This window comes from Candidatus Enterococcus willemsii (assembly GCF_009933335.1).
Classification (GTDB): Bacteria; Bacillota; Bacilli; order Lactobacillales; family Enterococcaceae; genus Enterococcus_F; species Enterococcus_F willemsii.
The window spans coordinates 57,672-115,342 of the sequence record NZ_MAEL01000010.1; the positions used below are offsets into that span (position 1 = coordinate 57,672).

Annotated in this window: 55 protein-coding genes and 2 other annotated features (2 of these 57 cut by a window edge); of the genes, 46 read left to right on the forward strand and 9 right to left on the reverse strand. The window is 37.1% G+C overall.

Annotated elements, in window-relative coordinates:
* The 15 genes from BAU17_RS01470 to BAU17_RS01540 all read left to right on the forward strand — a co-directional run.
* On the forward strand, positions 1 to 522 hold the 3' portion of the coding sequence (locus tag BAU17_RS01470) for an NAD-dependent protein deacylase (RefSeq protein WP_161901039.1). It extends 171 nt beyond the left edge of the window; only the last 522 of its 693 coding nucleotides appear in the window; its start codon lies off the left edge, out of view; the stop codon is at positions 520 to 522.
* Between the two features lie 11 nt (positions 523 to 533).
* Positions 534 to 1,370 (forward strand): chorismate mutase, encoded by an 837-nt coding sequence (locus tag BAU17_RS01475; RefSeq protein WP_161901040.1) that lies wholly within the window; start codon positions 534 to 536, stop codon positions 1,368 to 1,370.
* Position 1,371: 1 nt separating this feature from the next.
* Positions 1,372 to 1,887, forward strand: a complete 516-nt coding sequence (locus BAU17_RS01480; protein WP_161901041.1) for a transcription repressor NadR — start codon at positions 1,372 to 1,374, stop codon at positions 1,885 to 1,887.
* 137 nt (positions 1,888 to 2,024) lie between these two features.
* Complete coding sequence (locus tag BAU17_RS01485; protein ID WP_161901042.1) at positions 2,025 to 3,314, forward strand: protoglobin domain-containing protein; 1,290 nt, start codon at positions 2,025 to 2,027, stop codon at positions 3,312 to 3,314.
* Between the two features lie 67 nt (positions 3,315 to 3,381).
* Positions 3,382 to 3,619 (forward strand) — a binding site (T-box leader).
* 34 nt (positions 3,620 to 3,653) lie between these two features.
* Positions 3,654 to 3,887 (forward strand) — a binding site (T-box leader).
* Between the two features lie 82 nt (positions 3,888 to 3,969).
* The gene (locus tag BAU17_RS01490; RefSeq protein ID WP_161901043.1) at positions 3,970 to 5,028 is read left to right on the forward strand and encodes a methionine ABC transporter ATP-binding protein; all 1,059 of its coding nucleotides are present in this window, start codon (positions 3,970 to 3,972) and stop codon (positions 5,026 to 5,028) included.
* A gap of 1 nt (position 5,029) precedes the next feature.
* Entirely contained in the window at positions 5,030 to 5,710 is a 681-nt protein-coding gene (locus tag BAU17_RS01495; RefSeq protein ID WP_161901044.1) for a methionine ABC transporter permease, read from the forward strand.
* A 25-nt stretch (positions 5,711 to 5,735) separates the two neighbouring features.
* Positions 5,736 to 6,599, forward strand: coding sequence for a MetQ/NlpA family ABC transporter substrate-binding protein (locus BAU17_RS01500; protein WP_161901045.1), 864 nt, complete (start codon positions 5,736 to 5,738; stop codon positions 6,597 to 6,599).
* A gap of 26 nt (positions 6,600 to 6,625) precedes the next feature.
* Positions 6,626 to 7,831 (forward strand): M20 family metallopeptidase, encoded by a 1,206-nt coding sequence (locus BAU17_RS01505; protein WP_161901046.1) that lies wholly within the window; start codon positions 6,626 to 6,628, stop codon positions 7,829 to 7,831.
* 208 nt (positions 7,832 to 8,039) lie between these two features.
* Positions 8,040 to 9,626, forward strand: coding sequence for an ABC transporter substrate-binding protein (locus tag BAU17_RS01510; RefSeq protein ID WP_161901047.1), 1,587 nt, complete (start codon positions 8,040 to 8,042; stop codon positions 9,624 to 9,626).
* A 34-nt stretch (positions 9,627 to 9,660) separates the two neighbouring features.
* A complete protein-coding gene (locus BAU17_RS01515) occupies positions 9,661 to 10,617 on the forward strand; it encodes an ABC transporter permease (RefSeq protein WP_202622254.1) in 957 nt (318 codons plus the stop codon).
* Position 10,618: 1 nt separating this feature from the next.
* Positions 10,619 to 11,482 (forward strand): ABC transporter permease, encoded by an 864-nt coding sequence (locus tag BAU17_RS01520; protein WP_161901048.1) that lies wholly within the window; start codon positions 10,619 to 10,621, stop codon positions 11,480 to 11,482.
* 14 nt (positions 11,483 to 11,496) lie between these two features.
* Positions 11,497 to 12,501 (forward strand): ABC transporter ATP-binding protein, encoded by a 1,005-nt coding sequence (locus BAU17_RS01525; protein WP_161901049.1) that lies wholly within the window; start codon positions 11,497 to 11,499, stop codon positions 12,499 to 12,501.
* A 3-nt stretch (positions 12,502 to 12,504) separates the two neighbouring features.
* Positions 12,505 to 13,317 (forward strand): ABC transporter ATP-binding protein, encoded by an 813-nt coding sequence (locus BAU17_RS01530; RefSeq protein WP_161901050.1) that lies wholly within the window; start codon positions 12,505 to 12,507, stop codon positions 13,315 to 13,317.
* 4 nt (positions 13,318 to 13,321) lie between these two features.
* The gene (locus BAU17_RS01535) at positions 13,322 to 14,569 is read left to right on the forward strand and encodes a M20 family metallopeptidase (RefSeq protein WP_161901051.1); all 1,248 of its coding nucleotides are present in this window, start codon (positions 13,322 to 13,324) and stop codon (positions 14,567 to 14,569) included.
* Positions 14,570 to 14,587: 18 nt separating this feature from the next.
* Entirely contained in the window at positions 14,588 to 16,531 is a 1,944-nt protein-coding gene (locus BAU17_RS01540; protein WP_161901052.1) for a S9 family peptidase, read from the forward strand.
* On the opposite strand, the gene BAU17_RS01545 is transcribed toward BAU17_RS01540, so the two are convergent.
* Positions 16,515 to 17,330: an IclR family transcriptional regulator gene (locus tag BAU17_RS01545; protein WP_161901053.1), complete on the reverse strand. Its 816-nt coding sequence runs from the start codon at positions 17,328 to 17,330 to the stop codon at positions 16,515 to 16,517. The genes BAU17_RS01540 and BAU17_RS01545 overlap by 17 nt on opposite strands.
* Before the next feature lie 92 nt (positions 17,331 to 17,422).
* On the opposite strand from BAU17_RS01545, the gene BAU17_RS01550 reads away from it, so the two are divergent.
* The 9 genes from BAU17_RS01550 to BAU17_RS01590 all read left to right on the forward strand — a co-directional run bounded on the left by BAU17_RS01550 (position 17,423) and on the right by BAU17_RS01590 (position 25,042).
* Positions 17,423 to 18,361: a DUF1177 domain-containing protein gene (locus BAU17_RS01550; RefSeq protein WP_161901054.1), complete on the forward strand. Its 939-nt coding sequence runs from the start codon at positions 17,423 to 17,425 to the stop codon at positions 18,359 to 18,361.
* Positions 18,362 to 18,573: 212 nt separating this feature from the next.
* Positions 18,574 to 19,374, forward strand: a complete 801-nt coding sequence (locus BAU17_RS01555) for an SDR family oxidoreductase (protein WP_161901055.1) — start codon at positions 18,574 to 18,576, stop codon at positions 19,372 to 19,374.
* 15 nt (positions 19,375 to 19,389) lie between these two features.
* Positions 19,390 to 21,252, forward strand: a complete 1,863-nt coding sequence (locus BAU17_RS01560; protein ID WP_161901056.1) for a BglG family transcription antiterminator — start codon at positions 19,390 to 19,392, stop codon at positions 21,250 to 21,252.
* Positions 21,249 to 21,734 carry a transcriptional regulator GutM gene (locus BAU17_RS01565; protein ID WP_161901057.1) on the forward strand — a complete coding sequence of 162 codons (486 nt, stop codon included), beginning with the start codon at positions 21,249 to 21,251 and terminating at the stop codon, positions 21,732 to 21,734. The genes BAU17_RS01560 and BAU17_RS01565 overlap by 4 nt, the downstream gene beginning before the upstream one ends.
* Entirely contained in the window at positions 21,734 to 22,288 is a 555-nt protein-coding gene (gene srlA / locus BAU17_RS01570; RefSeq protein WP_161901058.1) for a PTS glucitol/sorbitol transporter subunit IIC, read from the forward strand. The genes BAU17_RS01565 and srlA overlap by 1 nt, the downstream gene beginning before the upstream one ends.
* A 15-nt stretch (positions 22,289 to 22,303) precedes the next feature.
* Positions 22,304 to 23,299 (forward strand): PTS glucitol/sorbitol transporter subunit IIB, encoded by a 996-nt coding sequence (srlE, locus tag BAU17_RS01575; protein WP_161901059.1) that lies wholly within the window; start codon positions 22,304 to 22,306, stop codon positions 23,297 to 23,299.
* 24 nt (positions 23,300 to 23,323) lie between these two features.
* Complete coding sequence (locus BAU17_RS01580) at positions 23,324 to 23,680, forward strand: PTS glucitol/sorbitol transporter subunit IIA (protein ID WP_161901060.1); 357 nt, start codon at positions 23,324 to 23,326, stop codon at positions 23,678 to 23,680.
* 25 nt (positions 23,681 to 23,705) lie between these two features.
* A complete protein-coding gene (locus tag BAU17_RS01585) occupies positions 23,706 to 24,386 on the forward strand; it encodes a fructose-6-phosphate aldolase (RefSeq protein WP_161901061.1) in 681 nt (226 codons plus the stop codon).
* Positions 24,383 to 25,042 carry an HAD family hydrolase gene (locus BAU17_RS01590; protein ID WP_161901062.1) on the forward strand — a complete coding sequence of 220 codons (660 nt, stop codon included), beginning with the start codon at positions 24,383 to 24,385 and terminating at the stop codon, positions 25,040 to 25,042. Before BAU17_RS01585 ends, BAU17_RS01590 begins: the two co-directional genes overlap by 4 nt.
* 75 nt (positions 25,043 to 25,117) lie before the next feature.
* On the opposite strand, the gene def is transcribed toward BAU17_RS01590, so the two are convergent.
* Positions 25,118 to 25,681 (reverse strand): peptide deformylase, encoded by a 564-nt coding sequence (gene def / locus BAU17_RS01595; protein ID WP_161901063.1) that lies wholly within the window; start codon positions 25,679 to 25,681, stop codon positions 25,118 to 25,120.
* A 126-nt stretch (positions 25,682 to 25,807) separates the two neighbouring features.
* Positions 25,808 to 26,518, reverse strand: coding sequence for a GntR family transcriptional regulator (locus tag BAU17_RS01600; RefSeq protein ID WP_161901064.1), 711 nt, complete (start codon positions 26,516 to 26,518; stop codon positions 25,808 to 25,810).
* A gap of 127 nt (positions 26,519 to 26,645) precedes the next feature.
* Here BAU17_RS01600 and BAU17_RS01605 point away from each other — a divergent pair, with 127 nt between their 5' ends.
* The 11 genes from BAU17_RS01605 (at position 26,646) to BAU17_RS01655 (ending at position 40,460) form a co-directional block, all read left to right on the forward strand.
* Complete coding sequence (locus BAU17_RS01605; RefSeq protein WP_161901065.1) at positions 26,646 to 28,523, forward strand: beta-glucoside-specific PTS transporter subunit IIABC; 1,878 nt, start codon at positions 26,646 to 26,648, stop codon at positions 28,521 to 28,523.
* An 11-nt stretch (positions 28,524 to 28,534) separates the two neighbouring features.
* Positions 28,535 to 29,968: a 6-phospho-beta-glucosidase gene (locus BAU17_RS01610; protein WP_161901066.1), complete on the forward strand. Its 1,434-nt coding sequence runs from the start codon at positions 28,535 to 28,537 to the stop codon at positions 29,966 to 29,968.
* A 178-nt stretch (positions 29,969 to 30,146) separates the two neighbouring features.
* On the forward strand, positions 30,147 to 30,947 hold the full coding sequence (locus BAU17_RS01615) for a metallophosphoesterase (RefSeq protein WP_161901067.1): 801 nt from the start codon (positions 30,147 to 30,149) through the stop codon (positions 30,945 to 30,947).
* A gap of 119 nt (positions 30,948 to 31,066) precedes the next feature.
* The gene (locus tag BAU17_RS01620; RefSeq protein WP_161901068.1) at positions 31,067 to 31,726 is read left to right on the forward strand and encodes a TetR/AcrR family transcriptional regulator; all 660 of its coding nucleotides are present in this window, start codon (positions 31,067 to 31,069) and stop codon (positions 31,724 to 31,726) included.
* Positions 31,723 to 33,450, forward strand: coding sequence for an ABC transporter ATP-binding protein (locus tag BAU17_RS01625; RefSeq protein ID WP_161901069.1), 1,728 nt, complete (start codon positions 31,723 to 31,725; stop codon positions 33,448 to 33,450). The genes BAU17_RS01620 and BAU17_RS01625 overlap by 4 nt, the downstream gene beginning before the upstream one ends.
* Positions 33,447 to 35,318 (forward strand): ABC transporter ATP-binding protein, encoded by a 1,872-nt coding sequence (locus tag BAU17_RS01630; RefSeq protein WP_161901070.1) that lies wholly within the window; start codon positions 33,447 to 33,449, stop codon positions 35,316 to 35,318. Before BAU17_RS01625 ends, BAU17_RS01630 begins: the two co-directional genes overlap by 4 nt.
* A gap of 130 nt (positions 35,319 to 35,448) precedes the next feature.
* Positions 35,449 to 36,177 carry an ABC transporter ATP-binding protein gene (locus tag BAU17_RS01635; RefSeq protein ID WP_161901071.1) on the forward strand — a complete coding sequence of 243 codons (729 nt, stop codon included), beginning with the start codon at positions 35,449 to 35,451 and terminating at the stop codon, positions 36,175 to 36,177.
* 3 nt (positions 36,178 to 36,180) lie between these two features.
* The gene (locus BAU17_RS01640; RefSeq protein WP_161901072.1) at positions 36,181 to 37,398 is read left to right on the forward strand and encodes an ABC transporter permease; all 1,218 of its coding nucleotides are present in this window, start codon (positions 36,181 to 36,183) and stop codon (positions 37,396 to 37,398) included.
* A gap of 120 nt (positions 37,399 to 37,518) precedes the next feature.
* Positions 37,519 to 38,298 (forward strand): phosphotransferase family protein, encoded by a 780-nt coding sequence (locus BAU17_RS01645; protein WP_161901073.1) that lies wholly within the window; start codon positions 37,519 to 37,521, stop codon positions 38,296 to 38,298.
* A 44-nt stretch (positions 38,299 to 38,342) separates the two neighbouring features.
* Positions 38,343 to 38,996, forward strand: a complete 654-nt coding sequence (gene trmB / locus BAU17_RS01650; protein WP_161901074.1) for a tRNA (guanosine(46)-N7)-methyltransferase TrmB — start codon at positions 38,343 to 38,345, stop codon at positions 38,994 to 38,996.
* 105 nt (positions 38,997 to 39,101) lie between these two features.
* On the forward strand, positions 39,102 to 40,460 hold the full coding sequence (locus tag BAU17_RS01655) for a gluconokinase (RefSeq protein ID WP_161901075.1): 1,359 nt from the start codon (positions 39,102 to 39,104) through the stop codon (positions 40,458 to 40,460).
* A 48-nt stretch (positions 40,461 to 40,508) separates the two neighbouring features.
* Here the strand turns inward: BAU17_RS01655 and BAU17_RS01660 are convergent, their stop codons facing one another.
* The 5 genes from BAU17_RS01660 to BAU17_RS01680 all read right to left on the reverse strand — a co-directional run bounded on the left by BAU17_RS01660 (position 40,509) and on the right by BAU17_RS01680 (position 46,302).
* Positions 40,509 to 42,581: a glycosyltransferase gene (locus tag BAU17_RS01660; RefSeq protein ID WP_161901076.1), complete on the reverse strand. Its 2,073-nt coding sequence runs from the start codon at positions 42,579 to 42,581 to the stop codon at positions 40,509 to 40,511.
* A 209-nt stretch (positions 42,582 to 42,790) separates the two neighbouring features.
* On the reverse strand, positions 42,791 to 43,960 hold the full coding sequence (locus tag BAU17_RS01665; RefSeq protein WP_161901077.1) for a M20 family metallopeptidase: 1,170 nt from the start codon (positions 43,958 to 43,960) through the stop codon (positions 42,791 to 42,793).
* A gap of 12 nt (positions 43,961 to 43,972) precedes the next feature.
* Positions 43,973 to 44,833: a transporter substrate-binding domain-containing protein gene (locus BAU17_RS01670; RefSeq protein ID WP_161901078.1), complete on the reverse strand. Its 861-nt coding sequence runs from the start codon at positions 44,831 to 44,833 to the stop codon at positions 43,973 to 43,975.
* Between the two features lie 31 nt (positions 44,834 to 44,864).
* Positions 44,865 to 45,599, reverse strand: a complete 735-nt coding sequence (locus BAU17_RS01675; protein WP_161901079.1) for an amino acid ABC transporter ATP-binding protein — start codon at positions 45,597 to 45,599, stop codon at positions 44,865 to 44,867.
* The gene (locus tag BAU17_RS01680; protein WP_161901080.1) at positions 45,592 to 46,302 is read right to left on the reverse strand and encodes an amino acid ABC transporter permease; all 711 of its coding nucleotides are present in this window, start codon (positions 46,300 to 46,302) and stop codon (positions 45,592 to 45,594) included. Before BAU17_RS01680 ends, BAU17_RS01675 begins: the two co-directional genes overlap by 8 nt.
* Positions 46,303 to 46,563: 261 nt before the next feature.
* Between BAU17_RS01680 and BAU17_RS01685 the strand changes: the two genes are divergently transcribed.
* Together BAU17_RS01685 and BAU17_RS01690 are read left to right on the forward strand one after the other, a co-directional pair.
* Positions 46,564 to 47,412 carry an aldo/keto reductase gene (locus BAU17_RS01685; RefSeq protein ID WP_161901081.1) on the forward strand — a complete coding sequence of 283 codons (849 nt, stop codon included), beginning with the start codon at positions 46,564 to 46,566 and terminating at the stop codon, positions 47,410 to 47,412.
* 147 nt (positions 47,413 to 47,559) lie between these two features.
* Positions 47,560 to 48,339, forward strand: a complete 780-nt coding sequence (locus tag BAU17_RS01690; protein WP_161901082.1) for a TraX family protein — start codon at positions 47,560 to 47,562, stop codon at positions 48,337 to 48,339.
* Positions 48,340 to 48,388: 49 nt separating this feature from the next.
* Here the strand turns inward: BAU17_RS01690 and BAU17_RS01695 are convergent, their stop codons facing one another.
* Positions 48,389 to 49,024 (reverse strand): hypothetical protein, encoded by a 636-nt coding sequence (locus BAU17_RS01695; RefSeq protein WP_237579067.1) that lies wholly within the window; start codon positions 49,022 to 49,024, stop codon positions 48,389 to 48,391.
* A 246-nt stretch (positions 49,025 to 49,270) separates the two neighbouring features.
* Here BAU17_RS01695 and BAU17_RS01700 point away from each other — a divergent pair, with 246 nt between their 5' ends.
* The 9 genes from BAU17_RS01700 to BAU17_RS01740 all read left to right on the forward strand — a co-directional run.
* Positions 49,271 to 49,915: a YdeI/OmpD-associated family protein gene (locus tag BAU17_RS01700; RefSeq protein ID WP_161901083.1), complete on the forward strand. Its 645-nt coding sequence runs from the start codon at positions 49,271 to 49,273 to the stop codon at positions 49,913 to 49,915.
* Between the two features lie 27 nt (positions 49,916 to 49,942).
* The gene (locus BAU17_RS01705; protein ID WP_161901084.1) at positions 49,943 to 50,824 is read left to right on the forward strand and encodes an alpha/beta hydrolase; all 882 of its coding nucleotides are present in this window, start codon (positions 49,943 to 49,945) and stop codon (positions 50,822 to 50,824) included.
* A gap of 117 nt (positions 50,825 to 50,941) precedes the next feature.
* Positions 50,942 to 51,775 carry a Cof-type HAD-IIB family hydrolase gene (locus BAU17_RS01710; protein WP_161901099.1) on the forward strand — a complete coding sequence of 278 codons (834 nt, stop codon included), beginning with the start codon at positions 50,942 to 50,944 and terminating at the stop codon, positions 51,773 to 51,775.
* A gap of 16 nt (positions 51,776 to 51,791) precedes the next feature.
* A complete protein-coding gene (locus tag BAU17_RS01715; protein ID WP_161901085.1) occupies positions 51,792 to 52,967 on the forward strand; it encodes a MalY/PatB family protein in 1,176 nt (391 codons plus the stop codon).
* Positions 52,968 to 53,095: 128 nt separating this feature from the next.
* Positions 53,096 to 53,980, forward strand: coding sequence for a YitT family protein (locus tag BAU17_RS01720; RefSeq protein ID WP_161901086.1), 885 nt, complete (start codon positions 53,096 to 53,098; stop codon positions 53,978 to 53,980).
* Between the two features lie 71 nt (positions 53,981 to 54,051).
* Complete coding sequence (locus tag BAU17_RS01725; RefSeq protein ID WP_161901087.1) at positions 54,052 to 54,801, forward strand: ABC transporter ATP-binding protein; 750 nt, start codon at positions 54,052 to 54,054, stop codon at positions 54,799 to 54,801.
* On the forward strand, positions 54,782 to 56,359 hold the full coding sequence (locus BAU17_RS01730) for an ABC transporter permease (protein ID WP_161901088.1): 1,578 nt from the start codon (positions 54,782 to 54,784) through the stop codon (positions 56,357 to 56,359). Before BAU17_RS01725 ends, BAU17_RS01730 begins: the two co-directional genes overlap by 20 nt.
* A 132-nt stretch (positions 56,360 to 56,491) precedes the next feature.
* Positions 56,492 to 57,316 (forward strand): D-alanyl-D-alanine carboxypeptidase family protein, encoded by an 825-nt coding sequence (locus BAU17_RS01735; protein ID WP_161901089.1) that lies wholly within the window; start codon positions 56,492 to 56,494, stop codon positions 57,314 to 57,316.
* Between the two features lie 143 nt (positions 57,317 to 57,459).
* On the forward strand, positions 57,460 to 57,671 hold the start of the coding sequence (locus BAU17_RS01740) for a response regulator transcription factor (RefSeq protein WP_161901090.1). 481 nt of this gene lie beyond the right edge of the window; only the first 212 of its 693 coding nucleotides appear in the window; it begins with the start codon at positions 57,460 to 57,462; its stop codon lies off the right edge, out of view.

Below are 57,671 nucleotides of genomic sequence, written 5' to 3' on the forward strand. Positions count from 1 at the left end.
GAAGAACCTGAAAAGTTTTACGACTTTGTGCAGAAAATCTATCATCCACAAGCAAAGCCAAATGTGATTCATCAAAAGATGGCACAGTTGACGAAAAATGGACAGGCGAAAATTGTGACCCAAAATATTGACGGCCTACATGAAAAAGCAGGCAGTCATCATTGTACAAATTTTCATGGAACATTATACGAGTGCACCTGTCGCAAATGTGGACAAAAAGTCCCTTGGCAAGAATATCTGACCCAATCGCAGCATAAAAACTGTGGCGGACAAGTGCGTCCAGATATTGTATTATATGAAGAGGGGTTTACGGAACAAGTCATCGAACAAGCAATCGCAGCTGTTGCTGAAGCGGATTTATTGGTTATTGTTGGCACGACTTTTCAAGTTCATCCGTTCTGCGATTTGATTCATTACCGTAACCCAAAGGCGGAGATTTTAGTGGTCAATCAGACTGATATTTCTTTACCTTGTTCATATGAGTTATTACAAGAAAATGCAACATATTTATTTGAAATGTAGGAGGAGTCTAAATGACGCGTAGTGAAAAAGAAAAGATGATTGCTGGTGAATTATATTTTTCTGCGGATCCTGAACTGGTAGCGGACCGCAAATATGCACGAGAACAAATGCGACTAATTAATGAAACAGAAGATAAAGTTATTCGTGGTCAATTGCTGAAAGAAACGTTTGGTCACGTTGAAAATCATGCGTATGTAGAACCAAATCTGCGCTTTGATTATGGATATAATATTTCAGTGGGAAAAAACTTTTACGCAAATTACGATTGTGTGTTACTTGATGTTTGCCCGATTACATTTGGTGATAATTGCATGTTGGCACCGAATGTTCAAATTTATACCGCTTCTCATCCATTACATCCTGTCAAACGCAACAGTGGATTAGAGGATGGTTCACCAGTAACAATTGGTGATAATGTGTGGTTAGGCGGGAGTTCAGTGATCATTCCTGGAGTCACATTAGGCAATAATGTTGTGGTTGGCGCAGGTAGTGTGGTGACCAAGTCATTTCCAGACAATGTGGTTATTGCTGGAAATCCCGCGCGTATTGTGAAAGAGATTGAATTAGAGCCAAAAGAAAATACATTAGAAGCACAACGTGAAAAAGTAGATGCTTTAGATAAAAAAATTGCGAAGTTATTAGAAGAACGGATGGACGTGGTCGCCGAAATTGCACGTATCAAAAAAGCAACCAATACGACTGTCCTAGATACCAATCGTGAAGAAGTCGTATTAGCTAATATTCGTCAAATAGTTCAAAATGAACAATATGCAGATACGATTGTCGAAACATTTAAAGACGTGATGAAACATTCTCGTGCGTATCAAAATCGTCAACTGGAGGAATAACATGGATGGAAATGTACGTCGTCAGAAAATTATCGAACAACTAGCCCAAACAACCAAACCAATTAGTGCCAGTCGTTTTGCCAAAGAATTCGGTGTCAGTCGCCAAATTATTGTTGGTGATATTGCGCTATTACGCGCAGCGGGTGAAGAAATTATAGCGACGGCACGTGGATATAAGCACGAATTTCCTGAGAACCAAAAAACCAGTAAAATTGCTGTCCAACATACCGAAGAACAAACGCGAGAAGAATTAGAAATTATCACTTCCCTTGGAGGTGAAGTGGTTGATGTTATTGTAGAGCATGAAATTTATGGTGAATTAGTCGGTGGTTTGCATATTAAAAATCAACAAGATGTGGATGAATTTATGAAAAATTATGAACGCTCAACGGCTGGTTTGTTGTCGCAATTAACGAATGGTATTCATTTACACACTATTCGATATGAGGAAGAGGACGTATTGGAACAGATAAAATCAGCCCTTACAAGTCAAGGGATACTCTATAAAGATCGTTAAATAGAAGCAGAAACGGTTTTTCGTTTCTGCTTTTTTGATAAGGGGAAATATATTTGTAAAACATACTGTTAAATATGTTCATATTTATGGTAAAATTTTTTTATAAAATGAACAAAATGTTGGGAGTAGGTGCAAAAATGTTCTTGCGCAAAAAAGAGGAGAAAGAAAAGTTAGCCCTTAATAAAATAGATGTGACGATGGAAGTAGGGCAGTATTCTAATGTATCAAAACAGTTACATATGTTGGAGATGTCGGAAAAAGATTTGAAACTATTGAAAGCGTTCCAAATTCATGTAAGTGACAATATTGAGGCTATCGTCGATTATTTTTACCAATCTATTGGGATGGAATCTAGTTTGATGAAAATTATTGACGATCACAGTTCAGTTGCCCGATTAAAAAAGACATTAACAAAACATATTGAAGAAATGTTTAGCGGGCAAATTGATAAGCAATACTTTTTAGCACGTCAACGAATTGCGCAAGTTCATGTGCGGATTGGTTTGCCAACCAAATATTATATTGGTGCCTTTCAGAGTTTATTTCTAAAAATGCTTGAGATTGTTGAAAAAGAAGTCGCGCATCCTCAAGATCAATTCGATACACTACGCGCGATTTCAAAAATTCTAAATTTTGAACAACAAATAGTGTTAGAAGAATTCGAGAAAGTGATTGACCAAGCAAATACTAAAAATGAACAGCAAAAACAATATGTTAGCCAACAAATTGTCGAAGCGACAGAAACCTTAGTCTCAGTGTCAGACCAGACAACTGCTGCTGTTAATCAATTGCATAATCAATCAGCTGAAGTTGTGACGTATGCAGAAGAAGCGCTGCAAATCTCTGACAAGGCTAAGGATCGAGCCAATGATGGGAATGTTCAAATTAAAGAATCGTTGCAGCAAATGGAACAGATAATTCAGTCCGTCAATGATATTTCCCAAGACGTTAGCAAATTGGCAAGCATTTCGAAAGAGATGGAATCGATTATCGCTATGGTGACGAGTATTGCGAACCAAACGAATCTCTTGTCACTCAATGCTGCGATTGAAGCAGCGCGAGCCGGTGAAGTGGGGAAAGGATTTAGTGTGGTAGCCGGAGAAGTACAAAATCTATCTGAACAAACCAAGCAGTCAACGAAGAATATTACTGGTCTCCTAAAAAATTCAAATACACAAACAGAAAAAGTGCTACAATCTATGAAACGCATTCAACAAGCAGTGGCTGCTGGTGAACAAAGTCTTTCGACTACAGCTAATCGATTTGTTCAAATTTTGGAGGCAATGGAGCAACAACAGCAAAAAAATAGTTTAGTGGGCGAAGAAGTGCATATTATAGGTCAAACAATCAATCAACTTGGAATGACTTTTGAAGCTGTCACAACATCTGTCGATTCCTTGGCACTGGCTGCTAAAGAACTTGTTTGAAAAAAATAAGAAAATAGGATTGACATTTTTTCTTACATCATGTAAATTAATCACAACAAGCAAATATATAATTCTGTTGATGAGGAAAGTAAACTTGGATGCTTTTAAGAGAGACTCTGGTTGGTGAGAAGAGTTAAGTTCAGATAAGTTGAAAATGGCCTTGGAGGAAAGCCTGTCGATATGTAGGCAAGCTCGGAATGTTCTACCGTTAAAAGGAACGCCAATCTTTCTATTTAGAAGAAACGTTGGGCAGAGGGAAGGAAACTTCCGAACAAAGGTGGTAACACGATATAGTCGTCCTTTTACTAGATAAGTCTAGTAAAAGGACTTTTTTTTATAATTCATACAATGAAGTGGTAAGTAATTAAGCAGAACCTTTTAAGAGAGCTTCGGTAGCTGAGAAGAAGCAAGGGAACACTTTTTGAAAATGGCCATGGAGTATTTATTTTCAAGCAGTCATGTAAGAGAATAACGAGTTGCAATCGATACCTTGCTCGAGTATAGTTATACTCACAGAGGAGCTGAAAAATCAGCTTAAACTGAGGTGGTATCACGCAAAAAGGCGTCCTCAAGAAAATAAACAGTCATGTTGTTTTCTTGAGGATGCCTTTTTTGATAAGGTGATGCTTCAAGGGAGAATTAGGAGGATAAAAAGATGATTGAATTAAAAGATATTTCTGTCACATTTAAACAAGGAAATCGCGAAATTCATGCAGTAAAAAATGTAAATTTATCAGTCGACAAAGGAGATGTCTATGGCATCGTTGGTTATTCAGGAGCAGGTAAAAGTACGCTCGTGCGGGTTATTAACTTACTACAACGCCCAACAGAAGGTTCTGTGGAAATTAACAATGTCGAATATACTGGATTAAAACCGAAGCAATTACGTGCGAAACGTAAATCTATTGGAATGATCTTCCAACACTTTAATTTAATGAAAAACCGTTCCATTTTTCAAAACGTAGAATTCTCATTGAAATATCAAGGGAAATCAAAACAGGAACGTCGCGAAAAAGTAACGGAATTACTAGAGCTAGTTGGTTTGTCCGATAAAATTGATTCGTATCCAAACCAACTCTCTGGTGGACAAAAACAACGAGTAGCCATTGCACGTGCCCTAGCAAATGATCCGGAAATCTTACTTTGCGATGAAGCAACAAGTGCCTTAGACCCTAAAACAACCTTACAGATTCTAGCTTTATTGCGTGAATTAAATAAAAAATTAGGCTTAACAATTGTCCTAATTACACATGAAATGCAAGTAGTCAAAGAAATTTGTAATAAAGTAGCAGTCATGGAAAATGGCGAAGTCATCGAACAAGGTGACAGTGTTCAAATCTTTAGTAAACCAGAAAAACCATTAACAAAAGATTTTATTCGTACTGCAACGCATATTGACCAAGCCTTAGAAACAATCTTAGGTAGCGAGAGTTTTTCTCATTTGGAAGAAGATGAGTGGTTGGTGGAATTGTCTTATGTCGGAGATTCAACTAGTGAACCGCTAATTGCGCAGTTGTATCGCGAATTTCAATTAACAACTAATATCCTTTATGGAAATGTTGAAATTATTCAAGATGTCCCATTAGGGAGTTTAGTTGTTACCTTAGCTGGAAACTTAGAACAACGCTACAAAGCGTTCGATTATTTAATCGCTCAAGGTGTGTATGTCAATATCTTGAAAAAAGCAGAAGACACACAAGTAGGAGGACGATAAGATGCAAGAACTATTAGAAAAATATTTACCCAATGTAGTAGAAACTCCGGATGAATTTATCCAAGCAACGATTGAAACACTTTATATGTCTTTTGCTACTTCAATCATTGCCGGTATTCTAGGTGTATTCTTTGGTATCGTCTTAGTCGTGACACGAGAAGGTGGCTTGTTAGAGAATCGTTTCATTTTTAGCGTATTAGATAAAATTGTTAATATTGTTCGCTCGATACCATTCATTATTTTACTTTCTTTATTAGTAGGTGTAACGCGTCTACTTGTCGGAACGTCAATTGGTGCAACAGCAGCTTTAGTACCATTGATTGTAGGTGTGGTGCCTTTCTTTGCCCGACAAATCGAGATTGCATTGTTAGAAGTGGATCCAGGAGTGATTGAAGCAGCCGAAGCCATGGGTTCTAGCCCAATTGGAATTATCTTCCGTGTGTACTTATTGGAAGGATTACCAGGAATTGTTCGTGTATCAGCATTGACAATTATTAATATTATCGGATTGACAGCAATGGCTGGAGCCGTTGGAGCCGGTGGTCTAGGAAGTTTGGCAGTTACTCGAGGCTATAATCGCTTCCAAACAGATGTTACTTGGGTGGCAATGTTAATTATTTTGGTTCTTGTGTTTATCAGTCAAGCAATCAGTAATTTAATTATTAAAAAAATCAATCACTAAAAATAAAAAAATCGGGGGAATTATAATGAAAAAATGGGTTAAATTGGCAATTACATCAGCAGCAGTGTTAGCTTTTGCAGCAGGCTGTGGCAATAAAGCAGCGACAGATGAAAGTGGTTCTGCTAGTACTGACGCAAGTAAGGAAGAAGTAACGGTTAAATTAGGTATTATTGGAGCAGATACCGATGTTTGGGATGATGTGAAAGACCGCTTGCAAGAGGAAGGAATTAATTTGGAATACGTTAAATTTACCGAGTATAGCCAACCTAACTCCGCATTAGCGAGTGGTGATATTGATTTGAATTCTTTCCAACATCAGTATTTCCTAGATAATTTTAATGAGGAACATGGCACAGATTTAGTTTCTATCGGGAATACTGTCAATGCACCATTAGGTATTTATTCTGAAAAAATCAAAGACATTAGTGAGATAAAAGATGGCGATAAAGTAGCTATTCCTAATGATGTAACAAACGGTGGTCGTGCGTTATTATTATTACAAACAGCGGGATTAATTAAAGTCGATGAAGCAGCTAAACAAGCACCAACAGTTTCTGACATTACAGACAATCCAAAGAATTTAGAAATTGTTGAGCTAGAAGCTTCCCAAACAGCACGTGCTTTACAAGATGTGACAGTATCAGTTATTAACAGCGGAATGGCTGTCGATGCAGGCTTTGTTCCAAAAGAAGATGCGATTTATTTAGAACCAGTCGATGACACATCTCGTCCATATGTAAATATTATTGCGGCGCGCAAAGAAGACGAAGATAATGAAGTTTATAAGAAAGTCGTTGCGGCTTATCAAACAGAAGAAACAGCAAAGGTTATTGAAGAAACATCAAAAGGTTCAAGTATCCCAGCGTGGGAAACATTTGGTAAAAAATAAAAGGAGACTACTAGGAGGACGTCTAAATGACAAGAGCAGAAAAATATACGACAATTCAAGAATTTATTCAAGAACGTTTACCTGAATATCAAGCATTAGCATTGGACATTCATGAACATCCAGAGGTAAGTAACTATGAAGTCTATTCTTCGGATGCTTTGATTGCGCAATTAAAAAAGGAAGGGTTTGACGTGCAAAAAGATGTGGCTGGTCACCATACAGGGTTTGATGCACGTTACAAATCTGACAAAGCAGGTCCAACCTTATCATTCTTAGCAGAATACGATGCATTACCAGGGATCGGTCATGCGTGTGGGCATAATTTATTCGGTACTTACTCTGTCTTAGCTGCTAGTGCATTAAAACAAGTGATTGACGAAGTTGGTGGAGAAATCCGTGTCTATGGAACACCTGGAGAAGAAGGTGGCGAAAATGGTTCAGCAAAAGGTAGCTTTGTTCGTGAAGGTTTCTTTGAAGATGTTGATGCAGCACTATGTGTCCATCCTGCACACCGTTATTCTAAAACGACACATGGTTTAGCTAATGATCCAGTGGATGTGAAGTTTTATGGTGTAGCATCGCATGCAGCAGGTGCACCAGAAAAAGGAATTAGCGCATTAGAAGCTTTATTACAAGTTTTCAATGGTATTAATGCCCTACGTCTTTTTGTTCCTAAAGATGTGAACATTCATGGCATTATTACCGATGGTGGTGTGGCAGCCAATGTGATTCCAGAATATGCGGCTGGTCGTTTCTATCTACGTGCAGCAAATCGTGCCACGTTGAATGATGTTTATGAAAAAGTGGAAAATATTATTAAAGGTGCTGCTTTAGCAACAGGTGCAACTTATGAGTTTGGCTTATTCCAAAACTCAGTCGATGATATTATTATTACACCGTTATTCGATGAATTGTTCTTTAGCCATGCCAAAGAAGCAGGGGTACCAGAAGCAGAAATTGATAACAGTGTTCGTGAAAGTTTTGGTTCATCCGATGTAGGAAATGTGAGCCAAGTGATTCCAACGATTCAACCAACGGTTTCTATTTCTGATGAGTATATTGCAGGTCATTCAATTGAATTTAAAGCCGCTGCTCGCAGTGAAAAAGGATTAAATTCAATTGCTATTGCAGCTGAGTTACTAGCAAAAACAGCTTTGGATTTAATTGAAGAACCAGAACTATTAGAAAAAATTAAAGTCGATCATCAAGCGAGTTTAGCTCGAGGAAATTAAAATTTTTAATTTAAATACTATTTTGAGCCAGGAATCTTATGTAATAGAGATTTTCTGGCTTTTTATTATGTCTAAAATGTTATTTTTATTAGAAAAATTAAATAATTATTAGAGAAAATCGTTGTAATTGTATGAAAATTCTGTTAAAATCCTCTATAATTCTTTATGTGAAAAAAAATTGCTTAATATGAAATAAGGGGGAAGAAAAATGAAAAGTAGGTTACTAAAAACAGTTCTATTAGGAAGCTTAGGTTTGTTGTTAGCTGCATGTGGTAGTGGGAAAACTGAAGAATCAGGTAAAGAAACAAATCAAGCATCATCAGGTGGAGAATTACGCATTGCCTTATCTTCAGGTATTGCAACGTTAGATCCAATTTCGTATACCGCTGTGTATGAATCAAATATTATGCGGAGTGTCTTTGATACGTTGGTTACGTATAATAAGGATTTATCGGAAATTGTCCCCAATTTGGCAACAGAATGGGAAATTTCTGATGATTTGAAGACATATACATTCAAATTGAGAGATGATGTGCATTTTCATAAAGGTGAGTTTCAAGATGGCCGCTTAATGACAGCCGAGGATGTGAAATATTCTCTTGAGCGTTCATTAAATGAATCAGCGATGAATCGTTTACGAAATATTAAGGAAATTACAGTTGTTAGTGATACCGAAATTAAAATCGAGCTAGAAACACCGTATGCAGCCTTTTTGGCGATGTTAACGGATGCTGGAAATTCAATCGTACCTAAAGAAGAAGTAGAGGGAATGGGAGATGAGTTTTCTAGACACCCAGTGGGAACAGGGCCGTATGCATTTGCAGAATGGATGACAGATGACTTTGTCCGTTTAGAAAAAAATGCAGATTACTGGCAAGCAGAACCAAAATTAGACAGTGTGAAATTTACGTTTATTACTGATGGTAATATGATGGGAAATGCTTTGCAATCAGGTGATATTGATGTTGCAACAGATATTAAAGGACAAAACGTCGAGTTAATCGAAAATAATAGTGAGTTAAGTTTAGAAAAATCAGATGGACTATCTATTGGGTATTTGGCATTTAACATGAAGGAAGGGCCAACTAAAGACTTAAAAGTACGACAAGCGATGAATTTAGCATTGAATCGTACCGAATTGGTAGAAGGTGTGTATAAATATGGAGAGGCGAAAGAAGCTTACCTACCATTGCCACAAGCTTCATGGGGATATAGTAAAGAAGTAGAAAAACAAGTGAAAGATGCGAGTGGTCCAAATCTTGAAGAAGCAAAGAAATTGTTAGCAGAAGCAGGTTATGCAGATGGTTTTGATATTGATATTTATGTTGCAGAATCGCGTGTACCTGCTGCGACGATTTTCCAAGCTCAAATGGAAAAAATTGGTATTAATATTTCAATTAAATCTGTGGAGTGGGGAACTTTTAGCGATACCGTATCAAAAGGGAAGGCTCCGTTATACATTATGGGATGGAGCTGGTACCCAGATCCAGACTTCTTCTTGTATCAAATGCTCGATTCTAAGCAAATCGGTGCTTTGGGCAATGGGGGCGGATATACGAACCCTGAAGTCGATAAATTATTAGCCCAAGCAACAAGTGAAACTTCTGACCAAGAAGCACGTGCAAAAATTTATGAAGAAGCATTGGCATTGATTGCTGCTGATTTACCACATTTAGATTTATATGACCAAGATATTATTGTTGGTTTAAGTAATAAAGTAGATGGCTTCAATGTACGTCCTGATGGAACAATTGTGTTAGTGAGTGCAGATACAAATGTTGGTTTGGCAGAATAAAACAGCAAAGAAATAAAAAAATGAGGTGAAGAATTTGCTAAAATATACAGCCAAGCGATTAGTTGACTTAATTCCAACCCTGTTTTTAGTAGCAATTATTGTATTTGCTATTACACGAATGATTCCGGGTGATCCAGCCAGTACAATGCTCGGCCCTCAAGCAAGCGTTGAAGAAATTAATCGCTTACGAGAACAGATGGGATTAGACGAACCCAAACTTCAACAATTTATCCAGTATATGAAAGAATTACTTCACTTTGATCTTGGCTACTCGATGGCATATCGCCGTCCTGTAGCTGAGCTCATCATGGAACGCTTTCCTAATACTGTCATTTTGACAATCTTTGCCTTGATTATTTCTTTAATAATCGGAATGGCATCGGGAATTATTTCAGCGGTAAAAAAAGGCAGTATTTTGGATTATTGTTTTACAGTAGTTTCCTTAGTAGGAGTGTCTATTCCAGTATTTTGGTTAGGGATTATGTTGGTATTATTATTTAGCGTGAAATTAGGATGGTTTCCTTCAACCGGAATTGGGAATTTGAATGATGGTTTAGGAGATTATTTATTACATCTGATATTACCGGGAGTGACTTTAGCAACCATTCCAATGGCAACATTTTCACGAATCACTCGTTCCAGTATGTTAGAAGTATTAGAACAAAACTATATTAAAACAGCAAAAGCTAAAGGATTAAAAGGGACGGTCATTATTTTGAAACATGCTTTAAAAAATGCGATGACTCCTATCTTAACAGTAATGGGCATGCAAATTTCCTCAATGTTAGGAGGAGCTGTATTAACAGAAACTATTTATAGTTGGCCAGGAATGGGACGTTTAATTGTAGATGCCATTAATAAACGAGATTTTGTTGTTGTACAAGGAACGGTTCTCTTTTTAGCGGTCTTGTTTGTATTAGTCAATTTAGTTGTTGATTTACTTTATACAGTGGTAAATCCAAAGGTAAGTCTTGGAAAGGCGGCGAAGTAACATGGAAATTACAACAAAGTCACCAAGCTTGTCAAAGATGTTTATCAAAAAATTATTTCAAAATAAATTAGCTGTGATTGGTTTAATCGTAGTGTTACTAGTCATATTAATGGCGATACTGGCTCCAGTAATTGCCACGCATAAACCAAACGAAATGGATATGGCAGCAACTTTATTAGGACCTGGAAAAGACGGTCATTTATTGGGAACTGATAATTATGGTCGAGATGTTTTTAGTCGTATCGTTTATGGTTCGAGAATTTCCTTGGTTGTAGGCTTAGGGGCAGTCGGAGTAGGTTCGATTATTGGTATTTTACTCGGGTTAATTGCTGGTTATTTTGGTGGGGTCATTGATTCTATTATTATGCGTTTAATGGATGCTCTTGCAGCTTTTCCGTTCATTCTTTTAGCGATTACGTTGATGACTGTTTTAGGAACAGGATTAACAAATGTCATTATTGCGGTAGGAATTGGGAATGTTCCTGGCTTTGCTCGTATGATTCGTGGACAAGTACTAAGTGTCAAAGAAGAACTATTTATTGAAGTGACAGAATCTTTAGGTGCGAATCAGACCCGAATTATTTTTACACATGTATTGCCAAACTGTTTAACGCCAATTATTGTGTATGCCACTATGAGTGTTGCGGGTGCAATCATTTCAGAAGCAGCATTAAGTTTCTTAGGATTGGGGATTCAACCACCTACTGCTTCTTGGGGAAATATTTTGAAAGAAGGAAAAGATTACTTAATTATTGCACCACATATTGCTATTTTTTCAGGAATGTCTATCTTATTATCTGTTTTAGGTCTCAATTTATTTGGTGATGGACTGAGAGATGCGCTTGATCCAAGAACAAGGTTATAGGAAGGGAGCAAGCTATGGAAACAGAGAATATGCTTTCAGTAGAAAATCTATCTATTGATTTTGTAAGTGATAAAAAAAGTATTCGTGCAGTCGAAAATGTTAGTTTTCATATGAAAAAAGGAGAAGTTTTAGGAATCGTAGGCGAATCAGGTTCTGGAAAAAGTGTGACTGTTACGTCTATTCTAAAACTTTTACCTCAAAATGCACGTTATTCAGAAGGAAAAGTATTATTTAAAGAACAAGATTTATTAACGATGAATGAACGGGATATTCGTTCCATTCGTGGGAAAGAAATTTCAATGATTTTTCAAGATCCAATGACTAGTTTGAATCCTGTGTTTACAGTAGAAAATCAGTTAGTAGAGGCCATTCGTTTACATCAAAAAATGTCAAAAAAAGAAGCGAAGAAGGAAGCTGTACGTTTATTGAACTTAGTCGGAATCAAGGATGCTGAAAAGCGTGTGAAATTATATCCACATGAATTTTCTGGTGGTATGAGACAACGAGTGATGATTGCAATGGCAATTTCATCGGCCCCTTCTTTATTAATAGCAGATGAACCGACAACTGCGTTAGATGTAACTGTTCAGAAGCAAATTATTGACTTATTGAAAGACTTACAAGCCAAAATTGATACAGGTGTTATCTTTATTACACATGATTTAGAAGTAGTCGCAGATATCGCTGACAATATTATGATTATGTATGCAGGAGAAGTCGTGGAAAGTGGGAGTACGCAAACGATTTTTGAAAAACCATTACATCCTTATACTCGATTGTTAATTAATGCCATCCCTAAAGAAAATAAAAGTAGTGGGCGGTTACCTACGATAGAGGGAAATGTACCTTCATTAGCAGATATTCCTCGAGGTGTTTGTCGTTTTGCAGATCGAATTCCTTGGATTGATGCAACTGCCCATGAAGAAAACCCGCAATTGCGAGAAGTTGAAGCTGGGCATTTTGTCCGTTGTACATGTTATAAGCATTTTCATTTAAAAGAAGAAGTGAAAGGAGGGTAATACATGTCTGTACCAATTTTGTTAGAAACTAATGAATTAGAGAAGCAGTATGTTTTGAAGAAAAAAACGCTTTTTAACAAAGAACCAGAAATATTAACAGCTGTGAACAAGGTTTCTTTGAAAATTTTTTCAGGTGAAACATTGGGAATTGTGGGTGAATCTGGGTGCGGGAAATCAACCTTTGCTCGCTTAGTTACACGCTTGATTACTCCGACTAGCGGACAAGTATTTTTTGAAGACGAAGAATTAACCAACCTTTCTGCAACTGAAATCCGTGAAAAAAGGAAAGATATTCAAATGATTTTTCAAGATCCGTATGCTTCATTAGATCCCCGTAAGCGGATTTTAGCATTATTGACGGAACCTTTAGAAATACATGGTATTGGTACACCCAAAGAGCGTAAAGAACAAGCACTCGAAATGTTAGAAAAAGTTGGCTTACAACGGGCCTATGCGACCCGTTTTCCTCATGAATTTTCAGGTGGACAATGTCAGCGGATTAATATTGCACGAGCGTTGATGCTTCGTCCAAAATTGGTGATATGCGATGAACCCGTCTCTGCGTTAGACGTGTCTATTCAAGCACAGGTGTTGAATCTATTATTAGATTTACAAGAAGAATTTCAATTAACGTATGTATTCATTTCTCACGACTTGAATGTCGTACGTTATTTCTGTGATCGTATTGCAGTAATGTATATGGGAGAAGTTGTAGAATCAGGGAAAGCTGAGAGTATTTACACGAATCCACAGCATGCTTACACTCAAAAATTGTTAGCAGCAATACCAAAAAATATCGAAACAGCTAAGGAGTGAAAAAATGTTTGATAAGCAACGACTACTTGAATTAGTCTCACAAAATGAACAAGAATTACTTGATTTAACAGCTAAATTATTACAAATTCCAAGTGAAAATCCTGACGGTGATACTCGTGAAATTTCTACTTTTATTTTGGAATATTTAAGAACAAACGGTATTGAAGCTAAAACTTACGAACCTGATCCAAATCGGTTTAATATTGTTGCTTCCGTTGGTCCAAAAACAGGAAAAACATTAATTTATTGTGGACATTCAGACACTGTACCTGTCGGAGATTTAGAACAATGGGATTTTTCGCCTTTTTCAGGAGAAATTAAAGATGGCTATCTCTTAGGTCGAGGTGCTAGTGATATGAAGGCGGGATTAGCGGGCCTGATTTTTTCAATGGTCATTTTAAAGCGCTATGACGTTCCTTTGAAAGGAGAATTAGTATTAGCAATCGTACCAGATGAAGAAAGTGGTGGTGATTTTGGGGTACCTTGGTTGTTAGATGAAGGCATTATTACAGGCGATGGTTGCTTAATTGCAGAACCTTCCAGCGAATTGAATCCAACTATCGGACAAAAAGGCTCATGTTGGTTTAAATTAACTGTTAATGGCGTTCCAGCACACGGAAGTCTAGCGCCGTTTGTTGGTAAAAATGCAATTGTCGATGCTATTCGTGCGATTGAACGAATTCGAACAGTAACCGATTTGGCTATTCAAGCACCAGCAGAGTTAAAAGAGCTGTTACAAGTATCAAACGAGTATTTGCTTGAAAATGAACGTGCTGAAACGCGTGGCGTCTTTGAAAAAATCACTTGCAATATCGGAACTATTCAAGGTGGTACCAGTGCAAACGTTGTTGCAGATAAATGTGTGGTTAATATCGATTGTCGATTGCCATTTGGAATTACAAATGAAGAAACTATGGTTTATATTAAGCAAGAGTTAGATCAATTGGACATTGATTATACAATTGAAAGTTTTGGTTTTAAAAGTTCAGCAAATTATACACCAGCAGAAAATCCTGTTTGTCGGGCAATTGTAGACAATATTAGTTATGTTTTAAAAGAGCATGCGTATGGGGTCTTGCAATGGGCCTGTAGTGATGCTCGTCATTTTAGAGTACATGATATTCCGGTCTTACAATATGGTCCTGCTGAGCTAGATACTATTCATGGCTTTAATGAGAAAGTCCAAGTTAAGCAAGTAATTAATTGTGCCAAAGTATATACATTAGCAGCGATAGATTTTTTAAATGAATAGATGATAGGTGGGACGTAAATGAAAGCAATTGAAATTGACGATTTACTCCAACTGAAAACGATTAGCACCCCTGTGTATCATCCAACGGGGGATTGTTTTTTATATGTGGAGAACAGTATAGATGAAACAACAAATCAGTATATTTCAACTATTTTTTTATATAATTTGACAACGAAAGTAAAAACAGCGCTTCAGACCGGGGGGCTAAATCATTCGCCTACTTGGAATAAAGAAGGCACGGCTTTTTTATTTTTATCAACACAGACAGGTACTCAACAAGGGTATCTATATGAGTGTGATGAGGAACAAACAAAACAAGTTACTAATGAAGTAAATGATGTGCAGGCCATTATGTGGCATTTGGATAGTCAACGCTTTTTTTATACTACACTTAGAAAAGATACAATATCTATTCCAGATGTTTTTATAACTGAATCTATTGATTATTTAGAAAATGGTCGAGGGCTGATTTCTGAATCGGAGCGTTCTGTGATTTGTCTATCTTCACTCACATGTGAAAAAGTAGAAGAGTTAACAACGTATAGTCTGGGATATGGATTGAAAAAAATGATGACTTTATCACCAGATGGACAATATTTAACTTTTGAGAATCGGCTGTTACATGATCCGTTCAATCAAGATTCAGGAATTTTTCGTTTGAATTTACACACAAAAAAAATCGATAAACTTACAAATTTAGACACGGGTATGTTTGGCGAACCTACATATTCGCAAGGTGGTCGTTATCTTGGAATGGTAGGAAGTGCAGTGAGTTATCACACAAGTAATCAATTAGCTGTCTATGTGTATGACTTAAAGCAAGAACGCTTAACTAAAATGATGGAGTCATTAGATGCTCAAGTGAGTGATTTTGCAGTCAGCGACTGTAAGTCAACTACTGCAAATGCTTTATTGCAATGGTCTAATAGTGAACAATGCTTCTATACATTGGTTTCATTAGAAGGAAATGTCCAACTTGTCCAAGTGAATTTAGATGGTAGTTGGAAGATACTAGAAATGTTAGGTCCTCATGTCACGGACTTTGCGTTACATCCAAACAAGCCCGAAGCATTAATTTGTATTAGTACATCAGATTCACCAACGCAATTGGTGCATTATCATTTGCATACAGAAAAGAGTGAACTATTACTTGATACAGGTACTAAATTGAAAGACAAGGTACAAGGTATTTATCATAAAGTGGAATATACGGCAGCAGATAATGGTCGAGTTCCAGGATTTTTAGTTGTCCCCAAAAACTTTGCTGAAAATAAAAAGTATCCCTTAATTGTTAACATTCACGGTGGACCGTATACGATGCACACTGAAACTTTTCATCATGAAGTACAGTATATGATTAGTCAAGGCTATCTTGTGTTGTTAGTAAATCCTCGTGGAAGTTTTGGCTATGGACAAAAACATTTAGACGGGGTAGTTGGTAAGTATGGGGAAGGCGACTATCAAGACATTATGACTGCTGTAGATGGGGTGTTAGAGGAGTTTAATTGTATTGATTCTAATGAACTTTTTGTCACTGGTGGAAGTTACGGTGGTTTTATGGTCAATTGGATTGTTACCCAAAATCAACGCTTTAAGGCCGCCATTACCCAACGATCAATGTCTAACTTTGTGAGTATGATTGGAACAAGTGACATTGGCTATTACTTTTTTGTCGAGGAGTCGAGGGCTGACATATTGCAACCAGAAATTTTATGGCAAAAATCTCCACTCGCACATGTGAAAAATGTGGAGACGCCAATTTTAGTGATGCAATCAGAGCAAGATTATCGGTGTCCAATGGAGCAAGCAGATCAATGGTATCGTGCATTAAAATATTTAAAAAAAGAAGCGAAATTTATTCGCTTCAATCATGCAAACCATGAACTTTCTCGTACGGGAAATCCCCAGTTACGTATTATTCGTTTACGGGAAATGCTGAAATGGTTTAATGAACATCGTTAAATTCATGAATTTGTGTTGCTTTTTCTTTAAAGAATCGATAGGACGTAAAATTTAAATCGTTTTCTGATAATACAGCAGAAATTTGATTGGCTGTCATTTTGACTAACTGACCCAAACTTTCGATATCTGTTTCTTTCGTTCGATAAATTGGTTTTGCAATAGCTAAAGAACCCAGAATTTTATCGTTAGAAAAAATTGGAGCAGCAATGGCTACAACATCAGGAGTAACAATTTCTTTACTGACAATCCATCCTTGTTGGCGTGTTTTTTCTAAGATTGTGGTTAACATATTTGGTGTTAGTGTCGCATTTTTCCGTATATGAGTAAATGGACTATTCAGTACAGTTTGGACAGTATCTTCATCTAGGTATGCCAAAATCGACCAGTAAGAAGCTCCTGAATACAAAGGCATTGATTTATTTAGAGAGACGGCAAAGCTTACTTTATTTTCGGGCTCAAAAGCATCAATTGTTGTTGCTTCTAAGTGATCTAGTTTGACTAAATAAACAGATTCGCCAGTTTCTTGCATCAAATTATGTAAAAAAGGTTGAGTCAATGAAGCCACATTATATTTATCATAAGAAAGATAGCTGAATAAAGCTAATGCTGGACCAATCTCATATTGTTTTAATTGGTGGTGTTTTATGAGATAACGATTGTTAACAAATGTTTCTAGGATGCGGTAAACGGCAGTTTGATTCATTTCTAGTTTTTGCGCAACTTCGCGAACAGTCCACCGCTCCTTTTCTTTTGTAAATAAATTTAATACATGTAGGGATTGATTTAGTGTTTTAAGCATGACAAACCTCCATTTTTCCTCAAGACTAGCGGATAGTGGAGATTCTGTCAATGAAAAAAGGTAGAAAAAATTAGAAGATTGGTGGAATAAAGATGGTACTAAAACAAGTCATTGAAACGTTAGATGTAATCGATTCAGCATATGTGAATGGCAAATCAGTTGCAGCGCTATTTAAGACATATAGTGAAGTAAAAATTGAACTAAGTAAAGTTGAGGGAGAAACTGGATTTACAGAATTCATTCGTTTTACAATCCCCGGAAAAGCGGGGAAAACGAAAGGTGGAACATATCCAACTCTAGGTATTATTGGACGTCTGGGAGGCATCGGTGCAAGACCAGCTCGCATTGGGATGGTTTCTGATGCAGACGGTGCCGTGTCAGCCATTGCAGCAGCATTGAAAATTTGTGACATGCAACAAAAAGGTGATGTGTTAGATGGGGATGTGATTGTATCTACACATATTTGTCCAGATGCCCCGACGGAACCACACGAACCGGTTGATTTTATGGGGTCACCCGTAGATATTTTGACGATGAATCAATATGAAGTCACCGAAGAGATGGATGCCATTTTATCCATTGATACAACTAAAGGAAACAACGTAGTCAATCACAAAGGCATTGCTATTTCTCCAACAGTAAAAGAAGGATATATATTAAGAATTAGCGATGATCTTGTTCGCATTTTAGAAATGACATCGGGAAATTTGGCAACAACATTTCCAGTAACAACCCAAGATATTACGCCATACGGAAATGATGTTTATCATATCAATTCAATTTTACAGCCCGCTGTTGCTACGAATGCACCAGTAGTAGGTGTAGCAATCACAGCAGTAAGTGCAGTACCCGGATGTGGGACTGGGGCAAGTCATGAAATTGATATTGCAGCGGCGACACGTTTTGCTGTAGAAGTCGCAAAAGAATTCACTAAAGGAAGTTGTAATTTCTATGACATCTCAGAGTTTACCCATTTACAAAAACTATATGGAAGCCTTAATCATTTACAGACATTAGGAAAAATGGAATAGAATCAAGTTTGGACAAAATATTAAAAAAAGTAGTCACACTTCTCACGAATAAGTTGAGAGCTGTGATTGCTTTTTTCTTTATGATTTTTACTGCTATAGTAAGTGTTCACAATTAGTATATTTTTTTTTCATCTAGAGTAAAAAAGACTGTCTTAATTTTTTCACAAATCCGACTATACTGAAAGCGTAAACAAAAAGTAGGAGTGATAAATATGACAGATTGGTTAGGCATTAGTGGAAAGACAGTCATTGTAACGGGAGGGTCTTCAGGAATTGGTAAAAGTATTGTCGAGAGTTTACTAGCACAAAAGGTGAATGTTGCAAATTTTGATATTGCTGATTCAGACATAAGTAACGAACAACTCTTATTTGTGAAAGTTGATGTGACTTCACGACAAGAAGTTGAAGCTGGCGTTGCTAAAGTTGTTGAACGATTTGGAACAATTGATGGCTTAGTAAATAATGCAGGAATTAATATTCCACGTTTGTTAGTCGATAAAAACGAAGCGCATAGTCAATATGAATTATCTGATGAAGTGTTCGATAAAATTATTGCGATTAACCAAAAAGGCTTGTATTTAATGAGTCAAGCAGTTGGACGGATTCTATTAGCGAAGCAAGCAGGTGTCATTATTAATATGTCATCAGAATCTGGCTTGGAAGGTTCCGAAGGACAAAGTGCTTATGCAGCAACCAAAGCCGCTGTGAATAGCTATACTCGTTCATGGGCAAAAGAGTTAGGAAAATCAAATGTGCGTGTTGTTGGTATTGCACCAGGAATTATGGAAGAAACGGGTCTTCGCACGTTATCTTATGAAGAGGCTTTAGCTTATACCCGCGGTATCACCGTTGATGAATTACGTGCAGGATACGCGAAAACAAGTACCATTCCACTAGGAAGAAGCGGGAAGTTACATGAAGTTGCGGATTTGGTATGCTATTATTTGTCCGATCGCTCAAGTTATATAACAGGTGTAACAACTAATGTAGCTGGAGGTAAAACTAGAGGATAGAAGTGGGGGAAAAAGATGGCGCTAGTCAATCGATGGTATCAAATTCTGCAATTGCTAGTCACCCATAAAGAAATGACCCTGACAGAATTGCAGAAACAACTTTCGATGAGTCCGCAAACTGTCCGTAAAAGCATCGACACGTTAAATGATGAATTAATGAATATTGCACTGATTGTCCAATGTAATAATCATTTTCATCTAGAAATTCAACAACATGATCAATTTGACATAGTGATGGCGGGAAGTTTGAAAAAGCAAAGTGACTTTAATTCATCAAGTAAGCGCGTTGCGTATATCATTAAACGTCTAATCGAAGCAGATGATTTTGTACTGATGGATGATTTATCTGAAGAATTGGGTGTCAGTCGTGGGACAGTTGTCAAAGATATTCGTAATATGAAGCAACAAATAGGCACGTTTACAGTCAAAGTAATTGGTACACCAAACCGAGGAATGCAAATTGTTGGAAATGAATTTGACTTGCGTTTACTACACATCTATTATGTGCAAGATTATTTTGAAGAAACATTTTTAACAGAAGAAACGAAAAATGTATTACAAGAGATGGTCAGCACATCAGGAATGATTAAGAACCACAGTAGCTTATTGCAAAAAGCTGTTTCAATTGTATTACAACGAGTGCTGACTAATAATTTATTGACGGATTTACCTGATGCATACACAAATTATGTGCAACAACATGATCAGTTGGAACAATTAATTTATCATTTAGAAACGACTTACAATGTGACTTTAAGTCAGTTAGAGCAAGCCTTTATTAGTTTTCCATTTAATATGAATGCCATCAAGTTGCGAGACAAACATTTAGCGAATGATGAGCAATTAATGAGTTATTTTTCAGCGATGATGCAAAAAATTTATGGTGCTCTTGTGGTAGATATAGATGAAGAGCAGTTGTTTGGTGAAATGAAAGATCATCTGATGTACATGATTAATCGCTTAGTCTTTCGAGTTGAGTTACAAGATTTATTTTATGGTGAAATAGAGAAGCAGTATCCATTTGCTTATGAGTTAGCGAAGGTCGGGGCACAAGCATTAGGCGAAAAATTATATCGAGAAGTGCCTACGGTGGAGTATAGTTATCTAGCTTTTTATTTTGAATTGGCGTTACGTCGTCAGCCAAATGAAAAAAGTAAAAAAGAAATCGCCGTTGTCTGTAGTACAGGAAAAGGCACAGCGTTAATCATTCGAAGACAACTGGAGCGAGTATTGGGGCCGGAAATACAGATTACGCATTTCTCAGAAGAAGCCTATGAAAAAAGCGACTTAAATAAATATTTTGCGATTTTTACAACGATTCCCTTAAAAAATGTGGACGAACATACTCCTGTTATTCAACTAACAAATTTATTTAATGATACGTGGTTACGAAAAGAATGGAAACGTGCGGAAAAAGTACGAGCTGCAAGTATTCAACAATTACAGATTAAGTATCAGCTTTTATCGATGGATGCGTCTTATATAGAGAACTTATCCACAATGATTAACGTATTAAGGCAGGAAGAATTGATTGATGAACAATTTGCACAACGAATTTTTGAAAGAGAAGCCCAATATTCCACTATTTTTGAATCGCGAATTGCTTTTCCACACACGACTAATCCGGCTTCAACAGAAATTATTTTATCGGTAGGGATATTTCCAGAGACATTTCAAACGGAAGAAGGAAGCGTAGAAATTATTTTTTTATTAGCAATTCCCGCTACCTTAACGATACGAAAAGAAAGAGAATTGCTACAATTGTATGATCAACTATTCGCTGTAGCAGGAAATGCAGAATTACGTAAGGAGCTTTGCCAACAAAGAGAGTTATCCTCTTTGCTGACTTGGATGAAAAGAAAGGGGATTATTGCATGAGTTTTATTTATATATTTGGGGCATTTGTAGTTGGAGCCTATATTTTACAAGTTCTATTCGGAATGAAACAAATTAAGCATTTCAATCAAACTTATCAAGAGCTACGTAGAAAAGGGAAAGTAGCGATTGGACGTCGAGCAGGCAAGGTGAAAGCAGGGACGATTATCCTGTTTGCTGTTGATGAACATGGAAATATTTTGGATGCTCGTAAAATGCAAGGGGTAACTGTCTTAGCAAAATTCCACCCATTACCTGCTTATATTGGGGAAGATATTCATTATATGGATAAATATCATCCCATGGTGCGTAAAGAAAATAAATTAATCCAACAAGCGATGGAAAATGCACGTGAAATTTATCTCCGTGTAGAACTAGGAAATTATCAAGAGGAACAACCGTTATCGCCATTTGCTGGCGCTAAAATTCAAATTCAATTATGGAAACATCAAATGCAAGCAAAAATGAAGAGGAGTGTTGAATAATGGAGTATATTACTAAATTTGCTGAAGGATTTATGAACTTGTTTCAAACAGGGGCAGAGACGTTTATTTCATGGATGACAGGTATTGTACCTGTAGTCTTAATGTTGATGGTTGCGATGAATACATTGATTGCCTTTCTAGGGGAAGAACGCGTGACGAAAGTGGCACGATTATCTGCCAAAAATCCATTCACGCGTTATTTAGTCTTACCGTTCTTATCGGCGTTTATGTTAGGAAATCCGATGTCATTTACGATGGCGCGTTTTTTACCGGAATACTACAAACCGAGCTATTATGCAGCACAAGCACAATTTTGTCATACAAGTAACGGGGTTTTTCCTCATATTAATCCGGGGGAACTATTCGTTTGGTTAGGAATCGCACAAGGAATTACGACATTAGGCTTAAATTCAATGGAATTAGCTGTACGTTATATGCTTGTCGGAATTTTAATGAACTTTATTGGTGGTTGGGTAACAGATTTCACTACTGCTTATGTATGTAAACAGCAAGGAATTACACTTAGCAAAACAGTAAAAGCAACGATAGACTAGAAAGGGGTAAGACAAATGACTTATAATAGTATTCGAGTAGTAAAAGGTAATGGGGGATATGGTGGTCCCTTAGTGATTACACCAACGGAAGAAAAACATAAATTTATTTATATTACAGGTGGCGGAGAGAAACCAGCAATTGTCGATAAAATTGTTGAATTAACTGGGATGGAAGCGGTGAATGGATTTAAGACTTCGATTCCTGATAATGAAATCGCTTTAGCTATCATTGACTGTGGGGGAACATTACGTTGTGGAATCTATCCGAAAAAAAACATTCCAACAATTAACATTGTTCCTACTGGAAAAAGTGGCCCCTTAGCGCAATACATCAATGAAAATATTTATGTATCCGCAGTTGGGAATGCCCAAATTTCATTAGCGACAGATGAACAGACACAAACTGCTGGAACATCATCAGAGCCAACACGTGAATTTAAATATGATACAAGTAAAAAAATTACTGAGCAAAAAGCTGAGCAACAAAATTTTATCGCCAAAATTGGAATGGGCGCTGGGAAAGTTGTAGCAACATTTAATCAATCGGCACGTGAAGGTGTACAGACGATGATTCACACTGTTATTCCATTTATGGCATTTGTTTCTTTGTTGATTGGTGTTATTCAAGGATCAGGAGTTGGTAACTTCTTTGCCAATATTATGGCACCTTTAGCAGGGAATGTTGTCGGTTTAGTGATTATTGGTTTTGTTTGTTCGTTACCATTTTTGTCTCCATTATTAGGACCAGGAGCAGTAATCAGCCAAGTAATTGGAACACTCATTGGGGTTGAAATTGGTAAGGGGAATATCCCACCACAATTAGCGTTGCCAGCATTATTTGCCATTAATACTCAAAACGCCTGTGATTTCATTCCGGTTGGTTTAGGGTTAGAAGAAGCGGAAGCAGAAACAGTAGAAGTTGGGGTGCCAGCCGTGTTGTATTCTCGCTTTTTAAATGGGGTACCACGTGTCGTTGTTGCATGGTTAGCAAGCTTTGGATTATATAGTTAATTTCGTTTTTTAGGAGGAAATGTCATGTCAGTATTTCGTACAACGGTTCTTTCAATTGGACCAGAAGCAGAATTATTTAAAGAAGAAAAAATGGTGATTTTATTTGGAAAGGATGCACCCGATACCTTGGCGGACTATTGCTACAATATTGAAGTTCATCCAACCAATGGTGAAATTACCACAGCACATGAATTAGTCATTGATCATCAAAAATATAAAATCACAGCAGTCGGAGAAGTTGTACTACCTAATTTGGAAAACTTAGGTCATATTACCATTAAATTTGATGGTTCTACTACACCTGAATTGCCAGGAACGTTGTATGTGGAAGACAAACCGATGCCAGATATTCAGGTAGATAGCATGATTTGTATTCAATAAATAGATAAAGGGAGGGGAGCAATAGATGGAATTTATGTTAGATACTGTCGATTTGGAAAAAATTCGTTATTATCAAGCAATATTACCATTGGCAGGAGTCACTTCTAATCCAACGATTCTCAAACAAGCAGGGAAAATTGATTTTTACGACCATTTGAAAGAAATTCAGTCGATCATAGGTGCTGCAAGTTTACACGTGCAAGTCGTCGGAGAAACCGCCGAAGAAATAATCGCTGATGCAGAACAAATCTTAGCGCATTTAGGCAAAGAGGTGTACATTAAAATTCCTGTGAATGAAGCAGGATTAACCGCAATCAAACAATTAAAAAAACAGGCAGTACGTATTACAGCAACAGCTATCTATACTGAGATTCAAGGATATTTAGCAATCGCTGCGGGTGCCGATTATTTAGCACCGTATTATAATCGTATGGAAAATTTAAATATTGATGCTGCAGACATTATCGGCGCACTTGTTGCAGAAATTACTCGAACAAAGTCAAATAGTAAGGTATTAGCAGCAAGTTTTAAAAATGTGGCTCAATTGAATACTGCTTGTCGTGTCGGAGCACACGCTATTACAGCGGGACCTGATATTTTTGATCAAGCATTTAAAATGCCAGCCATTCAACAAGCGGTAACGGATTTTCATAATGATTGGCGCGAAACTTTTTCTGTGGAGAATGTAAAGGAGTTAACTGAATGATTGATACTATTATCTTTGATATGGATGGCGTGTTAGTGGATTCAGAATATACATTTTTGCGCTCTAAAACAGAGATGCTACACGCGGAAGGACATCTAAAAGACGAGTCTTATCAATATCAGTTTATGGGAACTACTGCTGAATTTATGTGGCAAACAATGAAGGATGAGTTGCAACTACCCCGTTCTGTAGCTGAATACATTGCCGAAATGAATCAACGAAGAGCTGAAATAATAGCTAAAGATGGGGTACGTGCTATTTCACATGTACAAGAATTTGTCAAAAAACTGGCGGAAGCAGGTTTTAAATTAGGTGTAGCATCTTCCTCAAGAAAATCAGAAATCGAAGCCAATTTAACTGCTCTTGGGTTACGTTCATATTTTGCACAACTAGTTAGTGGCGAAGAAGTTATCCATTCTAAGCCTGCACCCGATGTTTTTTTGAAAGCAGCGGAGTTACTAGAATCAAAACCTGAAAATTGCTTAGTTTTTGAAGATACTCGCAATGGAAGTAAAGCTGCCAAGGCTGCTGGTATGTATTGCATCGGTTTTGCTAATCCACAGTATCCCATCCAAGAGTTAGTCGCAGATGAAATAATCAATGATTTTCAAGAAGTGATAGTGGCAGATTTAGCAAATAAAAATTCACCTTCATAACTATCCGTATTACTTAGAAAAAAACAGGACCAATGAAAGCAGACATTTCTGTTCTCATTGGTCCTGTTTTAATTTTTATTCAATCACCAACATACCTTGTTTCAAAGCAAATGGGTTATCGCCATTGATGTGGTCATAGAACATCACACCGTTTAAATGGTCGATTTCATGTTGAACGACAATTGCTGTGTAATTTTTTAAGCGAATTTTTTGTTGTTCGCCTTCTTCGTTGAAATAGGTTAAGGTAACGCGAGCAGGGCGTGGCACGTAACCTGGCACATCACGGTCAACTGATAAACAACCTTCACCGTCAGCTAGACAAGCTTCTTGTACAGAATGGCTGACAATTTTTGGGTTGTACAGCACTGCTTGAAAGTCTGGTTCTTTACGTTCTGGATCAGAGCTAGGAACTAGTACCGCTGTGATGCGTTTTGAAACATCCACTTGAGGGGCCGCTAGACCGACACCACCACGTAAATTCAATTCCTCTGCTTTTACAGGATCTTGACTGTTTTCTAAAAATTCCATCATATCTTTTCCTAATTGACGTTCTTCTTCAGTTAAAGGAAAAGTAACTTCTTCGGCAACTTTGCGCAAAGTTGGGTGACCTTCGCGAATAATATCATCCATTGTAATCATCGATGACAAATCTCCTCTCAATGTGTAAATACGTATGTAAACTCCTTACGTCCACCCTATAGTTTAACACAAATTTAGAAGAGACGTGAGAGTAAAGTTTTATCCGCTTGTGTAAAAAGGCGCTTCTTAAACACTTAGGTTATTTGTTTGTAAGAAAAACTGCGAATGCTCATAATGATACGTTGTTCGCGAAAAATTAAAAGGAATACCAGATGATAAATAAAACAGTTCTTCCGTCAATAATGCAGGATCATCTTTTGCTAGCCCTAGAATTTGGCTATCTGTTTCAGAAAGTTTAATGACATGTAGATACTTATCTGAGAAGCTAACATTTAGTTTTAAGGCTGTTTTTAAATAGTTGAAGATGGATTTTGTCGCAATTTCTTCGTTTAAATAAGGAACGACTGCACAATTATAGTAAGATTCTTCGACACATAAGACTTGTTCGTTGATATATCGCAAACGTTTGACATGATACACTTTTTCGTCAGGTGAACAGTTTAAATGTGTATAGATTTCTTCCGTGGGTAGAATTTTTTCAAGAAGTAAGACTTTTGTTGTGATTTCAAATTGGTCTAAAGATTCAGTGAAGCCTTTATTCTGAATAATATTGACATACCCAACACGTGTGTTACGACGTACGAAAATACCACTTCCTTGAATTTGATACACAATCCCATTTCGTTCAAGCACATTCAATGCCTTCACAATGGTACTCTTACTGACTTGGTATTCTTGGATTAATTCACTAACTTTTGGTAGTTTCGTTCCTTGTGCTAAATCGTTCTCAATAATCGTTTGCTTGATTTGTTCAGCGATTTCCATATATTTTAGCATGGTCTTTTTCTCCTATATGTAATGCCCTCATATTAACACAATTTTGAACTAATTAAAATAGGATTGACAAATTGTGCATGCACAATTATTATATTTGTGTACAATAAAATTGATAAGGAGAACAAAAATGGGGAAAGTTAGAGACTATTCAAAATTAGCAAAGGATATTGTCGATATCGTCGGTGCTGACCAAGTTGTAAACGCTACACGATGTGCGACTCGTTTACGTCTTGTATTAAAAAACATACCTGAAAATGCAAAGGAAGAAATTTCACAGTTACCGGGTGTCATTTCAGTCGTAATCAACGGAGGTCAATTCCAGATTGTCATTGGACAACACGTTGGTGAAGTTTATGATGAATTTATTAAACATGTTGATGTTGAAGGCATTGAAGAAGAGGAAGTTCCTAAAGGTAGTATTATGAACCGCATTATTGCCACAATGTCTGCTGTATTTGCGCCATTTGTTTATATTTTAGCCGCAGCAGGTATTTTGCAAGGAGCTTTAATTTTAATTAATTTAGCGTATCCAGCGTTTGAAAAAACAAGCACTTATAGCGTTTTTAGTTTTATTTCTTGGGCACCATTTACTTTTTTGCCTATTTTTATTGCAATAACCGCATCAAAACATTTTAAAGTAAATACGTATATTGCTGTAGCTTGTGCGATGGCATTGGTATCACCGGATTGGACAGCTATGGCTGGTCAAATCGCTGATGGTGCAAACTTAACGTTTCTTGGGTTACCGCTAACACAAACAACGTATACCTCTTCTGTATTACCGCCACTGATTTTAGTTTGGTTACTCTCTTATTTAGAGAAATTTGTTGATCGTATTTTACCGTCCGTGATTCGTCCGTTACTGACACCATTAATTTGTATTGTAATTATGGTACCAATCACGATTCTTGTATTAGGACCGATTTCATCTTTAGCAGCAAATGGCATTGCTAATGGATATAACTTCTTAGTAAATGTTGCACCACCATTAGCCGGCGCTGTGATCGGTGGTTTCTGGCAAGCAATTGTTATCTTTGGTGTACATTGGGGAATTACACCAGTTGTTATGGCAAACTTTGAGATGTATGGTCGTGACTCTTTCCAAGCTTTTCAAACAATTGCCGTTGTTGCACAAGTCGGTGCTGTTTTAGGAGTTTTCTTAAAAACCAAACAAAAAGAATTAAAAGGTGTGTCACTATCAGCCTTTATTACAGGGTTATTTGGGATTACTGAGCCAGCAATTTATGGAGTTACTTTACGCTTTAAGAAACCATTTATTTATGGTTGTATCTCTGGAGCAGTCGGTGCGATTGTCGCTAGTTTCTTCCAACCTTACTATTTTGCTTATGCCGGTCTACCAAGTTTATTAACAACTGTAAATGGTATTAGTAGTGAAAATCCAACATCATTTATCGGAATTATTATTGGTTGTGCGATTGCATTAGTCGGACCAGTTATTTTGACACAAATCTTTGGCTTTGGTGAAACTGTACCTGCAGTAGAAACAGTTTCAGTTGATGAAGTCGCTACTGAAGAAAAACCAGCAGTTTTAGAAACTTATGAAATTACATCACCAATGAATGGAAAAGCAATGGCTTTATCCGACGTTCCAGACGAGGTATTTGCTAGCGGTGCGATGGGTACTGGATTAGCGATTGAACCAACAGAAGGAAAAGTGGTGGCACCATTTGATGGTACAGTGATGACTGTTATTGATTCAAAACATGCAATTGGTTTAGTCTCAGATAGTGGAGTTGAATTGTTGATTCATGTGGGAATTGATACCGTAACTTTAGAGGGCAAGCCATTTACTTGCCATGTTTCTCAAGGTCAAAAAGTGAAAAAAGGTGACGTGTTATTAGATGCTGATTTGGAACAAATCAAAGCAGCAGGCTTACCGATTGTTACACCAATCATTGTAACGAATGCATTTAATTATGAAGCGGTTGAACCTAGCATTCAAGAAGATACAACAGTTGATACAGTTATTTTAACGATTAATTAGGAGGATTCAACATGAAGAAAGATTTCTTATGGGGCGGTGCACTAGCCGCTCACCAATTTGAAGGTGGATGGGACGCAGACGGCAAAGGGCCTAGCGTCATTGATGTAATGACTGCAGGAGCACATGGTGTTCCTCGTGAAATTACAGAAACAATCGAAGCCAATAAATATTATCCAAACCAAGTAGCAATTGATTTTTACAATCGTTATAAAGGTGACGTGGCATTATTTGCAGAAATGGGCTTAAAATGTTTACGTACTTCAATTGCTTGGACACGTATTTTTCCCAAAGGTGACGAAGAAACACCAAATGAAGCAGGATTACAATTCTATGATGATTTATTTGATGAATTATTAGCTAATGGGATTGAACCGGTGATTACTTTGTCTCACTTTGAAATGCCGTTACATTTAGCGCGTGAGTATGGTGGTTTTAGAAACCGTAAAGTAATTGATTTCTTTGAAAAATTTGCGATTACTGTTTTTGAACGTTACAAAGATAAAGTAAAATATTGGATGACATTTAATGAAATCAATAACCAAATGGATGTTAATAACCCAATCTTCTTATGGACAAACTCCGGTGTCAAAGTCGAAGAAGGCGAAAATGCGAAAGAAGTAATGTACCAAGTTGCACACAATGAATTAGTTGCCAGTGCTAAAGCTGTGATTGCTGGGAAAAAAATTAATCCTGACTTCCAAATTGGTTGTATGGTATCACATGTGCCGATTTATCCTTATTCATGTAATCCAGCAGATATTATGGCAGCAGAAGAAGCTATGCACCAACGTTTCTTCTTTGCAGATGTTCACGTACGTGGTTACTACCCAACATATGCGCTAAAAGAATTCGAACGTGAAGGCTACAATTTAGATATTCGCGACGAAGATTTAGAAGTATTAGCAAATGGAACCGTTGATTACATTGGTTTAAGCTACTACATGTCAACAGTTGTTAAAGCAGACGCCAAACAAGATAATTTAGGAAACATTACAAATGGTGGTCTACCAAATGGTGTGGACAACCCTTATATTGAAACCAGTGATTGGGGTTGGGCGATTGATCCAGAAGGATTACGTTATGGATTAAACCGTTTATATGACCGTTATCAATTACCATTATTCATCGTAGAAAATGGTTTTGGTGCAATTGACGTATTAGAAGAAGACCATACAATTCATGACCAAAATCGAATTGAATATCTAACCAAACACATTGAAGCAATGAAGAAAGCAATTGACTATGATGGTGTCGAATTATTAGGTTATACACCATGGGGAATTATTGACCTTGTTTCATTTACAACAGGTGAAATGAAAAAACGTTACGGTATGATTTATGTTGATCGTGACAATGAAGGAAATGGTTCTTTAGAACGTTATAAAAAGGATTCATTTGATTGGTACAAACAAGTGATTGAAAGTAACGGAGAAAAATTATCATAGTCTGAAAGCTAGATGAGGATAACCAGATGATACAAGAAAGGTCAATCAGTAATGATTGCCTGATTGAATCATCTGGTTATTTTTTTCGTTAAATATCTTCTAAGGATTCAGAGAAAAATAATATTGCGCAGAAAACTATTGTAGAATAAATGAACAAACAATAGAAAGTGAGCACGAAATGAAACGAAAAATAATCTTCTTGATTGTCATCATTGTCATTTTTTTACCAATTTATGCTTTCCAAATTGAACCACGTTTGGTAAAAGTCAACTCGGTGGAACTGGGAACAGGAACGCAAGAATTAAAGGTTGTTCAGCTTTCAGATATTCAACTTTCTGAAAGTTATAAAGAAAATCGCTTGGATAAAGTCATTAAAAAAGTCAATCAGGAAAAACCAGATTTGATTGTATTTACTGGCGATTTATTTGATAATTATTCGGAATATGCGAATGAAGACGCGATTATTTCTAAATTATCTGAATTGAACGCAACGATTGGCAAATACGCAGTCTGGGGAAACCATGATTATGGCGGTGGGGCTGCTCGTGTTTATGAAGAAGTCATGACAGCATCTGGCTTTCAAGTATTACGTAATAATGGAGAAACCATTCCGTTAGCGAATAAGCAACTCTTTATTGGTGGTTTAGATGATTCATTGCTAGGAAATCCGTCCGTTAGTGAGACGCTAGCCGCACGTCAGCAATACGATTATTCAATTATCTTAACTCATGAACCCGATGTTGCGGATGGCTTCATCGGAACCGATACGCAATTAGTGTTGGCCGGTCACAGTCATGGCGGGCAAGTATGGGTACCTTTTTATCAAGTGACGAATGTTTTAGCTGAAAAATACGTTCGAGGTCTATATGAACTTGAAAAAGGGATGCATTTGTATGTGAATACTGGAATTGGTACAACGGTGATTCATGCACGTTTTGGTGTTGTCCCAGAAGTCACAGCATTTACCATTCATATTTAAGAAAAGATTAGTATTTGGAATTTATTTTCCGATGCTAATCTTTTTTCTTGCGTTTTGTTTTTTGAGGTGTATAATGACACAGTGTCATATGACAGAGTGTCATGAGGAGGAGAGCAATTATGCCTAGTGAAACATTTTTTAATTTGCCAAAAGAAAAGCAAGAGCGAATTTTAGAAGCAGCACGCAAAGAATTTTCTCGTGTCTCGCTAAATGAAGCGTCAATTGCAAATGTAATTAAAGATGCGGAAATACCAAGAGGGAGTTTCTATCAGTATTTTTCAGATAAGGAAGACTTGTATTACTATTACTTTGACACAGTACGTCGTGATAGTCATCGGTATTTAGTACAAGCGATTCAGCAAGCCGATGGTGATTTATTTTCCGGTTTTGAAACGTATTTTAATGCCTTTGTTTCAGAAATATTTGTAGGCAAACATGCTTTATTTTACAAAAATGTATTTACCAACATGGATTATCATGGATTCCGTCGAGTGGCACCAATTGAAAAAAGAAATGAACAATGTCATGGAAAGCATGAACGAAAACAAAAGCATAGGGAATTACTGGATAGTATTGATTTATCCAAATTAAGAGTCAATGATGAACGGGAATTACAATTATTATTACAAATGGTGATGCACACTGTTTTTACCACGATTGCCGATGGTTATCGTCGTCAATTGGCTGATGGTTCTTATGATGTGGCACTCATTAATACAAATTTCCAAAGTAAGCTGAACTGGCTGAAAAATGGAGCACGGAAGGAGCAAACAATATGATAAAAATTTGGAAACGAATTTCTTGGATATCTGCGTTAATGGCCGTTCTTTTTATGATTGTACAGGTCATTTCCGATTTATATTTACCAACATTAACATCAAATATTATTGATAAAGGGGTTGCTGTGGGCGATATTGACTATATCTGGCAAACAGGAATGGTAATGATTGGTTTTTCAGTCATTAGTATTATTGCAGCTGTGGGAAATACCTTCTTTGCAACCAGAGAATCACAAAAATTAGGAAAAAATTTACGAAGTGATATCTACCGTAAAGTCGAACATGCTTCTACGCGAACCTTTGATAAATATGGCACAGCATCATTAATTACTCGTACAACGAATGATGTGAACCAAATTCAAATGGTGACACAAATGTTTTTACGCATGATGATTAATGCACCGATTACCTTATTGGGAGCCAGCTTTTTAGCCTATCAAAAAGATGCGCAATTAACCCGGATATTCTTAGTAGTCATTCCAATCATCGTCGTTGCGATTGGTGGTATTATGTACTTTGCAGTCCCATTATTTAAAAGTATGCAAGCAAAAACAGACCGTTTGAATCTAGTTTTCCGTGAAGGACTGACTGGTGTGCGCGTGATTCGTGCGTTTAACAAAGCTGGTTATGAAGAAAATCGGTTTGATGATGCCAATAAAGATTACACGCAAACGGCGATTAAAGTAAATACGATTGTGGCTTTGATGATGCCTTTAATGACTTTAATTATGAGTGGAACGAACATTGCAATTACTTGGTTTGGTGGTCATTATATTGCTGATATGACATTAGAAGTAGGGAACTTGATTGCTTTTATGACTTATGCGATGCAAATTTTGATTAGTTTTATGATGTTGTCGATGATTTTTGTTATGGTGCCAAGAGCCCAAGCTTCAGCTGATCGGATTAATGAAATTTTAGCAGAAGAAGATGAAATTAAAGATATTCCACAATCAAAAACAATTGAACGTCAAGGAAAGGATACATCGTTGGTGTTCAATCATGTGAACTATCGTTTTCCTGGGGCTGAAAAATTAGCACTAGCTGATATACACTTCAAGGCAACTTCTGGACAAACAGTAGCGATTATTGGTGGAACCGGTTCTGGGAAAACAACGTTAGTCAATTTGATTCCTCGTCTGTATGATATTGAATCGGGTAGTATTACCTTAAATGGACAAGATATCTCACAAGTGAAACAAGAAGAATTACGAGATATTATTGGCTTTGTTCCTCAAAAGGCGGTGTTATTCACTGGTACGATTCGAGACAATATGCGTTATGGTCGACCAGATGCAACTGATGAAGAAATTTGGCGTGCGTTATCTATTGCTCAAGCCAGTGATTTTGTTGAAGGATTAGCAGATGGTTTAGATAGTCATGTGGAACAAGGCGGCGGCAATTTTTCTGGTGGACAACGTCAGCGTTTAGCAATTGCTCGTGCACTCGTTAAAGAAGCAGATGTATATGTCTTTGATGATTCGTTTTCAGCGTTGGACTTCAAAACAGATGCCAATTTACGCAAAGCTTTGAGTGAGTCGATGACTGAAGGAATTAATGTCATTGTAGCTCAACGTGTAAGTACCGTCATGGATGCCGATATGATTCTTGTGTTGGATGAAGGAAAAGTTGTTGGACAAGGCACACACGATGAATTATTAGCAACAAATGACACATATCAAGAAATTGTACACTCACAATTGAGAGAGGAGGATCTTGCATGAGTAAAGATAAAAAACAGCCGACAACTGGACATGGACCAGGTCGTGGACACGGCATTGGTATGAAACCTCAAAAACCAAATAATTTTTGGGGAACAACGAAACGTCTTTTCCGTTATATGTCCTCTCGTTCTTATGCAATTGTGCTGGTATTTGTTCTAGCGATTGCGGCAGTTGTCTTTCAAATTCAAACACCAAAGGTTTTAGGTCGTGCAACAACGGAAATTTTCAAAGGCGTGATGGCTGGTGTTGAAAAGATGAAAGCAGGTGAGCAAATCACTAAATTTCCAATTGACTTTGACAAAATTGCGCAAATTATTATGATTGTGATTGGTATGTATGTAATCTCTGCGGTCTTTAATTTCTTGCAACAGTTTATTATGACGCGTGTGTCACAACGAACCGTTTATGAAATGCGTCGTGATCTTGAAGGTAAAATGAACCGCCTACCAATCTCTTATTATGATACTCATAGCAATGGTGATATTATGTCGCGTGCGATTAATGATATGGATAATATTGCAGGAACGCTTCAACAAAACTTGACGCAATTTGTGACTAGTATCGTGACCTTTATTGGAGTTTTAGTGATGATGTTATCCATTAGTTGGCAAATCACACTGGTGGCATTAGTAACCGTTCCTTTAAGCTTGATTATTGTGATGCTGGTTGCACCACAATCTCAAAAACATTTTGCGGCACAACAAAAAAGTTTAGGTTTATTAAATAACCAAGTTGAGGAAACATATGGTGGACATACTGTTGTGAAGGCATTCAACCATGAACAGGCGGATCAAGAAGTCTTTGAAGTAGAAAATGAAAAATTATATGCAGCTGGTTGGAAGGCGCAATTTATCTCAGCGATGATTATGCCGTTAATGAATTTTGTCAAAAACTTAGGCTATGTCTTTGTTGCTATTCTTGGAGGAATTAAGGTAGCGAATGGGAATATGGCTTTAGGGGATGTACAAGCATTCTTACAATATACCAATCAATTCTCACAACCAATTACTCAAATTGCAAGTTTAATCAATACGATTCAATCAACGGTTGCTTCAGCAGAACGTGTCTTTGAAATCTTAGATGAAGAAGAAATGACCAATGAACCTTCTAACTTACCAGTAGAGGACAATAGCTACAAAGTACGGTTTGAAAATGTACAGTTTGGTTATAATGAAGACAAGTTATTGATGACTGATTTTAATTTAGATGTAAAACCAGGTGAAATGGTCGCAATTGTGGGGCCAACAGGTGCCGGTAAAACTACGTTAATTAATTTATTGGAACGTTTTTACGATGTATCGGGTGGCAGTATTCGTTATGAAGGGCAAGACACCCGTGATTTAAGCCGTGAAGAGTTGCGAAGTAAATTCTCGATGGTCTTACAAGATACGTGGTTATTTACTGGTAGCATCTATGACAATATTCTTTATGGTAATGAAGAAGCTAGTGAGGAACAAGTCATTGCAGCAGCTAAAGCAGCACACGTCGATGAATTTGTCCGTAAATTACCAGAAGGCTATGACACTATTCTAAATGAAGAAGCTAGCAATATCTCGCAAGGTCAACGTCAATTAATTACGATTGCACGAGCGTTCTTAGCGAATCCAGACGTTCTAATCTTAGATGAAGCGACTTCTAGTGTCGATACACGGACAGAAATTTTAATCCAACAAGCGATGAATCGTTTATTAGAAAATCGGACAAGTTTTGTAGTTGCGCATCGATTATCAACTATTCGTGATGCAGATAATATTATTGTAATGAATCAAGGGTCGATTGTTGAAACAGGTAATCATGATGCCTTGATGGCCCAAAATGGCTTCTATGCTGACTTATATAATAGTCAATTTTCAGAAGAAGTTGCCTAAGCGTAAAAACCAATCTCAAGATAATTGAGGTTGGTTTTTTTGAGGATGGAAGGTCTCTAACATAATTCAGAATATTCTTTCTTGTATGCTTCGTGTTATAATAAGGGTAGTAAATTTTGGAGGCTATCAAATGACATTATCAATTCAACATGTGACAGGTGGTTACGGACAATTACCTGTGTTAAAAGATATTAGTTTTAATATAAATGATGGTGAATTAGTTGGCTTAATTGGGTTAAATGGTGCAGGAAAAAGTACCACGATTAAAGAAATTATCGGCTTATTACAACCACAAAAAGGCACAATTACCATTGATGGATTAACATTAAAAAACAACCCAGAAGAATACCGTAAAAAGATTGGTTATATCCCAGAAAGTCCGGCATTGTACGAAGAGTTGACTTTAAGAGAACATCTGGAAGTTACTGCGATGGCGTATGATTTACCAAAGGAAATCGCCTTAGAACGAGCTGAAAGCCTATTGAAAACCTTTCGTTTAGAAAATCGCTTGAACTGGTTTCCAGCCAATTTTTCTAAAGGAATGAAGCAGAAGGTGATGATTCTTTGTGCGTTTTTAATTGAACCGAGTCTGTATATTATTGATGAACCGTTTCTTGGACTAGATCCGTTGGCGATTCATGCGTTGTTAGAACTAATGAAGGATATGAAAGAAACAGGTGCATCTATTCTTATGTCCACGCATGTGCTGGCGACTGCGGAAAAATATTGTGACCGATTTATTATGTTGCATAATGGCGAGATTCGTGCTCAAGGAACAATGGTGGAGTTACAACAGCAATTCGGTCTAACGAATGCTTCATTAGATGAAATTTATATTGCGCTAACGAAGGAGGCGTAATGAATGGCTGAATTTTTTCAAGAGCGATTGAGGCTGCATCAGAAAAATATGCAACGCTATTTAAAATATGTCTTTAATGACCATTTTGCGTTAATCATGATGTTTTTAATAGGTGGCTTAGGTCTGTACTACTCCAATTTATTGAAAACAACGACGATTAGTTTACCAGTGGGCGGTACGATTGTGTTGATTATTTGGTCCTTAGCTTTGTATATTGGGCAATTTACGAGTTTAGCCAAATCTGCGGATATCGTTTTTTTACTACCGAAGGAAAGGCAAATGCGCACGTATTTGTCGCAAGCTTTTAAATATAGCTGTTACTTTCCGTTTGCTATGTTAGCTCTGATTCTTGGCGTAACGATGCCTTTGTTGGTGGTAGTTACTGGACAAGGATTTTCAACGTATTTTTATTATTTGCTGATGTTGTGGGGCTTGAAATTTAGTCATCTGCAGATTCAGCGCATGGCTTTGTTTCAGGATATGGAAAAGGCAAAAACCAACGCTTGTCTTTTATGGCAAATCATTACAATTGGCACTCTCGCGCTAAGTATTTTTATGTATCCTATCATTGGTTTAGTATTAGCTGTGTTGCAAATCTTCTTATTTCATAACTTGTGTTGGCAAAAAATGCATGCCCCTTTGGACTGGGAACGTATGGTTCAAAAGGAACAGCATCGCTTGCATCAAGTCTATCGTTTTATTAATTTGTTTACCGATGTACCGGAGATTACGGCACAAATCAAACGCCGCAAGTATTTAGATGTTCTCTTATCGAAAATCACTTTTTCTAAAGAACATACCTATTTGTATTTATATGCTAGACGTTTACTGCGTGGAACTGAATTTAGTGGCTTGTATTTGCGCTTGGTCGTACTTGGCAGTGTGTTACTAGTCTTCGTGTCGGAGCGTTGGTTTGCTTTAGGCATTGGCGCGTTGTTTATTTATCTGATTGGTTTTCAATTACTACCCTTATACCATCAATTTCAATATATGGTCAGTGCACAATTATACCCGATTCCTGAAAAGCAAAAACTACAGGCAATGAAACAATTGCTTGGAGGCTTGTTAGGGATGAAGGCAGTGATTTTTACGGTTGTTAGTTGCTTTGCTTTACCAACGTGGAGTCAACGGCTGATTGTAGGACTCGGATATTTTGTCGTTGTCGGGCTATTTATTTTCTTATATCTGCCATATCGGATTAAAAAAAGCCAGTCAAAATAAGAATCTGATAAAGAATAGCTGAAAAATAGATGGGAATAAAAAAACGAACATACATGTGCTTGACGACCCGCCTTTAGGAAGCTAGAATAAGTATTACTGTGAAAAAGGAGGTAAGCGAAGATGGCGATTCGTTTTGATAACGATTGGAATTTGCAGCCAATAAAAGGCGATACAGGAAAAGCATACGTTGGCTTGAAAGCTGAAGACAAAGTGTTCATCAAACGAAATACCACTCCGATGCTTGCTGCTTTGTCAAAAGAAGGAATCACACCGAAATTAATTTGGACCAAACGTACGGGTGACGGCGATACGCTAACTGCACAAGAGTGGTTAGAAGGTCGTATCTTAGATCCTGAAGAAATTGGTCAACGTAATGATGTGATTGATGTGTTGTATCATTTACACCACTCGCAATCATTAAAGGATATGCTCGAAAAAATGGGTGGCATCGTGATGACCCCACAAAAAATGTTAGCAGAATATGAACGAGAATTACCACAATATTTGAAAGATAATTCCTTCTTGAGACTCGTCCATGCGTATTTGGAAAAAAACGTCCCAACCTTTAAAGCAATTGAAAAAACGGTTGTGCATGGTGATGTTAATTATCGTAATTGGCTTGTCTGTAAAAACTATTTGTACTTAGTTGACTGGGATTCTGTCATGTTTGCTGACCCGGCTGTTGATATTGGCACGATTTTAGGACAATATCTTCCTGTAACGAGTTGGAATCATTGGTTAATGAGCTACGGGATTCAAGGCAATAGTGAGAACATGGAAAAAGTCTATTGGTACGCATTACTAAGCTTACTACAAGAAGTCAAAAAATATTATCAACGCAATGCTTTGAAAGAAATGAATCAAAAAATACTACAATTAAAACGAATTTATACAGGATAACAGGTGGTGTAAAATACCACCTTGTTTTATGGAAAGGAACGAATATGAGAGTAAGAAAACGTACAGGAGCAGAGGAATTAATTGCTGCTCATCCAGAATTTGTTGTCGATCAACCACAGGAATGGAAAGGTCGTTGGGCAGAACGTTTTGGCAATGACCATCCGATTCATATCGAAATTGGAATGGGAAAAGGACAATTTATTTCAGGCATGGCAAAAGCGCATCCTGAAATTAACTACATTGGGATTGATATGCAAGTCAGTGTGGTCTCTTTTGCGCTTGATAAATTATTAGCGGAAGAAATTCCTAACTTGCAACTATTGCATGTAGATGGTTCAGCTTTAACCGAATATTTTGCGGATAGTGAAGTTGATCAAATTTATTTGAGTTTCTCAGATCCATGGCCAAAAACACGTCATGAAAAACGCCGCTTAACCTACAAAACTTTCTTAGCTGTAGATGAACAAATTTTACGTCCTGAAGGAGAAATTCATTTTAAAACGGACAATCAAGGTCTCTTTGAATATTCATTAGCAAGTTTTTCTCAATACGGATTAATCATTCAAAAAGTATGGCTAGACTTACATGCAAGTGATTATGAAGGCAACATTATGACAGAATACGAAGAAAAATTCTCTTCACGTGGACAACGTATTTATCGTGTGGAAGCGAAATTTCCAGATAAAACGAAAAAATAAAGAAAAGCATTTAAAAATGAGAGGCCTCGTTTTTAAATGCTTTTTTTTTCAAATTTTTAACATGAAATTGTGCTAAAATAGAAGAAAAACTTGGGGAGTGTCGGGATGTTTTTAGGAATTGATATTGGGACGACGGCAATTAAATTTGCTGTGATTGAAAATGGCTTGATTAAATATCAGCAAACGAGTCCAGTAACAACTTACCGTGAATCTAATGGTAGTTGTTACCAACGTTTTCATGAATTATTGGCTGTACTGAAAGTGGGTATCCAATCGATTCCCAAAGATATGCGTCAACAATTAGAAAAAATGAGCTTTAGCGTGGCGATGCATAGTGTATGTCCGTGGCAAGTAGGAGCGGACAAGATTTTTATTTGGTCAGATACTCAAGCTGAAAGTTGTATGGAGCAATTCAAACAAGAAGCACAAGCGCGTGTTTTTTATGAACGAACAGGCACGCCACTTCATGCAATGTCGCCATTTGCAAAAATTCTATATTTTCACCAACAAAAAATGTACCGTCCGACGACGATGTTTTATGGCTTAAAAGAGTTAGTGATGCATCATTTTGTCGGGCAGTTTGTATTAGATTATGCGACAGCTTCTGCTACTGGTTTGTTTCATTTAACAGAACGGACTTGGGATGAAGAAATTTTACAGTATGTTGGCATAACCACCGATCAATTAGCACTGACTGTCGATACCACTGAGGAATTTGCGCTTTTGCCGGAAGTTGCTCATGAGTTAATGATTCCAACGGATATTCAAGTCGTTATTGGTGCCAGTGATGGTTGTTTGGCGGCTTTTGCGAGTTACTGTGCGACAGGAATTCCCAATAGTTTGACGATTGGAACCAGTGCTTCGGTACGTCGAGTAACAAAAATACCACATTTTGATCCAACAAAACAAAATTTTTGTTATTACCTTAACTCAGAGTATTATGTGACGGGGGCACCTTCTAATAATGGTGGTTGTGTATTGGAATGGGCAAGTCAAATTTATGCAGATACACCAGCAGAATTTTTTGAACGCTTGCCGGAGACATTAGCGGCTTCGGTTATCGGCGCCAACGGGTTACGGTTTGCTCCATATATTAATGGAGAGCGTGCTCCTTTATGGCAAAAAGAAGTATCTGGTGCGCTAACCAATATCAAAATTACTCATACGAAAGCCGATATGGTTCGAAGTATTGTTGAAGGGATTCTAATGAATATTCGAACGTTGACCCGTATGGTAGGTGTCGATGAGGCTTTGTCTTTAAGCGGTGGTTTCTTCAAAAGTGAGGTATTGCGTCAGCTAACGGCTGATATTTTAGGAACTGATTGTTATTTATCTGATTATAATGAACCGATTATGGGGCTGTATTATTTGATTTATGGTCCAAGTGAAAGACCGACACAAACGATTGAAAAAGTTCATTACGATGAGACAGTTACGGATGTCTATCATCAGCTATTCCAATAAAAAAGAGCGTATGAAATCATTATCTTTGATTTCATACGCTTTTAATTGTTATTTTTCCACGATTGTTTCAGGGAGTGGTGCAACTAATCCCATGGCAAAAACTAATTCTTCAGCTGTGTGCTTGGTTTTTTCTTGGTAGGCACGAACTAATAGTAATTGTTTATAAGAGATTTGTTGGTTTTGATAATGCTCAGAAGCAATATCAATCACTGGTTCAGAGACATCACCTGAATAAAGTTTATTTAGTCCTTCTTCAACAGTTTGTTTTAGTGAGTAAACAGTCGCAATTTGAATGCCGTATCTTTGTTCTAATTCATCTGCCGCATAACGTGGAGTTTTGTCTGTAAAAGCGAAGACAAATGCGCCATCCGCTTGTAAAATTGGTAAACAAATGAAAGAGCGTAATAACTCTTCATCGAAAAGTTCAGCAAATTCAGGTTTTAAGTAAGTGGATAAATTTGTTTCTGGGAAATACTGTAGATGCTGTACGTTGGCTAAGGCTTCTAATAAGTTGGCTTCAGACAACAAGTCTTGCGACAATAAGTATTCACCAAGTGTCACTTTTTGTTCAGCAGCGGAATCCAAAGCTTTGAGTAAAACTTTTGGTTCAATAAAGCCTTTTACTAGCAACACATCACCTAAGCGTCGATGGTATCTTTTTAAAATATCTTTTTCTAAGAAATGATGCTCTGTTTTATCCCAAGCAAATTTTTTGGTATTAGTTTGTTTGTCAGCTTTGCGTTTTTGTTTCTTTTCTTTTTTAGCAGGTGTTTGATTACCGAAAAAGCGTTGATGATAGGCCTTCATTGTAGCAACCATATTAATGATATTTCCCCAAACAAAACGAATCGGTAAAATTGGTGGCACAAGACAGGCAAAAAACACACTGCGTAGCCCATAGACTTGTTTAACAGCAACTGCACGGAATAGTTGACGTTCTAACATCATGATGGTTACGACTACGGCGAGATACCAAGACAAGGAGTATTTAGGATACACGGGTGGTAAATCCCAAAATAGGCTAGCGAAAAAATAAATTAAAACTGGGTAACCAACAAGGACTAATAAATTCCCAATTTTGGCTTTGAAATCACGGTAGAGAGAATAACGTCCTGCAAAAGTCATTTCTTTGGTTTGAAAAATTTCTCTAAATTTAAACGACTGCATCGTAATGCCTAAAATCCAACGTGTCTTTTGTTTGACAGCTGTTTTAAAGGTGTATGGAAAACGACTACGAGTGGCAATATGTTCATCAACCAACTCATTATTATAATTGATACGCGGTACTTGAATGAGTGGGTAGTACATTTGAATTCCTTTTTGATAAAGGGTTAAAGATAAACGATAATCTTCTGTTAAACTATCTTTGGGTAAGACATCTTCGTCACCAAAACTATCAATCACTTCTCGTGACAGTGCAAAACCAGTACCTGCAGAAGGAACAAATGCTCCGCTACTATAACGACTGACCATTGTAGAAAAGTGATTTTCTGCAAATTCATCGGCATACGTATTGGTGGTTAAGTTTTTAAAGAAATTGCGGAAACGTGGCATTTCCATTAAAGGAAAGACTGGAAATTGGATTGCTGGATACGTATCTAATAAGTAATTGGTCATCTTTAATTCATAGGGATGAACAACATCTTCTGAATCATGAATTGTGAGTGATTTGAAATGCCAATCTTTTTCTTTTTCCAACTGCTTAATTTGAGTGATTACGTAATTGATATTTTGTGCTTTGGAGGTTGGTCCGGGTAACTCATTGATAATCATATGCACATTTTCATAAGTTTCTTCTAAACGTCGAGCAACAGCAATGGTGGCCTCGTCGTTTGGATAAACCCCTAAGAAAACGTGATACATAGAATCAGGATAATGGACCGATTCAATTAAGTTATCAATAACATCACCTAATACACTTTCTTCATGCCAAGCAGCAATGGCAACAGCCAGTAATTTTGGTGGGGTATCATCGAGCTTTTTCAAGTCAGCTAATTGTCGTTTGTATGTTCGACGTCTGAATAAAGTAACAATATCCCAAAGAAAATCATCAAAACCTGTGAGAATGTATAACATGACCAACAACAAACCAATAATGTACAAAACTTGTTCATCTATCATCTCATTAATAATCCTTTCTTGAATAAAATATAGCAGTAGTCTACCCTCGTGAAGGGATGGTTTCAATTTTTAGGTTCATTTATTAGAAAACTCTTATATATAAATGAAGTTATAATTGGCAAAAAAAATGTTGAAAGGAGAGCTGGCTAGCTAGTCGGCAGCTTCTTTCAACATTTTTAGGTAGTTATCTGTGGAACTTAGGTTTCAGCTTACAATGAAGCAATTGTTTCATCAAATTCGGCTTTTACTTCAGCCAAAAGTGCGGGATTTTCCAACAATTCTAAAATCGTCAATGACAATCCTTGGGCGGCTTTGATTAAACCATTTTTCCCATCTGGCGAGATAGTTGCTGCAGCCATTTCTTTCGTATGACCAGCAACTTCTTTACCACAAATTTTGATATTGCCTTGAATTGTTGGGCAACGGTAGCTAACAGCACCAACATCTGTGGAGCCTGTGGCAACTTCATCCACCGGAGCGATATCTTCTAAGCCTAGCTCGGTATATTTTTCAGTCAGAATATCAGCTAGCTTGTAGTTAATGACCGTATCTTCATATGGACATTCATATGTCGAAGTTTGATAAGTGACGCCATTGGCTTTACAAATACCATCGACTGCTTGAATCGCTTTTTCTGTAAGTTCTTTGGCGTAGCCGATTGTGGGTGCGCGGAAATAATATTCCATTGAAGCATAGCCAGGAATGACGTTGGCTGCTTCACCGCCATCTTTAATGACACCATGAATATAAGTATGTGGTGCAGCAAATTGACGCAATAAGTTGATTTGTAAATAACTCATGACAGCTGCATCTAACGCAGAAGCGCCTGAAGCAGGATCACAAGCATGCGCATTTTTGCCAAAGAATTCAAATTTAATTGGGTTTAAGGCGTTGGAGCGTCCACCAACTCCTGTTTGGCTACCTGGGTGGACCATTAATGCTACATCGACATCATCAAACACGCCAGCTTCAGACATGCTTACTTTGCCACCAAAATTTTCTTCAGCAGGTGTACCAACGACCAATAATTTTCCACCATATTGATCAATAATACCTTTGACTGCTTCGCCGGTTGCCACACCAATACCCGCAATTAAATTATGGCCACAACCATGACCGACTTCTGGCAGCGCATCGTATTCACACATTACCGCAATTGTTGGACCCTCTTTACCCGTATCGTATTCTCCTAAGAAACCAGTAGGCACGACATAACCAGAAGTGGTTTTAAAACCGACACTATCAAGGTAGTTTACTAACAATTTCATTGTTTCAAATTCTTCGTTCCCAATTTCAGGGTTATCATACATAATTTGGACGAGTTCCATATAAGCATCAATCTTGTTTTCAATCGATTGTAATAATTGTTTTTTAGTCATTGTTTCAATCTCCTATTCTTCTAAAGCATTTTTGGCTTGTTCTTTGGCTTCTTCTTTCCATTTATCAAGATTGCCGTTGTCTTTGTTTTCTTTGATGACGTTATTTACGAGATCGATAAATGATTTCGTGTCATCACCTTTGGGAAAGCCGATAACATTCGTTCCGTATTTATTTTCCGTATCTAAATTAAATTCTTCTTTTGGTAAAATCACTAAATCTGGGAAAGTCGTTAGCAATGGTTCAACAGAAGAAGTTGAAACAGTAACTGCTTGAATATCCCCTGAGTTTAACGCAAGTACTGCGGCGTCCATCGTTCCAAATTGTTTAATATTTTTGGCATCAGTCAGTAAACCGGCCGTTTCAAACTGAATCGAGCCACCTTGTGCGCCAATCACTAAATTGGCTGCCTTTAACTCATCTAAGGTTTTGTACTGATCAGCAATCTTTTTGGAAACAAGTACACCTTGGAAACCATCATCCACTTCTTGCTGATAACCATCTGAGAAATCCATGATTTCTTTCCGTTGATCGGTACCTACAAAACCAGAAATCCCGAAGTCTACACTATTAGTTTGGATGTTTGCTAATACGCCATTAAAATCGGTTGCTTTAAACTCTAAATCAACACCGATTTCATCGGCGACTGCTTGAGCAAGAGCGACATCACTACCGACAATTTCTTTTTCGCCAGTTTCATTTAAAATATAAAATTCATAAGGAGGAAAGTCTGGAGAAGTTCCGACCACTAATTTCCCGCTGTCTTTAATTTGTTGTAACTTATCCGCTTCTGCTTTGTCAGAAGAACCACAAGCAGCAAAAACGAAGGCTGCTGTACTTAATATAATTGGGAATAACCATTTTTTTGTTTTCATATGAGACACTTCCTCGTTTAATGTTTAGTTTTTAAAATGTAATTTGATCTAAAAAGGTCTTCGTTCGTTGTTCTTTTGGATGGTCAAACAGTTCAGTCGGTGTGCCTTCTTCAATGATTGTTCCTTGGTCAATGAAGAGAACCCGAGATGCGACTTGTTTGGCGAAATTCATTTCATGTGTCACGATAATTGTTGTCAGATTACTTTTTGCTAAGTCTTGAATCACTAGTAATACTTCTTTGACCATTTCAGGATCAAGTGCGGAAGTCGGTTCATCAAATAGCATTACTTCAGGTTCCATTGCTAAGGCTCGTGCAATAGCGACCCGTTGTTTTTGTCCACCAGATAATTTATTTGGATAGACATCTCGTTTATCCAATAGGCCGACTTTTTTCAATAATTCTTCGGCCTTGTTTGAGGCATCTGCCTTAGAGAGTTGTTTTAATTTCATTGGTGCTAAAATAATGTTTTCTAAAACAGTCATATTTGGAAATAAGTTGAAGTGTTGGAAAACCATACCGATATTCTCACGGATGTGATTGATTTCTGTATCTTTTAGATTAGGATCAGTCAATAAAATATCTTTAAAATAAATGTCACCACTGGTAGGGACTTCCATTAAATTCAAACAACGTAGAAAAGTCGATTTTCCTGATCCAGAGGGACCAATGATTGCAACCGTTTCTCCTTGTTGAATATCAGTAGAGATACCATTTAATACAGGAAGATCACCAAAGCTTTTTGTTAAATCAATTGTCTTAATCATAAACATTTAACCTCTTTTCTAGTTGTTTCACTAAGGAAGTAAGTGCAAAAGTTAGGATAAAATAAATAATTGCTACGATGATTAACGGTTCAAAGATTGAATAAGTCGCTGCTTTGACAATATTGCTTGTATACATGACATCGAAAATTCCGACAACCGATACAATAGAAGACTCTTTAATCATCATAATAAATTCATTTCCCAATCCTGGTAGAACGACACGAATAGCTTGCGGAATGATGACAGCTTTCATGGTTTGTCCTCGACTTAAGCCAAGTGAGCGGCCAGCTTCCATTTGTCCTTTGTCGATGGCTTCTAATCCACCGCGTAGTAGTTCGCAAATATAAGCCCCTGAATTAATCGATAGCGCAACAACAGCTGTCAAAAATTCTCTTGAACCATATGTAGAACCAAGAAATGGCAATGATGGTAATGAGACACCGATAATTGGCATAGCATAAAGCCAAATGAAGAGTTGAACCAATAATGGCGTGCCTCGAATAATTTGTGTATAAATTGCGGCAATAATTTTGAATATTTTTACATGAGATTGTTTCATTAATGTAGCGATTAATCCGATGAATGACCCAATAATAACGGTTGTTAATGATAAGACAATTGTTACAATCGTCCCGTCAATGAATGTAGGTATCCATTTGATTGTTTTACCAAAATCGATTACGACCCCTAACATAAGATCCATATGTTTCACTCTTTTCTCTTTTTATTTATGAATATTTTTTAGTTATATGAGTTATAAAATGTATATTAATACATTTTATAAAAAGTTGCAAGCTTTTTTGAATGTTTATACGAAAAAATAGCTGATTTTTTCATGAAAAAGCAAAAATATGTATATTTATTGCAAGTGAAACAATTTGTCTGCTAAAAGCAAAAAGTGTTATCATAGAAGAAAGGGCTATCTTTTTTAGGGTAGCTACAATCATTAATAGGAGGAATCAGGATGAGTTTAAGTGATACGTATACGTTAGCAAATGGTGTCGAAATTCCAGTTGTCGGATTTGGTACATGGCAAACGCCAGATGGAGAGGTAGCTGAACGTTCTGTTTTAGCTGCATTAAAAGCTGGTTATCGTCATATTGATACAGCAGCTGCTTATAAAAATGAAGCATCTGTTGGTCGAGGCATTGCCAAAAGTGGAATTCCACGAGAAGAAATTTTTGTCACTACGAAATTATGGAATGATGCTCATTCCTATGAAGCAGCGAAAAAAGCGATTGATGATTCATTAGGAAAATTAGATGTGGGCTATTTGGACTTATATCTCATTCATTGGCCAAATCCCGCTGCTATTCGTGAGAATTGGAAAGAAGGAAATGCGGAAGCTTGGCGTGCCATGGAAGAAGCAGTAGAAGCAGGGAAAATCCGTGCCATTGGTGTTTCGAACTTTATGCCTCACCATTTAGATGCATTGTTAGAAACAGCCAAGATTCAACCGGTTGTAAATCAAATTTATTTAAACCCAAGTGATGCACAAGAAGAAGTGGTGGCATATAATAAAGCCCACAATATTTTAAGTGAAGCATACAGTCCTTTAGGCACAGGTGATATTTTTACGATTCCAGAACTAAAAACAATTGCTGAAAAATATCAGAAGACTGTTGCTCAAATAGTCTTACGTTGGAGCTTACAACATGGCTTCTTGCCATTGCCAAAATCAGTGAACGAAGACCGCATTATTGAAAATGCACAATTGTTTGATTTTGAATTAAGTGATGAAGACATGCAAGCCATTGATCAGTTAAAAGGGACAGCTGGGCAAGCCTCAAATCCAGATGAAAAAGCCTTCTAATAATTGGGAACTATCCAAGCGTAGATGTTTGGATAGTTTTTTTATTATATCGAGCTAACAAAATTCATCGCCCATCTATCAATAATGAAAGGTCATTAGTATCTTTTTCGTGCTACACTTTGTTTATTCAATAGATGGAGGGACATAATGGAAAAGAAATTTAGTTTAACTGGGTATCAAATAAAATTAATTGGCATTATTTTAATGGTAGGAGATCACGTGTATGAGATGTTTAATTACGTAAATCCACCGACTATTTTAAATATGTTTGGTCGAATTGTATTACCAATCTTCTTATTTATGAGTGCGGAAGGATTTTATTATACGCGCAATCGTTTGAAATATATGTCACGCTTGTTGATTGGTTTTTGGGGAATGAATTTAGGAAATTTGGTTATTCCTAAAATCTTTCCGATGAATGAAGTAACAATCATTAATAATGTGTTTGGTACGTTGTTTTTAGCGACGTTGGTCATGTATAGTATCGAAGCTTGTAAACAAAAACAATGGGTAAAAGGTATTGCATTGGTCTTATTGCCGTTACTAATTGCCATCCCATTCTTAGTCACGATGTCTTCAGATACCGTTAGTATGGCATCTGTGTATCTCTTACAAGTTTTTCCTTCTTATTTAACCGTTGAAGGTGGATTCTTAAGTGTGTTGCTTGGGGTTCTGTTTTATTTGTTGAGAGAAAAGCGAGCATTACAGTTTTTAGCATTACTTGTTGTGTCAGTAGTGACAACTGGTTTTGATTTTAGTCACTTGTTGTCAAATTATCAATGGATGATGGTCTTTGCCGTCGTACCATTAGCTTTGTATAACGGACAAAAAGGGCGTGGCGATAAATATTTCTTCTATACCTTCTATCCAGCGCATATTTATGGTTTGTATATACTCTCTTACTTTTATTTAAATTATTGGATGTAGAAAAAAGCACTTAAGAAGACGTGTTACGCGTCTTTTTAAGTGCTTTTTTTTATTTGACAACTGTCCATTCGTCAATGGATTTGCCGTCTTTATCTTTTAATACGAGCCAACTGTTGGTTCCTGCATAATACAAGAAGTGACCGACTTCATTGACACTTTTTAAAACAACGTCTTCTGTTGTCACAAAGTTCTCAATTTTGTCTGCATGTTCTTCACGTAATTGTTTCGTGAAGCGGGCAGCTAAGCCAAGGGAACCATCTTTGTTTAAGGGGACGTCTTTTCGTAGCTTGGCGCCTTTTTTGATGCGCATTTCATTGCGTTTTTGCCAAATAACTGTGGCTTGACTATCAAAGTCATCTACGTAAAATTCAATGGTACTAACTGCTTTCTTCCATCGATGCTGTGCTTTAGCGGGAGCGGCTTTTTTTGGTTTCTCAGATGCTTTGATGGAGAAGCCGAATTTATCAAGAATAGTTAGAATAACTTCTTGATAAGCAGACGTACTATTGTAATAATTTGCAGGGATAGGTTCATGTTGATGTTTGGTCAGTTTCAGTCCAGCTTCATCGGCGGTTTGCATGAAGCGTTGCGCAAGAAAGTTTTGTTCGATATCCCAAGGAGGAGTAATTTGTACGAATGTATCAAAAGACGTTCGCGTTGTTAATTTTTCCTCGGCGACGCCCACTTCTTTTAACGCGTGTTCTTTAAATAGTAGATAGACGCTTTTTTCAGGATTGAATAAAGATTTATCGTTACTGTAAAAAAATTGTTAGTTGGCCTTGTTCCTCATTTAAAGTAATGGCTACTTTTTCTTTGGACAATGAAAGAGATGCTTGAATCGTCATAGTGGTTGCTCCTCGCTAAATTAGTCTGTTTTGTATTATTATAGCAGTAGGAAAAAGTTGTGGAAAGAAAAAAAGGAGTAGGTAAAATGAGTGAAGTATTAGCGAAGAAACTGCGTCTGTCTCTTGAAGAGCCGATTGTGGTTATTCACCAACCAGATACAAATTATTTTTCTGATTTTCAAGTGATAGAAGGGTTTCCCAAAGAACCAGTTTCCACGGTTATTTTATTTGTTAAAACGTTAGAAGAAATGAAAGAATCTGTTGAGCGTCTCATAGCTACTGAAGCTGTTGCAATGAATGGACGTGTATTGATTTGCTATCCTAAAAAAGGCAACAAAGTGTTAGATACTTATGTGCATCGTGACGATATTTTTCCAGCATTGCAAGTGACAAGCGAGGGTTTTATTAAAGGAACAGATTTTAAATTTAATCAAATGGTCAAGTTAGATGATACGTATACCATTGTAGGAATGAAACGCACCGCGAAAAAGAAAGCTAAAACTAACGAAACGAAAATTGATTACAATGATTACCGTCCACAATTGGAAGAAGCACTTGCCAATGAACCTGAGGCGCTGTCATTTTTCCAACAATTAGCACCCGGTTATCAGAAAAAATGGTTAACTTACGTGTATAGTGCCAAACGTGCTGCTACCCAAGAAAAACGCTTGGCAGAAACTACAGATTTGCTAAAGAAAAAGATAAAGGCCAAAGAATTGATGCCAAAATAAAAATATATTTTACGAGGAGAAGAGGACATGCAAAAAAAGATTACCATTGAACGGAAAAAACCAGTCTTGAACTTAATCCCGGAAATTGTCTATGGACATCGAGTGGAAGGCAGTAATGCGGTCTACCGTCCATTAAGTTTAAGCTTGATGCGTCCGCGAACATCTTTTCCATATGATGAAAAGTACACGGATTTTCCTGTGATTATTTGGTTATGTGGAGGAAGTTTCTCGGCAATGGATCGCAATGTCTGGACCCCAGAACTGGCATGGTTTGCAAAAAAAGGATTTGCTGTTGCGAGTATAGATTATAGTGTGACGGCGCAGACAAAATTTCCCAATCAGATTGAAGATGTGAAATTAGCCATTCGCTATTTGAAAGCGCATAGTGAAGAATTTGGCTTGGACCCACAACGGTTTGTTGTGATGGGAGAATCGGCAGGTGGTTATTTAGCCGCTTTAGTTGGTGCTACAGCTAACACACGCGAGTACGACAAAGGCGATTACTTGAAATATTCAAGTCGAGTTAAAGCAGTTGTTCCTTGGTATCCATTAGTATCTGTGCCAGCTTTTTTAGCTGAAGTTCCACGTTTTTCTTTGCGAAAATTCCGTTTACGAGAAGCGATTCATGAATTGACGCAAGTCAATGTCCCATTGGACGCATTAAATTACCCGGATGTGACCAAATTTATTACTGGGCAAACGCCACCGTTTCTAATTTTGCATGGTGATGCTGACACGATTGTACCAGTTAGTCAAAGCCAATTATTGTATGATGCGTTGCAAGCAGCAGGTGTACACTCTGAGTTTTATATTTTTGAAGGTGCTGAACATGCTGATGCCCCTTTTACCCAAGATGAGACCAAAGAATTAATTCTGGCATTTTTACATCAAGTATTAGCTACAAAATAAGAGTTTTAAAAATTCCGTCCTGTAAATATCAGGATGGAATTTTTGTTTTTTTCCTCTAGTTGCATTTACTGATTTACTCGTTTATCATAAAAATAAAGAAGGGAAAAGGTGAAATATATGACAATTAAAGGTATTGTGTTAGATATTGATGGTACATTACTATCAAATGAAAAGGTTATCACTGAAAAAACAAAACAAGCGTTGATTCAAGCGCAAGAAAATGGGATTCGTGTCATCTTGGCTTCTGGACGTCCGACAACTGGGATGTACCACTTAGCCAAGGAATTAAAAATGACAGAATATGAAGGGTTGCTCGTTTCCTTTAATGGGGCTTGTGTTGTTGATTGCAAAACAGACGATATCTTATTTAATCAAACATTAGCAATCGAGGATGCACAAGAAGTACTAGCACACTTGAAGCAATTTGATGTGCGACCAATGATTAATAAAGATGAGTACATGTATGTAACAGATGTATACAATAATTATGTTCAATTACCAGAAGGACCATTCAATATCTTTGAATATGAATCACGTGGTGGGAATTTTAAACTGTGCGAAGTAGACGATTTGGCAACTTTTGCCGATTTTCCATTAAATAAAATCTTAGTTGTTGGTGAAATAGACTACTTGCAAGAGAATCATCAGGCGCTGAGTGCCCCATTTAAAGAGCGTTTAAGTGCAATGTTTACAGCACCTTTCTATTTTGAATTTACCGATAAAGGTATTGATAAAGCCAAAGCACTTGATACGGTGTTACCAACTTTTGATATAAAAGCCGAAGAATTGATTGCCTTTGGTGACGGACATAATGATGCGTCGTTGTTAAGTTATGCGGGCATCGCCGTCGCAATGGAAAATGCTGTAGAAGATTTAAAAACTATTGCTGATCACATTACGCTTTCAAATAATGAAGATGGGATTGCCGTTGCTTTAGAAAAATATTTATAAGAAACGAGGGATTGGATTGAATAAAGAAAAATTTATTGAAACCTATGCGGTTGAACGAAAACAGACAGATTCGACAAAGTGGGATGCCTTAGAAGAACGTTTTGGTGATGGGGAACTCTTACCGATTTGGGTTGCAGATATGGAATTTGCTGTGCCAAAAACCGTCTCTCAAGCATTAGCAGAGCGCATTCAACATGGCGTATTTGGTTATTCTATGGTCACAACAGATTACTTTAAAGCGTATCAAGGGTGGCAACAGCGTCATGCCAAAACAAACTTGCAAGAAGAATGGCTGTCGTTTTCAACAGGGGTTGTCCAATCGCTATACGATTTGATTGATTGTTTCACTGAAGTGGGCGATGGTGTCATCATTCAACCACCGGTCTACTATCCATTTTTCAATGCTATTCAAGACAAGCATCGAACATTAATTACATCGGATTTAAAATTAGAAGCTGGTCGTTACGTGATGGATTTAGCAGATTTCGAAGCAAAAATCATTGCACACCAACCAAAATTGTATATTCTTTGTTCACCACATAATCCTGTGGGACGTGTTTGGTCGGAGGAAGAATTGGCTGCGGTTATGGCCATTTGTGAAAAACATCAAGTCTTAGTCTTAGCTGACGAAATTCATTCAGATATTGTCTTCCAACCTTTCTGTTCAGCAGTGATGGTTGAAAATGGTCGTTTCTTAGACCGCTTGATTTTAGTGAACTCTTCGTCAAAAACATTCAATCTAGCGAGTTTGTTAAACTCGCATGTCTGGATTCCTGATGAAACATTACGGACTCAATACCAAAATTGGGCAAAAGAATACAAGCAAACGGAAAATAGTTTGATTGGGCAGTTAGCCGCCAAAGTTGCTTATGAAACAGGAGATGAGTGGTTGGAAGGCTTACTGGCAACAATTAATAGCAACTACCAATATGCCAAAGAAACATTTGCTGAGAAGCTACCAAACATTCAGGTTACACCTCTAGAAGGCACCTACTTAATGTGGGTTGACCTCCGTGCGTATGTCGCAGAAGATAAAGTGAAAGAAGTTGTACAAGATACGGCAAAATTAGCGATTGATTTTGGAGAATGGTTCTCACCAGATGCCAAAGGTTTTATCCGAATCAATTTAGCAACTACGCCAGCTAATATTGAGCAGGCAGTGACCCAATTAATTGCTGCTATTCAAAAATAAAGAAGAATCCTGTCTAGTTTACTAGATGGGATTTTTTGCGGTTTTTAGAGTTTCAGCTAGCGAAGGATGAAAACTCGTGATAAGATACCAAATGGTACGTAAAATCTTTTAGTAAGTGGGGGAACAATGTGAAAAAAATCGTAACAAGTCAACAAGTGCAAGATGCTTTTTTTGTTAGTTTAGGAGCGCTTGTTTTAGCAATCTCAATTAACTGCATTCTCTTGCCAAATCAAATCGTCGCAGGTGGTGCAAACGGGATTAGTGTTGTAATCAATCATTTATTTGGTTGGAATCCGGCAATTATTTTATACGCTATTAATATTCCATTACTTATTTTATGTTTCTTATTATTAGGAAAAGAAGTCGGTTTAAAAACGATCTTCGGTAGTTTAATTTACCCATTTTTTGTAGGAATCACATCTCATTTGCCAGTATTAACACACGATCTCTTTTTAGCAGCCTTATTTGGCGGGATTGTAACGGGGATTGGTTTAGGGTTAGTCTTTCGTGGAAATGCTTCAACTGGTGGAACAGCTATTATTTCACAAATCGTGCATAAATATCTTCATGTGTCTTTAGGAGTCGCTATTTTATTTGTAGACGGTCTAGTTATCTTGTCTGCTTTAATTGCTTTTGATACGGATGTGGTACTTTTTTCAATTATTAGTTTATTTTTAATTGGACGTGTCGTAGATATGGTTCAAGTTGGTTTGGATCGCTCGAAGAATGTCATGATTATTTCACCAAAATATGCAGAAATCAAAGAAGTGTTGACTACTACTTTGGATAAAGGTGTGACAATCATTCCGATTGAAGGTGGATACAGTCAAACATCAAGTAAATTATTGATGACCGTGATGAGTGAGAAAGATTTTCCACAAGTCAAAGAAGCTATTTTAACGATTGATGAAACAGCCTTCTTTATTACGCTAAATGCAAGTGAAGTCCATGGACGTGGTTTTAGCCTGAAAAAAGTTGTCGATGATTACGGTGTAGAAATGAATCAATTATAAGCAAAAAGACGATAATCTGTTGGTTATCGTCTTTTTTCATTTATGTTACAATAAAATAAAGGAGGGGTTTGATGATTGAATTTACTGGAGTTAGTAAACATTACGGGACAAAAAAAGCATTAAATAATTTAAATTTAACGATTCGACAAGGAGAAATTTTTGGGTTTTTAGGACACAATGGGGCTGGGAAATCGACAACGATTAAAAGTTTGGTAAGTATTATTCAACCAACAAGTGGCACGATTACTGTTGATGGTTGGGATTTGGCCACGCATCGTTCCGAGATTAAAAAACGAATTGGTTACGTACCAGATACGCCTGATTTATTTTTACAATTAACAGCTGGAGAATATTGGGATTTAGTTGCTGCGGCTTACGAAGTGGAGCCGCAATTGAAAGAAGCACGGATACAATCCTTGGGAAAACTATTTGATATGTTGACTCATCAAGAAGAAACAATCGCAAGTTTTTCTCATGGGATGCGCCAAAAAACAATTTTAATCGCTGCCTTACTTTCAGATCCTGATATTTGGATTTTAGATGAACCGTTACAAGGCTTGGATCCACAAGCTGCCTTTGATTTAAAAGAGATGATGCGGGCACATGCAGCAAAAGGGAAAACTGTCATCTTTTCAACACATGTTTTGGATACTGCTCAGCAATTATGTGATCAACTAGCAATTTTAAAACAAGGAGAATTGTTGTATAACGGTTCTGTTGCAGATCTATTAGCTACTGCACCTTCGCAATCATTAGAAGCGATTTATTTACAGATGGCTGGCAGACAAGAGGAGGTTGCTAATGAACAACAAACTGAGTGAGTTAGTCAAAGTAAATTTCCGTTATGCCAATCCGCAAATGACGGACAAAGCCCGTAAATCAGGAAAAACGGGGAAAAAATTAACACGTTCACTCGTCAATCAATACCTATTATCGGGGATTGTTTTCATTGCACTATACGGAGTGATGTTGTTAAGCGTAAATTTTAAACAAATGCCGGGTTTTTTTACCTATTATGTTGCGCTATTTGGCATTATTGCTTTTTCTCAGGGAATTTCAGTGATTTACAATATCTTTTTTGAAAGTCAAGATTTGCCGGGGTATTTACCATTGCCATTTCGGCAATCAGAAATATTTCTAGCAAAAATTATTGTTGTCACAATCACAATTGTTCCATTTACGCTACCAGTATTTGTGGTTTTTCTACTTGCAGGTATGCAAGCAGGTGTTTTCATCCCACTTGCTATTCTTCTCGCATTCGTGTTGTTTGGTTTATTCTTAGCAATCATTTTTAGTATTTGTAGTATCATTGTTTTTGGTTTAACACGAACAACATTTTTTAAAAAGCATAAAAAGCTTGTAACGACATTATTATTAGTTTTCTCAATGGGCATTGCGATTGTAGGCATCTTATTAATGAATACACAGTCGACTTCAGAAATTGTTTTAACTGATCGGGCGACAATTCGGCTATTGATGCCGTTTTTCTATGTGGTCACAGCACCATTGGCAACGGTTGGTTTGTCCAGTTTACTAGGACTAATTGTTGTAACCATTGGATTATTAGTCATTCTGCGTAAGCGACTTTTACCTAAACTTTATGAACAACTATTAGATGCTTCCCCTGGAGTGTCTTCAGAAAAAAGAAAATATAAAGCCAATCAATCGCTACGACAGTTGCTGTTTGGTTATAATTTTCAGCTGATTCGTGACCCAAACTTAATTATGCAGGTCTTTTCAAATTCGGTCTTATTTCCAGTGATTTTTATTGTTGCATTTGGAATTTCTGGACAATTTGAGTTATCTTGGCTACCGTATCGTGTTTTAGGCGTGGTCTTCTTTGCAGGTATCGCTTTTTCAGCGATGACCATTAATCCAATGTCTTTTGTGGGGAATATCATTTCATTAGACAAAGAAAACTTTCTCTATATGCGTACTTTACCGATTTCTATGCGTCACTATTTAAAAACAAAGTTTTGGTTTGCTTGTGGCGTGCAGATGATTATTTCAGCGGTTATTGCTTTAGCAGGTGGCTTGTTCTTCCATTTACGATTTGCTCATATGTTGGCTCTTTTGGCAGGAATACTTGTAGGAACCTATTTGTTTTCACAACGCTATTTTGTGAGAGATTATCGTTTGCTAGAGTTACGTTGGACGAACGTTAGTCAACTCTTCACAAGAGGCGCAGGGACTTGGGGCTTGGCGCTATTGATGACGCTGACAGTCTTTTGTAGTGTCTTGTTAGTTGTGGTTTATGGTTTTCTGGCAATTATGTTTTCTGTATGGGTAATTGATGTCCCAGTCTTTTTGGTATTACTTATCATCAGTGTAGTCTGGTATGAATATTACCAACGGAAATTCTGGGCACGGTTTGATTAAAAAATGTTCTTGGGTACTTTGCCCAAGAATATTTTTTCATGTAAAGACCTTAAGAAAAAATAAGATTTCGTATATAAATAATTTATAACTGATATGAAATTTCTTGTTATATTGCCTTTAGAGGTGATTAAGATGAAAAAAATTATCGGACTACTTATTGTAAGTTTTATTTGTTTTATAACATGGATTGGGTTGAGTAGTGCAAAGAATTCATCCCAATCAGAAGTCGTTGTATTTACAAGTAATAAAAAATCAGAGAAACAGGAAAAAACGAAGGTCTACAGCTCCAACTATCTATTAATGGATTTAAGCGATAATCAAGTACTTTTAGAAAAAAATCGACATCAAAAAGTGCCGATCGCATCTTTAACAAAAATCATGACAGCTTATATTTTATTGGAAGAAGAACAAGATTTAACAAAGAAAATCTTAGTAGACGGCGCAATAATTGATCAATTAACATCTGAAGGTGCGTCAATGGCTAGCTTTATGCGAGAAGATGAAGTATCGATAAGAGATATTGCTTATGCGATTTTGCTGCCTTCAGGTGGAGAAGCAGCAGAATTAGCTGCGAAACATGTGGCTGGCAGTGAGAAAAATTTTGTACACTTAATGAATGAATATGCCCATAAAATGGGATTGCAAGAAACAAATTTCAAAAATACGACCGGTTTAGATGTAAAGGGGCATTATTCTTCCGTTAGCGATATCAGTCAATTATTGAAGCAAGCGCTGAAAAATGAGCACTTCTATCAAATTTTTACGACATTGGAATATACGACAGAACCAACGTTGTATGAACCTAATGGTTATTTTTTGAAAAGTACCTTATTACGAGACGGCAATCAGTTGGCATTGAATAATGGAAAAATAGTAGGTGGTAAAACGGGGTATACGCAAAAAGCTGGTTTATGTTTAGCCAGTGTAGCAGAAAAAATGGCACCACCTATCTATTAGTGACAGTAGGTGCAAAAGGAGATAGTTTTTCAGAACAATATAATGTAATGGATGCAGTGAATATTTATAATCTTTTATAGGAAAGTAGTCGCTTTTTGTTACCTAACAAGATATAATCTTTCATGAAAAGGAGTGGATTCCTTATGATAAAGAGCATCTTGCTCGTGGAAGACGAAGTAGAAATTGCGAATTTAATTTCCCTATATTTACGAAATGAGGGCTACGAGATAACTACCTGTGTTTCAGGTAAGGAAGCCAAAAGTAAAATTGAAACAGAAACATTTGATGCTGCAATTCTAGATATTATGCTACCAGAAATTGATGGTTTGAAATTGCTTGAATTAATTCGGATGAA

Bases quoted from the DNA above. Each gene is read 5' to 3' on its own strand.
- BAU17_RS01685 (WP_161901081.1), top strand. From the start codon at position 46,564: ATGAGTTTAAGTGATACGTATACGTTAGCAAATGGTGTCGAAATTCCA.
- BAU17_RS01560 (WP_161901056.1), top strand. From the start codon at position 19,390: ATGGCGCTAGTCAATCGATGGTATCAAATTCTGCAATTGCTAGTCACC.
- BAU17_RS01645 (WP_161901073.1), top strand. From the start codon at position 37,519: ATGGCGATTCGTTTTGATAACGATTGGAATTTGCAGCCAATAAAAGGC.
- BAU17_RS01670 (WP_161901078.1), bottom strand. From the start codon at position 44,833: ATGAAAACAAAAAAATGGTTATTCCCAATTATATTAAGTACAGCAGCC.
- srlA (WP_161901058.1), top strand. From the start codon at position 21,734: ATGGAGTATATTACTAAATTTGCTGAAGGATTTATGAACTTGTTTCAA.
- BAU17_RS01565 (WP_161901057.1), top strand. From the start codon at position 21,249: ATGAGTTTTATTTATATATTTGGGGCATTTGTAGTTGGAGCCTATATT.
- srlE (WP_161901059.1), top strand. From the start codon at position 22,304: ATGACTTATAATAGTATTCGAGTAGTAAAAGGTAATGGGGGATATGGT.
- BAU17_RS01630 (WP_161901070.1), top strand. From the start codon at position 33,447: ATGAGTAAAGATAAAAAACAGCCGACAACTGGACATGGACCAGGTCGT.
- BAU17_RS01550 (WP_161901054.1), top strand. From the start codon at position 17,423: ATGGTACTAAAACAAGTCATTGAAACGTTAGATGTAATCGATTCAGCA.
- BAU17_RS01680 (WP_161901080.1), bottom strand. From the start codon at position 46,302: ATGGATCTTATGTTAGGGGTCGTAATCGATTTTGGTAAAACAATCAAA.
- BAU17_RS01615 (WP_161901067.1), top strand. From the start codon at position 30,147: ATGAAACGAAAAATAATCTTCTTGATTGTCATCATTGTCATTTTTTTA.
- BAU17_RS01730 (WP_161901088.1), top strand. From the start codon at position 54,782: ATGAACAACAAACTGAGTGAGTTAGTCAAAGTAAATTTCCGTTATGCC.
- BAU17_RS01620 (WP_161901068.1), top strand. From the start codon at position 31,067: ATGCCTAGTGAAACATTTTTTAATTTGCCAAAAGAAAAGCAAGAGCGA.
- BAU17_RS01635 (WP_161901071.1), top strand. From the start codon at position 35,449: ATGACATTATCAATTCAACATGTGACAGGTGGTTACGGACAATTACCT.
- BAU17_RS01485 (WP_161901042.1), top strand. From the start codon at position 2,025: ATGTTCTTGCGCAAAAAAGAGGAGAAAGAAAAGTTAGCCCTTAATAAA.
- BAU17_RS01480 (WP_161901041.1), top strand. From the start codon at position 1,372: ATGGATGGAAATGTACGTCGTCAGAAAATTATCGAACAACTAGCCCAA.
- BAU17_RS01610 (WP_161901066.1), top strand. From the start codon at position 28,535: ATGAAGAAAGATTTCTTATGGGGCGGTGCACTAGCCGCTCACCAATTT.
- BAU17_RS01545 (WP_161901053.1), bottom strand. From the start codon at position 17,330: ATGCTTAAAACACTAAATCAATCCCTACATGTATTAAATTTATTTACA.
- BAU17_RS01495 (WP_161901044.1), top strand. From the start codon at position 5,030: ATGCAAGAACTATTAGAAAAATATTTACCCAATGTAGTAGAAACTCCG.
- BAU17_RS01590 (WP_161901062.1), top strand. From the start codon at position 24,383: ATGATTGATACTATTATCTTTGATATGGATGGCGTGTTAGTGGATTCA.
- BAU17_RS01580 (WP_161901060.1), top strand. From the start codon at position 23,324: ATGTCAGTATTTCGTACAACGGTTCTTTCAATTGGACCAGAAGCAGAA.
- BAU17_RS01705 (WP_161901084.1), top strand. From the start codon at position 49,943: ATGCAAAAAAAGATTACCATTGAACGGAAAAAACCAGTCTTGAACTTA.
- BAU17_RS01640 (WP_161901072.1), top strand. From the start codon at position 36,181: ATGGCTGAATTTTTTCAAGAGCGATTGAGGCTGCATCAGAAAAATATG.
- BAU17_RS01660 (WP_161901076.1), bottom strand. From the start codon at position 42,581: ATGATAGATGAACAAGTTTTGTACATTATTGGTTTGTTGTTGGTCATG.
- BAU17_RS01585 (WP_161901061.1), top strand. From the start codon at position 23,706: ATGGAATTTATGTTAGATACTGTCGATTTGGAAAAAATTCGTTATTAT.
- BAU17_RS01490 (WP_161901043.1), top strand. From the start codon at position 3,970: ATGATTGAATTAAAAGATATTTCTGTCACATTTAAACAAGGAAATCGC.
- BAU17_RS01530 (WP_161901050.1), top strand. From the start codon at position 12,505: ATGTCTGTACCAATTTTGTTAGAAACTAATGAATTAGAGAAGCAGTAT.
- BAU17_RS01535 (WP_161901051.1), top strand. From the start codon at position 13,322: ATGTTTGATAAGCAACGACTACTTGAATTAGTCTCACAAAATGAACAA.
- BAU17_RS01735 (WP_161901089.1), top strand. From the start codon at position 56,492: ATGAAAAAAATTATCGGACTACTTATTGTAAGTTTTATTTGTTTTATA.
- BAU17_RS01510 (WP_161901047.1), top strand. From the start codon at position 8,040: ATGAAAAGTAGGTTACTAAAAACAGTTCTATTAGGAAGCTTAGGTTTG.
- BAU17_RS01525 (WP_161901049.1), top strand. From the start codon at position 11,497: ATGGAAACAGAGAATATGCTTTCAGTAGAAAATCTATCTATTGATTTT.
- BAU17_RS01500 (WP_161901045.1), top strand. From the start codon at position 5,736: ATGAAAAAATGGGTTAAATTGGCAATTACATCAGCAGCAGTGTTAGCT.
- BAU17_RS01655 (WP_161901075.1), top strand. From the start codon at position 39,102: ATGTTTTTAGGAATTGATATTGGGACGACGGCAATTAAATTTGCTGTG.
- BAU17_RS01555 (WP_161901055.1), top strand. From the start codon at position 18,574: ATGACAGATTGGTTAGGCATTAGTGGAAAGACAGTCATTGTAACGGGA.
- BAU17_RS01520 (WP_161901048.1), top strand. From the start codon at position 10,619: ATGGAAATTACAACAAAGTCACCAAGCTTGTCAAAGATGTTTATCAAA.
- BAU17_RS01540 (WP_161901052.1), top strand. From the start codon at position 14,588: ATGAAAGCAATTGAAATTGACGATTTACTCCAACTGAAAACGATTAGC.
- BAU17_RS01675 (WP_161901079.1), bottom strand. From the start codon at position 45,599: ATGATTAAGACAATTGATTTAACAAAAAGCTTTGGTGATCTTCCTGTA.
- BAU17_RS01625 (WP_161901069.1), top strand. From the start codon at position 31,723: ATGATAAAAATTTGGAAACGAATTTCTTGGATATCTGCGTTAATGGCC.
- BAU17_RS01605 (WP_161901065.1), top strand. From the start codon at position 26,646: ATGGGGAAAGTTAGAGACTATTCAAAATTAGCAAAGGATATTGTCGAT.
- trmB (WP_161901074.1), top strand. From the start codon at position 38,343: ATGAGAGTAAGAAAACGTACAGGAGCAGAGGAATTAATTGCTGCTCAT.
- BAU17_RS01600 (WP_161901064.1), bottom strand. From the start codon at position 26,518: ATGCTAAAATATATGGAAATCGCTGAACAAATCAAGCAAACGATTATT.
- BAU17_RS01710 (WP_161901099.1), top strand. From the start codon at position 50,942: ATGACAATTAAAGGTATTGTGTTAGATATTGATGGTACATTACTATCA.
- BAU17_RS01475 (WP_161901040.1), top strand. From the start codon at position 534: ATGACGCGTAGTGAAAAAGAAAAGATGATTGCTGGTGAATTATATTTT.
- def (WP_161901063.1), bottom strand. From the start codon at position 25,681: ATGATTACAATGGATGATATTATTCGCGAAGGTCACCCAACTTTGCGC.
- BAU17_RS01505 (WP_161901046.1), top strand. From the start codon at position 6,626: ATGACAAGAGCAGAAAAATATACGACAATTCAAGAATTTATTCAAGAA.
- BAU17_RS01725 (WP_161901087.1), top strand. From the start codon at position 54,052: ATGATTGAATTTACTGGAGTTAGTAAACATTACGGGACAAAAAAAGCA.
- BAU17_RS01700 (WP_161901083.1), top strand. From the start codon at position 49,271: ATGAGTGAAGTATTAGCGAAGAAACTGCGTCTGTCTCTTGAAGAGCCG.
- BAU17_RS01690 (WP_161901082.1), top strand. From the start codon at position 47,560: ATGGAAAAGAAATTTAGTTTAACTGGGTATCAAATAAAATTAATTGGC.
- BAU17_RS01665 (WP_161901077.1), bottom strand. From the start codon at position 43,960: ATGACTAAAAAACAATTATTACAATCGATTGAAAACAAGATTGATGCT.